This is a genomic window from Streptomyces sp. SA15 (assembly GCF_002291145.1).
Taxonomy (GTDB): Bacteria; Actinomycetota; Actinomycetes; order Streptomycetales; family Streptomycetaceae; genus Streptomyces.
Map to the genome: position 1 here is coordinate 1 of NZ_NTGE01000140.1, position 56,687 is coordinate 56,687.

Below are 56,687 nucleotides of genomic sequence, written 5' to 3' on the forward strand. Positions count from 1 at the left end.
ATGAGGGGTTAAGGCTCCCAGTAGACGACTGGGTTGATAGGCCGGATATGGAAGCACCGCAAGGTGTGGAGTTGACCGGTACTAATAGGCCGAGGGCTTGTCCTCAGTTGCTCGCGTCCACTGTGTTGGTTCTGAAACCACGAACAGCCCCGTACCCGGTTCAGGGTGTGGTGCGGCGTTCACAGTTTCATAGTGTTTCGGTGGTTATAGCGTGAGGGAAACGCCCGGTTACATTCCGAACCCGGAAGCTAAGCCTTACAGCGCCGATGGTACTGCAGGGGGGACCCTGTGGGAGAGTAGGACGCCGCCGAACAATTCTTGAGAAAACCCCGTACCGGGATGGTGCGGGGTTTTCTGCATTTCAGAGTCGTTTAGGGTCGTGGCATGCGCTACGACCTGGTTATCTTCGACAACGACGGCGTCCTCGTCGACAGTGAGCCGATTTCCAACCGGCTGCTGGCCGCCTATCTGACCGAGCTCGGGCATCCGACCTCGTACCAGGACTCCATCCGGGACTACATGGGGTCCGCGATGCACCGGGTCCACGACCTGGTCCAGGAGCGGACGGGGCGGCGGTTGCCCGAGGAGTTCGACGACGTCTTCCACGGGCGGGTGTTCGCTGCCTTCGAGCGGGAGTTGGAGCCGGTGCCAGGGGCCGTCGGTGTGCTCGAGAAGCTGGCCGCGGGCGGGGTGCCGTACTGTGTGGCGTCTTCCGGGAGCCATGAGCGGATTCGGGTGGGGCATCGGAAGACCGGGTTGGACCGGTGGTTCGAGGACGGGCGGATCTTCAGTTCGCAGGATGTGGGGCGGGGGAAGCCGGCGCCGGATCTGTTCCTGCACGCGGCCAGGCAGATGGGGGTCTCGGCCGAGAAGTGTGTCGTGATCGAGGACAGTCCGCTGGGTGTGCGGGCGGCTGTCGCGGCCGGGATGGACGTGTACGGGTTCACCGCCATGACGCCGGCCGCCAAGCTGGTCGGGGCTACTGAACTCTTCTCGGACCTGGGGGAGTTGGCTGACCTGCTGGTCTGACATTTGTCATGCCGAGGTCCGGACGATCGTTTCTACTGGCGTCCGGGGGCAGCCGCGAAGCTGACGGCATGACGAAGAAGATGAAGGCCTTCGCACCGCTCGTCGTGGACGTGGCGGTGCCGATCGGGTCGTACTACCTGTTCAAGGACGGGTTCGGGATGAGCACCCTGGCCGCGCTGGGGTTGAGCAGTGTGGTGCCGGCCGTGCGGACCGGGTGGAGTGTGGTGAAGGATCGGGCGGTGAACGGGCTTGCCGCGCTGATCCTCTTCGTGAATGTGGTGGGGCTGCTGCTGAGCTTCGTCGCCGGGGATCCGCGGCTGATGCTGGTCAAGGAAAGCGCGATCAGCAGTGCGGTCGCGGTGGGTGTGCTGGTGTCCGTGGCGGTGGGGAAGCCGATGATGAGCGCCGCGATGAAGCCTTGGCTGATGAAGGGGGACGCGCGGAGGGAGGCCGCCTGGGGGCGGTTGCAGAGTGGGTCGGCGGAGTTCCGGCGGGCCGAGCGGATGTTCTCCGTGGTGTGGGGTGTCGTGCTGCTCGGTGAGTGTGTGGCGCGGGTCGTGGGGGCGTACACGCTGCCGGTGGACACGATGATGTGGCTCGGGACCGTCATCGTGATCGCTGCCCTGGCTGTGGGTTTCGTCGTCAGCGGGGCCGTCGCCGCCGGACCCATGGCGGCCATGGTCGCCGCGGAGGTCTGCGCCGAGGACTGCGACAGGCGGGCGAGTGTTGCCGCGGCTCCCGCGGTCGCCGGGGCGGAGTGAGCCGTAAAGCTGAGAGGAATTCATCTTCGGCTGGACCTACCCACGAGTACACCGGGGCCCTTACGCTCGCCGCCATGACTGATGTGCTGCGGCGCGGCAGGGCCTCGCTGGCGTTCAGCTTCTTCGCGCAGGGTGTCGCCTTTGCTCTGCTGGTGACGCGGATCCCCGCCATCCAGGACCGGCACGGGGTGTCCGACGCGCTGCTGCCCGCCTTCCTGGCCGCGGTGCCGATCCTCGCCGGGGTCGGGAGCGTGAGCACCGAGAAGCTGGTGAAGCGGGTGCCGCCCAGTCGGGTGTTGCGCTGGTCCCAGCCCGTGGTGCTCCTGGCGCTGCTCGGGGTGGGGGCGGGGGACCGGATGGTCGTGCTGGCGGTCTCGCTGGCCGCGTTCGGGCTGGCCGTGGGTGCGTTGGACTCCTCGATGAACATGCTCGGGGTGAGCCTGCAGCGGTCGTACGGGCGGAGCATCATGCTCAGCTTCCATGCCGCGTACAGCCTGGGCGGGATTCTGGGGGCCTCGCTGGCGTGGGTGGGGGCGCACTGGGATCTGGCGTTGTGGGTGTCGTATCTGCCGGTCGTGGTGGTGCTGTTGCCGGCCGCGCTGGTCGGGAGTCGGTGGTACGTCGACGGGGAGGCCGGCGTCGTAGGGGGGCCGTCGGAGAAGGAGGCGGGGGGCGAGGGTGGGCCCGTCGTCTTCAAGATGCTGTTGCCGCTGTGTCTGGTGATGTGCTTCGCGTACATCGGGGACTCGACCGTCTCCAACTGGAGTGCGAAGTATCTGCAGGACGTGCTGGGGAGCAGCGAGCAGCTGGCGACCGTGCCGTACAACGTGTACATGGTGACCACGCTGTTGGGGCGGGCCATCGGGGACTTCGGGGTGCGGCGGTTCGGGGCCGTGACGGTCGTCAGGGGTGGGGCGCTTGTGGCGGCGCTCGGGTTCGCCGTGGTGGCCGTGGCGCCCGGGGCGTGGGTCGGGATGCTCGGGTTCACGCTGCTGGGGCTGGGGTTGTGTGTGCTGGTGCCGCAGACGTTCGCGGCGGCCGGGCGGTTGTTCCCCGGGGCTTCGGATGTGGCCGTGGCGCGACTCAATGTGTTCAATTACGTGGGGTTCTTGATCGGGTCGCCGTTGGTGGGGGCGTTGGGGGACGTCTGGAGTTATCGCGGGGCCATGCTTGTGCCGATGGTGTTGGTGCTGGTGACGCTCGTGTACGCCCGGTCGTTCGATGCTCAACCGGACCGATACGGTGGCGGGCATGAGCGGCCGCGCACAGCTGATGTGGGACGAGGCAGTAACGGGCTATGACTTCGGTCCGGACCATCCGATGGATCCGGTTCGGCTTGCCCTGACGAGGAGTCTCGTTCAGGCCTTCGGGCTTGATCGGGAAGTGGATGTCGTGGCCGCCAAGGCGGCCGGGGAGTCGACCTTGCGGCTCGTGCACCGGGAGGACTACGTCGAGGCCGTGAAGGCGGCGTCGGTGGATCCGAGGGGGGCGGACGGGTCGTACGGGCTGGGGACCATGGACGATCCGGCCTTCGCCGGGATGCACGAGGTGTCCGCGTTGATCGCGGGGCAGTCGGTGGGGGCGGCGGAGGCCGTGTGGCGGGGGGAGGCGCTGCATGCGGTGAACTTCGCGGGTGGTCTGCATCATGCGATGCCGGGGGGTGCGTCGGGGTTCTGTATCTACAACGACGCGTCGCTGGCCATTGCTCGGTTGCTGGAGCTGGGGGCTGAGCGGGTCGCCTATGTGGATGTCGATGTGCATCACGGGGACGGGGTGCAGGCGGCGTTCTGGGAGGATCCGCGGGTTCTGACGATCTCGCTGCACGAGCATCCTCGGACGTTGTTTCCGCAGACCGGGTGGCCGGAGGAGACGGGGGCGGAGTCCGCGGAGGGGTCGGCCGTGAATGTCGCGTTGCCGGCGGGGACCGGGGATGCGGGGTGGTTGCGGGCGTTTCATGCGGTCGTGCCGGAGGTTATTGCCGACTTTCGGCCTCAGGTGCTGGTGACTCAGCATGGGGCGGATACGCATTTCGAGGATCCGTTGGCGCATTTGGCTGTGTCGCTTGATGCGCAGCGGGCTGTGCAGGTTGCTTGTCATGACTTGGCGCACGAGTACGCCGATGGGCGGTGGGTGGCGCTGGGTGGGGGTGGATACGCGGTGGTGGATGTGGTGCCGCGGTCGTGGACTCATCTGGTGGGGATTGCCGCGGGGCGGCCCGTGGAGCCGGAGGCGATGATTCCGGAGGGGTGGCGGCAGGAGGTGTTCGCTCGGACGCGGCAGTTGGCGCCGGTGCGGATGACCGATGGGCGGTGGCCTGTGGCTTGGGGTGATTGGGAGGCGGGGTACGACCCTGCGGATCGGTTGGATCAGGCGGTGTTGGCGGCTCGGCGGGCGGTGTTTCCGTTGCGGGGGTTGTTGGCGTAGGTGGGTGGACGGCTTTTCTGTGCGGACTGACGGCGTCGGCTGGGCGGGTGCACGGGCCACCGCCCGCTTTCCCGTCGCCCGGCGTCGTGGCTGAGGCCGGGTAGGTCGCGCGGCCCGGCGCTGACGGGGTGCCGCTGCGCCCACCCGTGCCGCCCCAGCGGCACGACTGCCCGCAGCTATGCCGGATGGGCGGGGCGGGTTGCCAGCGGCGTGACGGGGACGGCTGTCCGCAGCTATGCCGGATGGGAGGGCTCGGCTGCCTGCGGTGTGACGGGGGTCGGTTGCTCGCAGCTGTGCCGGATGGGCCGGGAGCGGGGTGTCCGCAGCTATGCCAGGTGCGAGGGCCCGGCTGCCCGAGGCGCGAGGGGGACGGGTGCTCGCGGCTATGCCGGATGGGCCGGGAGCGGGGTGTCCGCAGCTATGCCAGATGGGAGGGGCCCGGCCGCACGAGGCGCGACGGGACTGCTGCTCGCAGCTATGCCGGATGGGAGGGGCTCGGCTGCCTGTGGCGCGAGGGGGGCGGTTGCTCGCAGTTGTGCCGGATGGGCCGGAGCGGGCTGTCTGCGGCTGCGTCGGGTGGGCGGGGGCGGGCCGTCTGCGGTCTGATGAGGGCGGCTGCGCGCAGCATGACCGCCATTACGCCAACTGTGCGGTGTTTTCCCGTTCGTATCGCGGCCCCGTTCCCCGTCCGTCAGCATCGCACCGTGTTGAGTACCGGTGCCCTGCGTGCCCATCTTCTCGCTGCTCGGCTTGCCGGGGTTGTGGCGACCTCTCGGGAGGAGAGTCTGCGGAGTTATCGGTTGTTCGCCGCTCGTGATCCTCGGGTGCTGATCGGGATTGATCCTGAATGGGCTTGGGGGGAGCGGGATTTGATTCGGTTGATGGCGGATAGGTGTGGGGTTTCGGCCGATCCCCGTCACAGGTCCGGTCATGATGTGATCGATCCGGAGCTGACGGTGGCCGCCCTGGAGGCGTTCGCGGAGCGGCTCGCCGTGGCTGCCCGGAGCCGCGCCACGGTCCTCCTGGGTACCGGGCACCCCCATCGGCTGCTCGGCTTCTACGCCGCCTTGGCGGACGCGCTGTCGGCGGCGGGATGTGCCGTTCTCACCCCGGCGCAGGGTCGCTGTGTCGACATAACGACCCGGTTCGGTCTACGTACGCACAACCTTGACTACGTACGAGGAGTCGCGCTGGTGCGGGAACCTGGCGTGCCTCGCCCCGGTTGTGCGACCGGCGCACACACGCACTCGCCGCTCCCGGTTCGGACCGCGCTGGCCGCGGCCGCCGAGGCCGGCGGGCCGCTTCCGGAGCTGGTGATCGGGGACCACGGGTGGGTCTGCGGAGCAGGTCAGCTGGGGTTCGAGGCCATCGGGCTGGCCGATACGGACGACCCCGCCCTCTTCGTCGGGGAGGCCGAGGGGCGCGTGTCCGTCGTCGTTCCACTTGATGACGCTGTGCGGTCTGATTACTACCGGCCGCTGACCCGCTACGTACTCAATCGAGCGTGTCTGTCACAGTAGGCCGCCGATGGGTGCACCTCTTCCCCACTTGCATCACCCGCCCCTACATTGGGGAGTGAGCACGCAGCGACGAAGAGTCACCGGAAGGGGAAGCCGGTGGCCGTCGGTCGAGTGCGGAAGGTTCAGGTGTGTCATGGCTGCTGAGCAGAGGCCTCTGAGCGAGGTTCAGTTCCTTACCGTGGCGGAAGTCGCCTCGGTGATGCGAGTGTCCAAGATGACCGTGTACCGCTTGGTGCACAGCGGTCATCTGCCCGCGATCCGGGTGGGGCGGTCCTTCCGCGTCCCGGAGAACGCGGTTCACGAGTACCTCCGCGAGAGTTACGTGGGGGTGGAAACCGCCTGACGACGGTGATCCGGGTGGGTCGGGGAGATCCTCAGGGCTTTTCGAGGGTCTCCCCGATTCCCCCCTGATCCCCTCTGATCACCTCGATTACGACCTCAGCGCTCGGACGGGTAGGCTGGCCCCTCGTAGGTCGTATGGGCCCATGGCGCCCAAACACCGAGTGATGAGAAGTGAGCGAGGGTAGTCGTGGGCTCTGTTATCAAGAAGCGGCGCAAGCGGATGGCCAAGAAGAAGCACCGCAAGCTGCTCAAGCGCACGCGCGTTCAGCGTCGCAACAAGAAGTAAGCGACGCCGCGAGAACGTGTTCTGGCCCCCCACCCATGCCGGTGGGGGGCCACACGCGTTGTCGTGGGCTGGATGTCGTCACTTCGTGCAGTGGGCGGTCATCACAGCGCAACAACAAACCGCTAAGTTTGGCCGTACACGGGGAACGCGGCGGAGTACGAGGGCTGGAAGGAAGGCGCTGATCTTGGGCAAGATCGTGCTCGTGACCGGAGTGGCCCGGCAACTGGGGGGCCGTTTCGTACGACGCATCCAGCGTGACCCACAGGTGGACCGAGTCGTCGCCGTGGACGCGGTCCCGCCCGAGCACCATCTGGGCGGCGCCGACTTCATCCAGGCCGACCTCCGGCAGCCCACCATCGCGCGCGTGCTGGCCGAGACGGCCGCCGACACGGTCGTCCACCTGGACGTGACCGCGACCGCGCTGGGCAGCGGCAGCCGGACCACGGTCAAGGAGACCAACGTCATCGGCACCATGCAGCTGCTGGGCGCCTGTCAGAAGTCGCCGACCGTCAAGCGGCTCGTGGTGAAGTCCAGTACCAATGTGTATGGGTCCGCGCCCCGTGATCCCGCCGTCTTCACCGAGACGACGCCGCCCAAGTCGCTGCCCAGCGGCGGCTTCGCCAAGGACACGGTCGAGGTCGAGGGGTACGTACGCGGCTTCGCGCGTCGCCGGCCCGATGTCGCCGTGTGCGTGCTGCGGTTCGCCAACATCCTCGGCCCTACCGCCGACACGCCGCTCGCCTCGTACTTCTCGCTGCCCGTCCTGCCGACGGTGTTCGGCTACGACCCCCGGCTGCAGTTCGTGCACGAGGACGACGTGATCGAGGTGCTGCGGATCGCCTCGCACGAACCGGCGCGGGGCACGCTCAACAGCGGCACCTTCAACATCGCCGGCGACGGCGTCCTGCTGCTCTCCCAGTGCTCCCGGCGCCTTGGACGGCCCACGGTGCCGCTGCTGCTTCCCGCGGTCACCTGGGCGGGCTCGCTGGTGCGTACGCTGGGTATGACGGACTTCTCGCCGGAACAGATCCGGCTGCTCACGCACGGCCGGGTCGTGGCGACGGACCAGATGCGTGAGACGCTCGGCTTCAAGCCGAAGTACACGACGGCGGAGACCTTCGCGGACTTCGCACACAGCCGCGGACCCGGACTCCTGCCGCCGGAGGCCCTTGCGGGGGCCGTCGACCGGATCGCCGCGCTGCCCCTCGCGGGCGGCGGCCACCCCCCGACGCAGAGCGCCAACTGAGGAGCGCATCAACGATGGCGGATGCCAAGGTCATTCCGTTCGACGACGACCGGTCCCGCGGGAGCGCCGTACAGCGGCCGCCGCGGCGCCGGAGCGCGGGGAGCCGGCGCAAGGGCACGGAATCCGCGCTGGTACGTGAGGTCCAGCCCCTGCCCAGCAGGGCGCCCGCGCAGGATGATGTTCCTGTGACCCGTGAGGAACAGCCGCCCGAGCAGCACCGGCACACCGGCGACCACGGCGGCCTGGAGAAGCGCATCGCGGGCGGCCTGTCCTTCCTGCGCCGCCGCCTCACCGGGGACTACGAGGTCGACGACTTCGGCTACGACGAGGAGCTGACCGACCAGGTCCTGATGTCCCTGCTGCGCCCGGTGTACGAGAAGTACTTCCGGGTCGAGGTGAAGGGCGTGGAGAACATCCCGTCCGAGGGCGGCGCGCTGATCGTCGCCAACCACTCCGGGACGCTGCCGCTGGACGGCCTGATGATGCAGGTCGCCGTCCACGACCACCACCCCTCTGGGCGGCATCTCCGCCTGCTCGCCGCCGACCTGGTCTTCATGCTGCCGGTGGTCAACGAACTGGCCCGCAAGCTGGGCCACACCCTGGCCTGCGCGGAGGACGCCGAACGCCTCCTCGGGCAGGGCGAGCTCGTCGGGGTCATGCCGGAGGGCTTCAAGGGCATCGGGAAGCCCTTCAGCGAGCGCTACAAGCTCCAGCGCTTCGGCCGCGGCGGCTTCGTCTCCACGGCGCTGCGCCAGGGCGCCCCGATCATCCCGTGCTCGATCGTCGGGGCCGAGGAGATCTACCCGATGATCGGCAACGCCAAGACGCTGGCCCGGGTCCTCGGCTTCCCGTACTTCCCGCTCACACCGACGTTCCCCTGGCTGGGCCCGCTCGGCGCGATCCCGCTGCCGACGAAGTGGACGATCCAGTTCGGCGAGCCGATCCACACGGACGGCTATCCGCCGGAGGCGGCCGAGGACCCAATGCTGATGTTCAACCTGACCGACCAGGTCAGGGAACAGATCCAGCACACGCTGTACAAGTTGTTGGTGCAGCGGAGGTCGGTGTTCTTCTAGGTCTACGACGACCACGGCGCCCTTCATCTACGACGATGGGGGCGCCCTTCGTGAGAAGGGCGCCCCCATGGCCGTACGGACGGCGGCGTCTACCCCGCGTCCTCGCCCTCGATGCCCAATCCGGGCAGCAGGCCGGGGAGGAGCGGTGGGACCGTGACGTCCGTCCCGCCGGTCGGGGGCTTGCTGGTGGACGGTGACGCGCTGCCGGTGTCCTTCGGCGGGTCGAGCAGGCCGCCGGTGTTGCCGCCCAGCAGGCCGCTGCCGCCCTCGCTGCCGGAACCGGCCGACTTGCTGGGGCTGTTGCTGCCGGTGCCGGTGCTTTCGGAGGAGCCGCCGCTGCCGGTGCTGGGCGCCTTCGACCGGCCGGGACCGGACGATGTGTCGGAGGGCGTGGACCCGGAGCCCTGCCGCCGACCGCTTCCGTCGCCGCCCTGGGCCGGGGGCTGCGGGAGCAGGGACTGCAGCGGGGCGACCTCTTCGTCTATGGCGTCGAAGACCGACGACACCTGCTCGCTGACGTCACCGAGCTGGACGGGCAGCTTGTCGCGCAGTGCGCCCCAGGCGTCGCGGTGCGAGCGGGAGAAGGTGTCGAGGGCCTGGATGGGGCCCAGGGAGTCGGGGTCGCGCTGATACGCGGCGGTCAGCAGGCGGTGGCCCTCGGAGGCGTCGTGCCGCATGCCGGACAGGGCGCGGCGGATCTCGCCGAGGGACTCGTGGTCGAGGTCGCCGCCGCGGCCACGCTCCATCAGCCGGCGGGCTTCGCCGAGCCGTGTGGAGGCCTGGTCGAGGTAGGTCCGGCCGCGCTCGTCGTCACCGTCGGACAGGTGGTTGAGCTTGAAGTCCTCGATGCCCCGCTTGAGGCCGTACAGCGAGTCGCCGGGCAGGGCGTCGGAGCTGGCGGCGGCGACTCCGCCGAAGGCTCCCGCGGCCACGCCGACGCTGAGTCCGCCGGCGGCGAGGCCCTTGGTCAGTCGCGAACGCGGCCGGAGCTTGCCCAACGGGCTGCCCCGGTGAGCTCCCTGCCGGTGGGAGCGCTGCCCGGGTAGCGAAGAGTCCGCTGCCTCGCCTCCGGCGGTGCCCTCCAGCAGCATGGCCTCCATGGCGGCCACGAGCTGGGCCCGCTGGACGACCTTGACCTCGGGGTCCAGCTCAGGTTTGGGCAGCTCGCCGAGACCGGTGGCGAGGGCCAGTAGCCGGCCCTGCTCGGTCTGTTCCGCAGCAGCCGGGGACGGCGGTGGTCCTTCGGACTGCTCGGCCGCCGTGCCCCGGTCGGACTGCTCCTCCAGGGCCTGGGCGAAGGCGTTCGCCCGCCGGTGCGCCGATACGTTCGCGATCACTGGCGGCACCTCCTCTCGTCATGACGGTCGACTCCCCAGGGGGTCCTGAGGGTTGCACGCCCTGACCACAAGCACACGATCGGGTGATCGAAGTCGGCCAGGTAGTGACCACAGGGAGCCTGCATCCCGCACAACGAGTGGCGCGGCACTTGGGTTACGGACGGAGAATGATCGGGTCGGGGAGCCAACGGACTGTCACCGAAAGCGAGTTGAAGGTCACGGAACGTGCGCTGTCAGCGCGCGTCGTCCGGGAGGAGCCGGGCGAGGGTGCGCACGGCCCGGTATTGGAGGGTCTTGATGGCGCCCTCGTTCTTGCCCATCACACGGGCGGTCTCGGCGACGGAGAGGCCCTGGAGGAAGCGGAGCGTCACACACTCCTGCTGCTGGGGATTGAGCCGTCGTACGGCATCCAGGAGAGCGGCGTTGGAGAGGGACTCCAGGACGGAGTCCTCGGGAGACCGCTCGACCTCGTTGGCGTCGAGCATCTCGCCGGTGGTCACCTCCAGCCGGAAACGACTCGACTTGAAATGGTCGGCGACGAGATTGCGGGCGATCGTGACCAGCCACGCCCCGAAGTCCCGCCCCTGCCAGGTGAAGGTGCCGATCCGCCGCAGTGCCCGCAGAAAGGTCTCGCTCGTGAGGTCCTCGGCGGTCGCCTTCCCTCCCACTCGGTAGTAGATGTACCGGTACACGGTGTCGCTGTACTGGTCGTAGAGGCGGCCGAAGGCGTCGGCCTCGCCCGCCTGTGCGCGCTCGACGAGATCCATCATCCGAGCGCTGTCGCTGTCGGCAGCCGGCCGCCGAGCGGTGGCGGCACCACTCGAACGCCCCCGTCTGCCGACAGCGGCGCTGCCGTCGGCGAGCGCGTAGCACGGGCCGACGGGGGTGGTGGCTACGGCGAGGGCAGGGACGGCGTACGCGGTGGGGACGAAGCCGCGCAACAGGTCTTGGACCGTTGCGCGCAGCGTAGCCAGGCCCGAGGCGTCAACCCCGACGTGTGGGTACACGGGACTCCCAGAGGCAGAGCTTCCATCAGTGCAGTGCGGGACCTTTCACCCGTCGTAGCGACGGAGGGGGTACCGGTTTGCGTCTGAGGAGAATAACGCTTAGTACAGGTGCTGCTACACCCAGTTGCTCTATTCATCGATTACGTCGCTTCTGTAACCGAATGACGCCCGATCAAGTGCCGCACAGTGACCGGTTGTTGATCAGAACGGTGCATGTTCCGTCTGGGTCCGGGGCGTGTTGTGGCCGTGTGCAGCCAATGGGACTGGACAGGGGGGTTGCGGGTATGACTTGGGGATTGGGCGGGGTGTGGCGGGCGTGATCGGAAGTGTCGCCCGGCGTGGGGGCCGGCCTCGCTGCGGGCTCCGCGCCCGGACAAGCGCTACGCGCGACCCGCTACCGCCGCCGCCGGTGCAACGCGATAGCCGCAGCCGTGCCTCCGGCCACCGCCCCCACGCCCGCCGCCGCCGGAATGCCGACCTTCGCCGCCTTGCGGCCCGTGCGGTAGTCGCGCAGGCGCCAGTCCAGCTGTCGCGCGTGCTTGCGCAGCTTTGTGTCCGGGTTGATCGCGTAGGGGTGGCCGACCAGCGACAGCATCGGGATGTCGTTGTGCGAGTCGCTGTACGCGGCGCACCGGGAGAGGTCCAGCCCCTCCGCCACCGCCAGCGCCCGCACCGCCTCCGCCTTGGCCGGCCCGTGCAGCGGCTCGCCCACCAGCTTGCCCGTGTACACGCCGTCGACCGACTCGGCCACCGTTCCCAGTGCCCCCGTCAGTCCCAGCCGCCGAGCGATCACCGTCGCGATCTCGACCGGGGCCGCGGTGACCAGCCACACCTTCTGGCCGGCGTCCAGGTGTGCCTGCGCCAACGCCCGCGTACCCGGCCAGATCCGCTCGGCCATGTACTCGTCGTAGATCTCCTCGCCGATCGACATCAGCTCGGAGACGCGGTGGCCCTGGACGATGGAGAGGGCCGAGTCGCGGGCCTCCTGCATGTGCTCGGGGTCCTCGACGCCGGCCAGCCGGAACCACGCCTGCTGCCACGCGAACTTCGCGAGGTCGCGGGTCTCGAAGAACTTCCGCTTGTACAGGCCCCGCCCGAAGTGGAACAGCGCGGCGCCCTGCATCACGGTGTTGTCCAGGTCGAAGAAGGCGGCGGCATGCGCGTCGCCGGGGACCGGGAACTCCGGTTCCTCACCGGAAACGTCCTGCGTGGACTTGCGCGCTGCCTCCGCCGAGGCCTCGCCTGCCAGCACGCTGCGCGCTGTGGCGGAGCGCCTACGGGGAGTGAGCCATCCGAGAGCGGCCATGGCGTGAGCATAGCCAGTTTGTTCGGTGGTTCCTCAGTCGTGAGGTTTGAAGGGTGTGAACTCTCCACGACCGGCCCGTTAAACAGGCGGAGAATGGCCGACATGAGTTCCCTCTTTCGTCGTAGCGCCCCGAGCGCGCCGCAGGCACCGAACGTCCCCCGGGACCGTCTCGTCACTCTCATCCGTAAGCCGGGCTGCCATCTGTGTGATGACGCACAGGTCGTGGTCGAGAAGGTCTGCGCCGATCTGGGGGTCCCCTGGGAGAAGAAGGACATCACCCAGGACACCCAACTCCACGATCAGTACTGGGAACAGATCCCTGTCGTACTCGTCGACGGGGAACAGCACACCTTCTGGCGCGTGAACGAACAGCGCCTGAGGAAGGCCCTGACCGAGTAGTCCAACTGGACCAGAACGTCGCTTAGGATCGACGGCGACTGGGTCTCGGGGGCGGGAATCGTTGAGGAGAGTGTGCGGTTTTGCCCCCAAGAGAAGAGGAACGGTGGTGCGGATGCGCCGGTTCCACACCCGTGCGCCGGGGGCGCGTGACCCCGGTCACGTTGGCCGGGCAAAACGGACACCATCTTTGTGCACGCGTTCACAAAGACATAGCCTGCATTCGACGGGGCGGTCTAGGTACGTGTGACCGCCTGCAGCCCCGCTCTACCCGCAGGAGCACCGTGGCAACTGGCCGAACTCACCGACCGGCGACCCGTAGCCGAGGGATTCCCGAGGCCACCGTCGCCCGGCTTCCGCTGTACCTCCGAGCCCTCACCGCGCTGTCGGAGCGCTCAGTGCCCACGGTCTCCTCCGAGGAGCTCGCGGCCGCCGCGGGGGTCAACTCCGCGAAGCTGCGCAAGGACTTCTCGTACCTCGGCTCCTACGGGACCAGGGGCGTCGGCTACGACGTCGAGTATCTCGTCTACCAGATCTCCCGCGAACTCGGCCTCACCCAGGACTGGCCGGTCGTGATCGTCGGTATCGGTAACCTCGGCGCCGCCCTCGCCAACTACGGCGGGTTCGCCTCCCGTGGGTTCCGGGTCGCGGCCCTCATCGACGCCGATCCCGCGATGGCCGGAAAGCCGGTGGCCGGGATCCCCGTCCAGCACACGGACGAACTCGAGAAGATCATCAAGGACAACGGCGTGTCGATCGGTGTCATCGCCACGCCCGCCGGCGCCGCCCAGCAGGTCTGCGACCGCCTGGTCGCCGCCGGGGTGAGCTCCATCCTGAACTTCGCGCCGACCGTGCTGTCCGTCCCGGACGGCGTCGACGTGCGCAAGGTCGACCTCTCCATCGAGCTGCAGATCCTCGCCTTCCACGAGCAGCGCAAGGCCGGTGAGGAGGCCGCCGCCCTGCGCGACGGCACCGGACCGGTCGCCGCCACCCGCGAGGACTCCGCCGACAAGGGACCAGACGGGGATGTCCCCGCCGTGATGCCGGCATGAGTCTCCTCGTTGTCGGGCTGAGCCACCGCAGCGCCCCGGTCAGCGTGCTGGAGCGGGCCGCGCTGAGCGCGGACGCCCAGATCAAGCTGCTCCAGGACACGGTCGCGGCGGAGCCGGCCACCGAGGCCGCGGTGCTCGCCACCTGCAACCGCATCGAGCTGTACGCCGACGTGGACAAGTTCCACGCCGGTGTCGCCGAGCTGTCCACGCTGCTCGCCCAGCACAGCGGGGTCGGCCTGGAGGAGCTCACTCCCTACCTCTACGTGCACTACGAGGACCGGGCCGTCCACCACCTGTTCTCGGTGGCGTGCGGGCTGGACTCGATGGTCGTCGGCGAGGGCCAGATCCTCGGCCAGATAAAGGACTCCCTGGCCAAGGCGCAGGACGTGCACAGCGCGGGCCGCCTCCTGAACGACCTGTTCCAGCAGGCCCTGCGCGTCGGCAAGCGCGCCCACTCCGAGACCGGCATCGACCGCGCCGGGCAGTCCCTGGTCACCTTCGGCCTGGAACAGCTGGCGGCGGGCCAGGCGGTCGAGAAGTGGGCCAAGGGCAAGAAGGCCCTGGTCATCGGCGCCGGCTCGATGTCGTCCCTGGCCGCGGCCACGCTCGCGCGGGCCGGGGTCGCCGAGATCGTGATCGCCAACCGCACGCACGACCGCGCCGACCGCCTCGCACAGATCCTCACCGAGGGTGACGACACGGACGTGCTGGCCCGCGCGGTACCGATGGAATCGGTGCCGGCCGAGCTGACACGTGCCGACGTCACCGTCTCCTGCACCGGCGCGACGGGACTCGTCCTGACGGCCGAATCGGTCGCGGCCGCGGTGGAGGGCCGTACGGGAGAGCCCGTCACACACAGCCGTACGGCTTCGGGCGCCGACTCCGGTCGTAATACCACGTCGGCCGCCGGACGCGGCGAGCTCCCGCCCACCAGCATCGGCGCCGAGGACGGCTGTCCGCTCGACCTGCCCGCCGTGCAGGCGACCGCCGGGTTCTCCGTGCTCGGCGAGGCGGCCGTGGCCGGTATGGCCGCCTCCGACCTGGAACAGCACGCGGCGTGGGTGGACAACGCCCCGCGTCAGCAGAACTCCGCCCCGGCCCCGGCGGGCGCCCTCACCACGCTCGACCCGGCCGAGGAGGCGGACGCCATCGCCGCGCTCGCCGCCGCCGTCGCGGTCGTCGGACGCGTGCCCGAGCGGCGCAAGCCCGAGCCGGTCGCCGAGATCCCGCGGCCCGAGCCGGTGTTCTTCCTGCTCGACCTCGCCATGCCGCGTGACATCGACGCGGCCGTGCACCGGCTGACCGGGGTGCGGCTCGTCGACATCGAGTCGCTCGCGGAGGCCTCCGCCAACGCTCCCATGGCTGCCGACGTCGACCAGGTCCGCCGTATCGTCTCCGACGAGGTCGCGGCCTTCGGGGCGGCCCTGCGGGCCGCGCACATCACGCCCACCGTGGTCGCCCTGCGGACGATGGCCGCCGATGTCGTGGCGAACGAGATCGCCCGGCTCGAGGGGCGGCTGCCCGGCCTGGACGACAAGCACCGCGGTGAGATCGCGCAGACCGTCAAGCGTGTGGTCGACAAGCTGCTGCACGCGCCGACCGTACGGGTCAAGCAGCTCGCGGCCGAGCCCGGCGGCGCCGGGTACGCGGACGCGCTGCGCACCCTGTTCGACCTCGACCCCGAGACGGTGGCCGCCGTCTCCCGCGCCGAGGACAGCACCGAGAAGAACGGCAAGAACCGAGGGCCGGAATGACTCAGAAGGCATTGAGGCTCGGGACCAGGCGAAGCAGGCTCGCCCTGGCCCAGTCCGGGCAGGTGGCGGACGCCGTGAGCCAGGTGACCGGACGGCCCGTCGAGCTCGTCGAGATCACCACGTACGGCGATGTCTCCCGCGAGGCGCTCGCGCAGATCGGCGGCACGGGGGTCTTCGTGACCGCTTTGCGGGAGGCGCTGCTCAAGGGCGAGGTCGACTTCGCGGTGCACTCGCTGAAGGACCTGCCCACCGGGCAGCCGGACCAGCTGGCGCTGGCCGCGATCCCCGTGCGCGAGGACCCGCGCGATGTGATCGTCGCCCGGGACGCGCTGAAGCTCACCGACCTGCCGCGCGGGGCGCGCATCGGTACGGGTTCGCCGCGGCGGATGGCCCAGTTGAACGCGTACGCGCGCGGCCACGGGCTGGACATCGAGACGGTTCCGATCCGCGGGAACGTCGACACCCGGATCGGGTTCGTGCGGGACGGCGAGCTGGACGCCGTGGTGCTGGCCGCGGCCGGTTTGCAGCGCATCGGCCGGATCGACGAAGTGACCGACTTCCTGTCGGTCGACACGGTTTTGCCCGCCCCCGGCCAGGGGGCACTGGCGATCGAGTGTGCCGCGGACCACGCGGGCCTGATCGCAGCGCTCGGCGAGCTCGACGACCCGTTCACGCGGGCCGCCGTCACCGCCGAACGGTCACTGCTCGCCGCCCTGGAGGCCGGCTGCAGTGCCCCTGTGGGGGCGCTGGCCGACCTGTTGGCCGACGGGCAGATTGTCAAGGAAATGCGCCTGCGGGGCGTCGTCGGCACGACCGACGGCACTCGCACGGTGCAGCTGTCCACCACCGGTCCCGTGCCCGAGACGGACGACCAGGCAATGGCGCTCGGTCGCGAACTCGCCACCGAGATGCTTGCCCAGGGCGCGGCCGGTCTGATGGGGGAGCGAGCACATTGAGCCCCACCACCCTTTCCGCCGGTCCTGAACACGGGCACGTCACCTTCCTTGGTGCCGGACCCGGGGATCCGGGACTACTGACTCTGCGCGCCGTCGAGGCGCTGGCGCACGCGGACGTTCTCGTCGCCGGGCACGAAGTGCTCGACGTCGTACGCACGCACGCCAGACAAGGCGTCGCCGTCGTGAACCCGGATTCGGACCCTTCTACGGATACCTCGGATGCCTTTACGGATCCTTCTTCCGGCCCGATTCCGCGCTCAGGCACACCTCAACTGACGGTTGTTGACGGCGCGTCAACAACCGTTGGCGGCCCCGCCGTGCGGGATGCCGCACATCTTGTCATGGAGGCCGCGCGGGGCGGCAGGCGGGTCGTACGTGCGGTGTCCGGGGACCCCGGGCTCGACGCGTACGCCGCCGAGGAGATGCTGGCCTGCGCCGCGGCCGGCGTGCCGTTCGAGGTCGTGCCGGGTGTGGCCGCGGCGGTGGGCGTGCCCGCGTACGCCGGTGTGCCGCTGCGGGACGCCGAAGGCGCGGACGTGCGGTTCGTGGATGCGCGTACGGCCTCCGACCGGTGCTGGACGGAGGTGGGGGCTTCGGACGGGACGGTTGTCGTGTCGACGACCCTCGAATCCGTCGCGGCCGCCGCCGGTGAGCTGGTCTCCGCCGGGCGCAAGCCCGATACGCCGATCACGGTGACCGTGGCCGGTACGACCACTCGGCAGCGGACCTGGACCGCGACTTTGGGGACCATCGCGCAGACCCTGAAGCAGGCCAAGGTGCTGCCGTCGCCGGACGGTGTGCGGCCCGTGATAGCCGTGGTCGGTGAGCGTTCCGCCGCGGCTCAGCGTGAGCAGCTCTCGTGGTTCGAGTCCAAGCCCCTGTTCGGCTGGAAGGTGCTCGTGCCGCGGACGAAGGAGCAGGCGGCTTCGCTCTCCGACCAGCTGCGGTCGTACGGGGCCGTGCCGCACGAGGTGCCGACGATCGCCGTCGAGCCGCCGCGGACGCCCCAGCAGATGGAGCGGGCGGTCAAGGGGCTGGTGACCGGGCGGTACGAGTGGATCGCCTTCACATCGGTCAACGCGGTCAAGGCCGTTCGGGAGAAGTTCGAGGAGTACGGGCTCGATGCTCGGGCCTTCGCCGGGATCAAGGTCGCGGCGGTGGGGGAGCAGACGGCCAAGGCGCTGGTCGCCTTTGGTGTGAAGCCAGATCTGGTGCCGAGCGGGGAGCAGTCGGCGGCCGGCTTGCTGGAGGACTGGCCTCCGTACGATCCGGTGTTCGATCCGATCGACCGGGTGTTCCTGCCTCGGGCCGACATCGCCACGGAGACGCTGGTCGCCGGGCTGATCGAACTCGGGTGGGAGGTCGACGACGTCACCGCCTATCGGACCGTGCGGGCCTCTCCGCCGCCGGCGGAGACCCGGGAGGCGATCAAGGGGGGTGGCTTCGACGCCGTTCTCTTCACGTCGTCGAGCACTGTGCGCAATCTGGTGGGTATCGCCGGTAAGCCGCACAACGTGACCGTGATCGCGTGTATCGGGCCTGCGACCGCGAAGACCGCCGAGGAGCATGGGCTTCGGGTGGATGTGATGGCTCCCGAGCCGTCCGTGCACAAGCTGGCGGAGGCGCTGGCCGAGTTCGGTTTGCGGCGGCGGGCTGCGGCTCTGGATGCCGGGGATCCTGTTACCCGGCCGAGTGAGCGGCGGCCCGGGGCTCGGCGTAGGCGTACGACGACGTAGGCGTACGGCGGCGTGGATGTACGACGACGTAGGCATACGGCGGCGTGGATGTACGACGGCGTAGGCGTCCCGTGTGCCTACGCCGCCGGGGACACCGTGTGGCCGAAGCGGAGTAGGTTCGACGGGTCGTAGACCGACTTGGCGTGCCGGAGGTGGGCGTAGACCTCCGGGGTCCAGGGGCGGGCTCGGTCCTCCTCGTCGCCCGGTGTGCCGTGGATGTTGACCATGGTGTGACCCGTGCTGTACGGGGTCATCGCCGCGTGCAGGTCTCTCGTGGCGCGTTCGATGGCCTCGGCGGCCGGTGGGGCCTCCAGGACGCCCACCGTCTCCAGGAGGTATGTGGCGTCGCGGGCGCAGATCGCGTCCTCGGTCGGGGCCGGGCGGGACAGGGCGCCGCCCATGTGGCGGATTTCGACCATGAGCAGGGGGCAGTCGGGGGCCTCGGGGCCGACCTCGTCCAGGAACGCGCGGATCGCGTCCGGGGGCAGGTCGCGCAGGAGCAGGCACGACTCCCTTGCGGGGAGCGGGTCCTGCGGCTCCAGGTGGATGCGGTCCAGGGCGGTGTAGTCCATCTCTTCGACCGTGTCGACCGCCACCGGGGCGGCTGCGCGGATCGGGGCGATGAGGCGTTCACCGTCTTCCGGGGCGCCGGTCCAGGCGATCGCCACGCGCGCCCAGAAGCCGCCGCGCAGGGGTTCCGGGATCTGGGGGATGGGCGGCAGACGGAGCAGCGTGAAGGCGCTGCACATCTCCTGGGGGACGGTCGGGGTCCACTGGGCCCAGGCGGTGAGGAGGGCTTTCGCCTGGTCGCCGGGGACGTAGATGCCGCCGCCGAGGAGGCGGGACAGTGGGAGCAGGTCGCAGACCAGTTGCGTCACGATGCCGACGTTGCCCTTGCCGCCGCGCAGGGCCCAGAAGAGCTCGGGCTCGTTGGCGGCGTCGGTTTCGTGGAGGGTGCCGTCGGGGGTGACGACCTGGAAGGAGCGGACGTGGTCGGTCGCGTAGCCGTAGGCCCGGCCGAGGACCGGGAGGCCGCCGCCGACCGTGTAGCCGACCGCGCCGGTGTCTGTCGACGTGCCGGTCAGGGCCGCCAGGCCGTGGGGGGCGGCTGCCTCCAGGACGTGGCGCCACTTCGCGCCGGCTGCGATCGTCGCGGTGCGTCGGGCTGGGTCTATGTGTACGTCCGTCATGCGGGCGGTGTTGATCAGCAGGCCTCTGTCCATGGGGAAGTTCGCGCCGTGGCCGGTGGCCTGGACGGCTACGGGGGTGCCGGTGGCGGTGGCCCAGCGCATCGCGGTCGCCACGTCGGCGCCGTCGGTGGCTCCGATGACCACGTCGGGGGTGTGCAGGGCGGCCAGGTTGAAGCCGGTGACCTCTTCGGCGTAGCCGTCTTCGCCGGGGCGTAGGACCGGGCCGTTGATGTCGGAGAGGGCGAAGAGGTCGGGGGTGTCGTGGAGATGGTGGGTGGGGGGCATCGCTTCCTCCTGGGGCGCCTCGGGCTGCGCGGGGAGGCCTTGGTCTTCTGCCTGTACTTTCAGCTTGAACCTGGGCCATGCGGGGCGCATGTGGGGATGCGGGTGCCTCCGGCGGGTGGGCCGGACGCCTGCGGCGGCCTGTGCGGCTACGGTCGGAGCGCGTAGCGCCTCGTGTCGCGTTGGGGGTCGGGCGTACGCGGGTGCGGGCGCTCGCGGGTCCCGCGCGTCGACGTAGCGTCGGCAAAAGGGGTGCCGGGGCGGGCGTAGCGTAGGTGGCATGACGACGTACGGAACCTTCCCCGGCGCGCGGCCGCGGCGGCTGCGGACCACCCCCGTCATGCGGCGCATGGTTGCCGAGACCCGGCTGCATCCGGCCGACTTCATCCTCCCGGCCTTTGTGCGGGAGGGGGCCGCGGAGCCTGTGCCGATCGCGGCCATGCCCGGCGTTGTGCAGCACACGCGGGACAGTCTGAAGAAGGCGGCCGCGGAGGCGGTGGCCGCCGGCCTCTCCGGGATCATGCTGTTCGGCGTTCCGGAGGAGTCGAAGAAGGACGCGGTGGGGACGCCGGGGACCGATCCGGACGGGATTCTGCAGGTCGCCCTTCGTGATGTGCGGGCCGAGGTCGGGGACGAACTGCTCGTCATGTCCGACCTGTGCCTGGACGAGACGACCGACCATGGGCACTGCGGTGTGCTGGATGCTCAGGGGCGTGTCGACAACGACGCGACTCTTGAGCGGTACGCCGAGATGGCTCAGGTGCAGGCCGATGCCGGGGCCCATGTGGTGGGGCCCAGCGGGATGATGGACGGTCAGGTCAGGGTCGTTCGGGATGCCCTTGACCAGATCGGACGGGAAGACGTCGCGATCCTTGCCTATACGGCGAAGTACGCCTCCGCCTTCTACGGGCCCTTCCGGGAGGCTGTCGCCTCGTCGTTGCAGGGAGACCGGAAGACCTATCAGCAGGATCCGGCGAACGTGCGGGAGTCCTTGCGGGAGTTGGCGCTCGACCTCGAAGAGGGCGCCGACATGGTGATGGTGAAGCCCGCGGGGCCGTATCTGGACATCCTGGCCCGGGTCGCGGACGTGGTGGACGTGCCGGTTGCCGCGTATCAGATCTCCGGTGAGTACTCGATGGTCGAGGCCGCCGCCGAGAAGGGGTGGATCGATCGGGACCGGGCCATCCTGGAGACGCTGACCGGGATCAAGCGGGCGGGTGCGCGGAACATCCTCACGTACTGGGCCACGGAGGTCGCTCAGCGGCTGCTGTGACGCAACGGTTCGAGATCGGTGCGGCTACGGCTGGAACTCGGTCCGGGGAACGGCCGGGGGTGTCTCGTTGGCTTTCGGTGGGTTTCGGGGCTTCTCTCGGTGATCTTCTGCGGGTCTGTCCGGAAAATGCCCCTCGGGGATGGGGTGGTTGCTGGGCGTGGGGTGGGGTTGGGGCGATGAGCTGGCGAATGTAACGAATTGACGAGTTCCCGTCAGGTTCCTTATCTTCTGCGCCTGGCCTGATCCATTCGGAGGGGTCTCACATCGATCCCTGGGGGGACACAATGAGCTGGTTCGTCGAGGTACTGAAGAAGTACGCGGTCTTCGCCGGGCGTGCGCGCCGCAAGGAATACTGGATGTTCACGCTGTTCACGGTGATCTTCTACATCGTGCTGGCGGCCGTCGGCTTCGCGATCGACTTCGCCTACCTGCCGGTCATCTTCGAGCTCGCGATCCTGCTGCCCACGTTGGGTGTCACGGTGCGCCGCCTGCACGACACGGGCCGCACCGGCTGGTGGGTCCTCATCGGTCTGATCCCGCTCGTCGGCGCCATCGTGATGCTGGTCTTCCTGTGCAGCGACAGCGAGTCGGGTCAGAACAAGTACGGCCCGAACCCGAAGGAAGTTCCTGCCTTCGCCTGAGGTTCCGTGTGCTTCGAGGCCGCCCGTTGTCATCCGGGCGGCCTTCGGCTTGTTCGGCCTTGTGCGGTGTGAAGGCCGCCCCGGCCTTGGGTGTGGCCGGGCCTTCGTCTCGTACGCCTTCCCCGTCGGGCAGATGCTGTGAAATGTGGGGGCGGGCACCATCAAGTTCCGCCGGGAGTTAGGTTGTTGACCGCTCGTCCGCCGACTCTTTTCCAGGGAGACGTCCATGTCCGGTGACGCCCTCAGCCTCGACCCCGCCGAGCTGAGAAGGAGGATCGACACCACCAAGGCCCACCCGGCCCGCGTCTACGACGTCTTCCTGGGCGGCAAGGACAACTACCCGGTCGACCGCGACGCGGCCGCCGCCGCGCTCGCCGCCAATCCGCGGGGCTATCTCGACGTACGGCACAACCGTGACTTCATGCGCCGGGCGGTGAACACGCTGGCGCAGCAGGACGGCATTCGTCAGTTCCTCGACATCGGCACCGGGCTGCCGACCGCGGAGAACGTCCACCAGATCGTCCAGCGCACCAACCCGGACGCGCGGGTGGTGTACGTCGACAACGACCCCGTCGTCCTCGCCCACGCGCGCGCCCTGCTCACCAGCGGACCCGAGGGCCGTACCGACTACATCGACGCCGACTTCAAGAACCCGGCGCACATCCTCGAACAGGCCGCGAAGACCCTGGACTTCGACGAGCCGGTCGCGCTGTGCCTGGTGGCGATCCTGCACTTCGTGGAGGACGAGGAGGCGTACCCGATCGTGCGCGAGCTGATGGACGCGCTGCCCTCCGGCAGCCGGCTCGTCCTCAGTCACCTCACCGAGGACCTCAATCCGGAGAACATCCGGGCGGTGCAGCGGACGTACACCGAGCGCGGGTTCACCTTCGTGCTGCGGGCCAAGGCGGAGGTCGAGCGCTTCTTCGCCGAGAGTTCCCTGGAACTGGCCGAGCCGGGAGTCGTGCCGGCCCACCACTGGCGGGCGGACAACGCGGCGCCCGTGCCGGAGCAGCCCGAAGCCTCTTATCTGGCGGGCCTCGATGCCATCGAGAAGGTGCGCTATGCCGACATCAACGACGTCACGGACGCGGACATCAATGTGTACGCGGGGGTGGGGGCGAAGGCGTGAGGCCGTGATCCGCGCCGACCGGCGCGTCCGTATCCCGGAAAGCTGCTTGTAGGCGGCAGGTACCTCTCTAGGCTGCCGGGCACGAGTCGCCTCGCAGCCTAAGGAGCCGTGTCATGACGGTCACCGAGCCCGTGCCCACGTCCGCCCCCTTGCCGCCTCTCGCCGCGCGGGCCCGGTCGATCGGGGGTTCGCCGGTACGGGACATCCTCGCCGTCACCGCCCGCCCCGAGGTGATCAACTTCGCGGGCGGGCTGCCGGCGCCGGAGCTGTTCGACCAGGAGGGCGTCGCGGCCGCGTTCCGTGACGTGCTCGCCGAGACGCCCGGGCGGGCGCTGCAGTACTCCACGACCGAGGGTGAGCCCGGGCTGCGGGCCGCGCTCGCCGAGCGCACGGCGGTGCGCGGGCTCGCCACGGACGCCGACGACATCCTCATCACCACCGGGTCCCAGCAGGCGCTGTCCCTGCTCGCCACCGCGCTGGTGGAACCCGGGGACACGGTCCTCGTCGAAAACCCCTGTTATCTGGCGGCACTTCAGGTCTTCGGGTTCGCGGGCGCGCGGGTCGTGGCCGTGCCCGGGGACGAGGAGGGGCTGGACCCCGAGGCGCTCGAGGAACTGGTGGTACGGGAGCGGCCCAAGCTGCTCTACACCGTGCCCACCTTCCAGAACCCGACCGGCCGCACCCTGCCGGCCGAACGCCGGGCCGCCGTGGCCTGCGTCGCCGCCCGCCGGGGGCTGTGGATCGTCGAGGACGACCCGTACGGCGAGCTGCGCTTCGAGGGCGAGCGGGTGCCGTGGATCGCCTCCTACGAACAGGCCCGCGACCGAGTCGTCCTGCTCGGCTCCTTCTCCAAGGTCATGGCGCCGGGGCTGCGCCTCGGGTGGCTGCGGGCGCCCGGTGAACTGCGCCGGGCCTGCGTGGTCGCCAAGCAGGCCGCCGACCTGCACACCGCCACCGTCAACCAGCTCGCCGCCACACGGTACTTGGCGGACCGGGACCTGGACGCCCACGTCGAGAGGGTCGCCGGGGTGTACCGGGAGCGGCGGGACGCGATGCTGGGCGGGCTGCCCCAGGCCCTCCCCGCGGGCTCGACCTGGACGCGTCCCGAGGGCGGGATGTTCCTCTGGGCCCGGCTGCCGTCGTCGTACGACACGACGGAGCTGCTGGAGAAGGTGGTGCGGCATGACGTGGCTTACGTTCCGGGGGCGCCCTTCTATGCCGGTGAGGCCGATCGGTCGACCCTGCGGCTGTGCTTCGTGACGCAGACGCCGGGGGAGATCGGGGAAGGGCTGCGGAGGTTGGGGGAGGGGCTGCGGGGCTGAGGGCGAGCCTTACACCATCGTGTGATGTTCGTCGGGCGGGGGTGCAAGCGGATCCGACTGGTGAGACAACAAGCGGTATGGCAACCAGTGAGCTCACCGTGACCGTGCCCGACGATCTGCTGCGAACGGCACGAGAGGCGGCTGACGGCAACCTTTCCGCCTATATGGCCAGGGCCATAAGAGACCAGCTCGTACGCGATGCCATGACGATGTACGCCGAGGACACGGTCCGGCTCGGCGATGACCTGGACGACCTCTACAGCGCGGCGGAGGAAGACCTGTGCGACCGCTGAAGCGCGGGCAGGTGTGGACCGTCCCCACGGTGGGTCGGGACCGCGCGGTGGTGATCGTCCAGAAACGATCACGTCGCTGAACTGCATCCGGGCGCCGTCCTCTGTGCCCTGCTCGACACGTCCGGTGACCGGCGCGAGTCGCTGGTCACCGTGCGGGTCACGACGCCGCTGCGCGGCGTCGTTCTAGCGCCGGACTTGTACAACTTCCGGCTCACTCGCTTCGAGCAGGGCAAACATCACGGCGATATCCCCCGTGATCAGATGGACCGGGTCGACATCGCGCTGCGAGCGGTGCTGAACCTGTAGGAGGCCTCTCCTGATGCCGGTCAGTCCCACCAGAAGGACCAGATCCGCTGACCCAGCACCTCGTGCTCGGCGTACTCGCGCAGCGCCTCGTGATGCCCCTGGGTGATGTTGTCCGGGCAGAACGCGAAGTGCTCGGCGGCGACCGCCTCGGCCATCTCCCGGGTCGTGGGTGGAGCGGCGACGGACACGACCAGCTGGTCGAAGGTGAGGGCGAGGACGCGTATGCCGAAGCGGTCCTCCCAGGAGCGGAGTACGGAGCAGAGGCGGGCCGTGTCGCCCTCGTAGTTCAGCGGGCCCGTCCAGCCGATGGCCGCCGGAATGTCGGCGCTGCGGCGGGCCGGGACCAGGGCGAGACGCGGTTCCTTGAACCAGGAGCCCTCATCGAGGAGGGAATCGGCGATCTCGGCGGCGCGGGCGTCGGGGTCGGCGGTGAGGGAGGCGGCGGCCGGGGCGAGGCCGGGCCACGTCGGGCCGAAGGGGGCCACCGTCTCGTCGAGGGACCGGGGCTCGCCGAAGAGTTCTACGACGGTTTCCTTGCCCGGGTAGTCCTCGTCGGCGCCGAGTTCGTCGGCCGCGTACTCCTCCCAGAACTCCGCCAGCACCTCCTGCGGGTCGTGATCTCCGGGATAGGACATCTCCCCGGGCATCAACTCCCACTCGTCCGGCCCGCCTTGAGTGCCGCCGACGTCTATCAGCACCGGCAGCAGGCCCTTTCGCCCGGCAGGCGTGCCCAGTGCCGTCCAGGCGCCGGAGGACGCGGCGTACTCGGCATGCCACAGCAGCGGTTCGTGCCACGGGCCGTCGTCCGTCGCGTCGATCAGTCTCCCGAGCGGGAGTTCAAGGCCGAGGGAACGGCCGCTCGGGTCGGTCGCCAGCCGGGGCAGGGGGTTGGGAAGAGTCGCCATGTCGGTGACTGTAGGGGGTGCCACTGACAACGGCTCTTCGCAGCCGACCGGCCCCCCGGCGCCGATCTCCGGAAGGCGCGACACCGCCCGAGGAGGTGAGACCCAAGGCCTTAGTTCACACGGGCGTTGAAGCACTCCCTCTCGCCATCCGCCGCCGGTCGGAGACAGACCCGGACCATCGTGCCGGGGCGAGTCGCGGTCATGGGGGTGTAGACGTAGGACTCGGCGTCGATCTCGTCCTCGACCTCGGCGCCGCGGATGCCGGCACCGCGGCCGCCGCGACCGGCCACGGTCACTTCGAGCCGGTCGCCGACCCGCGTGTCCCACATCCGTGCCCAACTGGCCCCGCACTTCTCGCTGTACCGCAGTTCGATCCAGGCTCCGGTGGCCGTGCGGTGCGAGGCAAGGGTGGCCGGCCCGACGCTGCATTTCATGTGCATCGGGCTCTTGGCCTCGCAGGCGGCTCCCCGGCAGCGTGGCCCGGTGGCGGTCGGGGACGGGGGTGTGGACGAACGTGGTTCGGCGTGCTGGCCCGGCAGGAGGTACAGGGCCACCGCAACGCCCCCGACGGCCACGGCACACACCGATGCGAGTACCGCCGCGGCTGCCACGCTCTTGTTACGGGTACTCGAGACCTCTTCTGAAGCCGGAGCCGGGGACGGAGCCGCTGTCACGCGTCCGCTCCACTCCGACTCCGCGATCTCCCACAGCGCCAGACACCGCCCGTCCGGCTCGTCCGCGAGACGGCACAGCTCCTGCACCGCCTGGCGCGGCGGCAGTGTCCTGCCCTTGAGGTAGCGGTCCCAGGACGACTTGCTGAACGGGGTCTGCTCCGCGAGGCCCGCCAGGCTCAGGCCCGTGCGTGCCTTCAGCTCCCGCAGGGCGGCGGCCAGGCGGGCGCGTTCCGGTGAGGGTTCCGGTGAAGGTGTCGGCGGCGTCATCGCCGTAGGACTTTCCACGTGTGCGGTCCCACGATGCCGTCCACCACCAGACCCGCACGCCTCTGCACCTGCTTCACCGCACGTTCCGTCAGTGGACCGTAGATCCCGTCGATGTCCCCGGGCGCGAGGCTCGCCCTGCGCAGCAGACACTGTGCCTCGGCCACCTCCGGACCGGCCCGGCCCGCCATCAGGATGGCGTCCTCTGTACGACTGTTGCCCGTGTACCAGCGGCCGTCGATCCGCTCCGCGCGGCAGGTGTACGTGGGCGCCGACCGTGAAGCGGACGAGGCGAGGGGGGCCGCCGCCGCTTCTCCGTCGCCGTCATGGAGCCGTACGCCCAAGAGGACTGACGAGACGACGGCCAGGAGTAAGGCCGTCGCGCCGGCCAGGAGCGGCTTGCGCCGGGGACGTCCGGGAAAGCGCGCAGTCCCCGCCGACAGGATCTCCGGCTCCGTCTCGGCCGACTCCCGCGCGGGTGCGCTGCCACGTCCGTCCCTCCGGGCATCCGCCGCGACCTCGTGCAGTGCGAGCAGGCGGGGTCGGGTCGTCGCCGGCGATCCGGGCCAGCGACTCCACGGCATCCCTGGGCGGCAGCGATCTTCCGCCCAGATACCGTTCCCAAGACTTCGGGCTGTACCCCGTCTTCGCCGCCAGCTGCGGCATGGTCAGCCCGCTGTGGTCCTTCAGCCGGCGCAGGCGCGCCACCAACTGGCGGCCGCGCGGATCCAGTTCGTCGGGCAGTTCTTTCCAACGCGACATGGTCCCTCACTCGCGTCTACGGTCCCCGTTCCCGGTCGCATTCTGTTCCGTCGGGCACGGGACCGGACCCGACGGCGGTTCCCCCTGTCCCGTCGCACCGACACGGGGGACGGCGTCCTGGCAGGTCAGCGCATGGGACGTCCCGTGAGGACGTCACTTCTGCGGCAGTTGTGGCGACGCCTGCTCCCGGCCCCGCACGCTCGATCCATCGAACGCCCATCGGAAGGGGAAACGAAATGCGAGCCATCACCAGGACCCTCATCGGTGTCACCACCGCCGTCGGGATCGCCGCCGGAAGCCTGGCCGCCGCGGGTACCGCCTTCGCGGCACCCGCGCAGGACACGAGGGCGGTGGCGAGCGCGGAGGCCGTCGCCCCGCTTGAGGAGAACAACCTCGGCCTGGACGCCGAGCAGGCCAAGAACTGGCAGTGCTGGGTACGCGACCGCGGTTACAACCCCGGCGAGATCGACGGGCGGCTGGGCACCCAAAGCTGGAAGGCGGCGCAGCAGATGCTCAACGACAAGGGCCACAACGCCGGTAACGTCGACGGAGACGTCGGGCCCAACACGATCAGTGCGCTGCAGCGTTACCTGAACACCTTCGGCTACGGCCTCGCCGTCGACGGTGTCGACAGCGAGCCTTTCAGGGAGGCGTTCAGGGACTTCAACAACACCGGCTGCTGAGCTGAGCGCCGCGGCCCGTCCTCCCCTCGGGGGAGAGGACGGGCCGCGGCTCACGTGTGCATCAGAGCCGCTCGGGCGTCCTGATCCCCAGCAGCGCCATGCCCCGGTGCAGCGTGCGGGCCGTGACGTCGCACAGGAACAGGCGGTTCTGTACCTGCTGCGGCGTCTCGGCCTTCAGGACCGGGCACTTGTCGTAGAACGTCGTGTACAGGGACGCCAACTGGTAGAGGTACGCCGCCAGCTTGTGGGGGGCGTACTCCTTCGCCGCCTCCGCCACCGTCTCCGCGAAGGCGTCGACGTGCAGGCCCAGCGCGCGCTCCGCCTCGTGCAGGTCCAGCTCCGGGTGCGCGGCGGGGCGGGCCTCGCCGGCCTTGCGCAGGATCGAGCGGATACGGGCGTACGCGTACTGGAGGTAGACGGACGTGTCGCCGTTCAGAGAGACCATCTGGTCCAGGTCGAACTTGTAGTCCCGGTTCGCCGACGTCGACAGGTCCGCGTACTTCACCGCGCCGACGCCCACCTGGGTGCCCCGCTCGGCGATCTCCTCCTCCGAGAGGTCCTGCGCCTTCTCCCGTACGACGGCACTGGCGCGGTCGATCGCCTCGTCCAGCAGGTCGACCAGGCGGATCGTCTCGCCCTCACGGGTCTTGAACGGCTTGCCGTCCTTGCCGAGGACCGTGCCGAAGGCCAGTTGGACCGCCTTCACGTCGTCGTTCAGCCAGCCCGCCCTGCGCGCCGTGTCGAAGACCATCTTGAAGTGCAGCGACTGGCGGGCGTCGACCACGTACAGCAGCGTGTTCGCCTTGAGGTTGAAGACGCGGTCGCGGATCGCCGACAGGTCGGTGGCCGCGTAGCCGTAGCCGCCGTCCGACTTCTGCACGATCAGCGGGACCGGATTGCCGTCCGGGCCCTTGATGTCGTCGAAGAACACGCACAGCGCGCCCTCGGAGCGGACCGCGACGCCCGACTCCTCCAGCAGGCGGCAGGTCTCGGCGAGCATGTCGTTGTAGCCGGACTCGCCGACGATGTCCGGGTCCCGTACCTCCATGTCCAGCTTCTCGAAGACGGAGAAGAAGTAGATCTTCGACTCGTCCACGAACTTCTGCCACATGGCGAGCGTGTGCGGATCGCCGGCCTGGAGGTCGACCACCCGGCGCCGGGCCCGCGTCTTGAACTCCTCGTCGGAGTCGAAGTGCCCCCGTGCGGCCTTGTAGAGGCGGTCGAGGTTCGACATCGCCTCCTCGCCGGAGACCTGCGCGTCCTTGTGGTCCAGCTCGTGCGGGTGCTCCTCCAGGTACTGGATCAGCATGCCGAACTGGGTGCCCCAGTCGCCGATGTGGTGCCGGCGCACGACCGTCTCACCGGTGAACTCCAGCAGCTGGACCACCGCGTCGCCGATCACGGCGGAGCGCAGGTGACCGACGTGCATCTCCTTCGCCACGTTCGGCTGGGCGTAGTCGATCACCGTCGTGCCCGGGTTGTCCGCGTACGGGACGCCGAGGCGCTCGGGGTCCTCATACCGCGCGGCCAGGTTCTGAGTGATCGCCTGGTCCGTGACCGTGATGTTCAGGAAGCCGGGGCCGGAGACCTCGATGTCCTTGATCACGTCACCCGTCTCGACCCGCGTGACCACCTGCGTCGCCAGCTCCCGCGGGTTCGCCTTGGCCTTCTTCGCCAGCGCCAGGATCCCGTTGGCCTGGAAATCCGCCCGGTCGCTTCGTCGCAGCAGCGGGTCGGCAGAGCCGGTCTCCGGCAGGGCAGCCGAGAGGGCGGTCGCGAGACGCTGGTTGACGGAAGCGGTGAGGGACGTGACCGAGGCCATGGAGTGGGTGCCGTTCTCCTCGTGGGATGGATAGACACGGCCAGTATCCCATGGTGCGTAAAGCGGTTTTCTCGGGCGCGGGGAGGTCTGGGAGAATGGGCGGGTCAGCCGTGCGACCGTACCGGCTGTGGTCGAGTAACCAGAAAAAGAGGACGTGCCGATCGTGGCTCAGAGCACCGAGACCACCGACTGGGTCTCCCGTTTCGCGGATGAGGTCATCGAGGAGTCGGAGCGTCGGGCCCCCGGCAAACCCGTTGTCGTCGCGTCCGGGCTCTCGCCGTCCGGCCCCATCCACCTGGGGAACCTGCGGGAGGTCATGACCCCGCACCTTGTGGCGGACGAGATCCGGCGGCGCGGGCGTCAGGTGCGGCACCTGATCTCCTGGGACGACTACGACCGCTACCGCAAGGTGCCCGCCGGTGTCGCCGGCGTCGACGAGTCCTGGGCCGAGCACATCGGCAAGCCGCTCACCTCCGTCCCGGCCCCCAAGGGCTCCGCCCACCCCAACTGGGCCGAACACTTCAAGGCCGCGATGATCGAGTCGCTCGCCGAGCTGGGGGTCGAGTTCGACGGGATCAGCCAGACCGCGCAGTACACCTCCGGGGTGTACCGGGAGCGGATCCTGCACGCGATCAAGCACCGCGGCGAGATCGACGCGATCCTCGACCAGTACCGGACCAAGAAGGCTCCCGCCGCCAAGAAGCAGCAGAAGCCCGTCGACGAGGCCGAGCTGGAGGCCGCCGAGGGGTCGGGCGCGGCGAGCGAGGACGACGGGAGCAGTGGCTCCGCCGGGTACTTCCCGTACAAGCCGTACTGCGGCAACTGCGAGAAGGACCTCACCATCGTCACCGCCTACGACGACGACACCACCGAGCTGACCTACACCTGCACCGCCTGCGGCTTCGGCGAGACCGTGCGGCTGAACGAGTTCAACCGCGGCAAGCTGGTGTGGAAGGTCGACTGGCCGATGCGGTGGGCGTACGAGGGGGTCGTCTTCGAGCCGAGCGGGGTCGACCACTCCTCTCCGGGGTCCAGCTTCCAGGTCGGCGGACAGATCGTCGGGCTCTTCGGCGGCAAGCAGCCGATCGGACCCATGTACGCCTTCGTGGGTATCTCCGGGATGGCGAAGATGTCGTCGTCGCGCGGTGGCGTGCCCACCCCCGCCGACGCCCTGAAGATCATGGAGCCGCAGCTCCTGCGCTGGCTGTACGCCCGCCGCAAGCCCAACCAGTCCTTCAAGATCGCCTTCGACCAGGAGATCCAGCGCCTCTACGACGAGTGGGACAAGCTGGACGCGAAGGTCGCGGACGGGTCGGCTCTTCCGGCGGACGTCGCCGCGCACTCGCGTGCGGTACGGACCGCCGGCGGTGAGCTGCCGAAGACGCCCCGGCCCCTGCCGTACCGGACCCTCGCCTCCGTCGCCGACATCACCGCCGGGCACGAGGACCAGGCACTGCGGATCCTCTCCGAGCTCGACCCGGAGAACCCGCTGGCGTCGCTGGACGAGGTGCGGCCGCGCTACGACAAGGCCGAGGCGTGGATCAACACCCAGGTGCCCGCCGACCAGCGGACCATCGTGCGGGACGAACCCGACGCCGAGCTGCTGAAGTCCCTCGACGAGCAGGCCCAGCAGTCGCTACGACTGCTGCTGGACGGGCTGGCCGAGGCGTGGTCCCTGGACGGGCTCACCCACCTCGTCTACGGCGTGCCCAAGGTGCAGGCCGGGTTCCCCGCGGACGCGACGCCCAGGGAACTGCCGCCGGAGATCAAGACCGCCCAGCGGTCCTTCTTCGCACTGCTGTACCACCTGCTGGTGGGACGGGACACGGGGCCGCGGCTGCCTACGCTGCTGTTGGCGGTGGGGCAGGAGCGGGTGCGGGCCCTGCTCGGGGAGTAAGCGGTTCTACGACTGTGGGGGCGCCCGGTGTTTGCCGGGCGCCCCCACAGTCGTCTTTCGTGGATTCGGTTACGCGATGTGGTCTTCTTCCAGTTCCGCGTTGAAGCGGTTGGTGAAACGCATGACCATCCGTTTGGCGTCGGCGTCCAGGACGGGGATGCCGTAGGTCGCCTCGACGTTGCTGCTGAACTCGCGGGGAGTCGGGTAGCCGCTGCCGTCTATCGACTGCTTGAAGACCTGGTAGTACGCCTCTTCGTCCGGCTCGGGGGGTTCCGGGGGGCCGCCTCCCTCGCCCAGTTCGCGGGTGCGGCCGGGGCCTGCGGGGATGGGGAAGCTGCCGGTCTCCTCCGGAGAGGGGCCCTGGGTAGGGGGTTCCTCAAGGTACTGCTGGTCTTGGTACTGCTGGTCTTGGTACTGCTGGTCCTGGTAATGCTCGGCCTGGAGCTGTTCTGCGTACCACTGCTCGTATTGCTCTTGGGGGTCGTAGGTGGGGTCGTAGCCGCCCTGGTATTCGACCTGGCGGGGGGTTTCGAACCAGGGGCTGTTGTCCGGATCTGGCGTGTTGGGCAGTTGCTCGGCGTTGGGGTTGCTGTCGAGCTCCAGGCGCTGCCCGCTGTGGGGTGCCGCTCTCTGCGGGACGGGTGCCCCAGCGGCACGACTGCCCGCAGCCGCGTCGGATGCAGCTGCCGCGTCGGCTGCCGGGGCCGCGTCCAGCGCCTGCTGCGGTGCCGGCGGGAGCAACGCCGGCTCTATGCCTGCCGCCGCCAAGCCCGCCGGGGCCGTTTCCGCCAGTGGAACCCCGTACCGCGCCAACCGCAGCGGCATCAGGCTCTCCACCGGCGCCTTTCTCCTCCACGCCCGGCCGAAGCGTGACCGTAGGCGGGCCTGGTAGACCAGGCGCTCCTGTTCCAGCTTGATGACCTGCTCGTAGGAGCGGAGCTCCCAGAGCTTCATGCGGCGCCAGAGCAGGAACGTCGGGAGGGGGGAGAGGAGCCAGCGGGTGAGGCGGACCCCCTCCATGTGCTTGTCCGCCGTGATGTCGGCTATGCGGCCGATCGCGTGGCGGGCCGCCTCCACCGAGACCACGAAGAGGATCGGGATCACCCCGTGCATGCCCACGCCCAGCGGGTCCGGCCAGGCCGCCGCGCCGTTGAACGCGATCGTGGCCGCCGTGAGCAGCCATGCCGTCTGGCGGAGCAGCGGGAAGGGGATGCGGATCCAGGTCAGGAGCAGGTCGAGGGCGAGGAGGACGCAGATACCCGCGTCGATTCCGATCGGGAAGACGTAACTGAAGTTCCCGAAGCCCTTTTGGAGGGCCAACTCGCGGACGGCCGCGTAGGAACCCGCGAAGCCGATACCGGCGATGATGACGGCACCGGAGACGACCACGCCGATGAGAACCCGGTGCATCCGTGTCAGCTGCAGTGGCGCGGCCACCCGTACTCCCCTCCCAGTGCGTGTTGTTGCGCGCAACAGGGTGGCACATCTGTGCGGGAGACGGGTGGCCGGTCCAGAGTGACGGTCAGCTCTTCTTCGACGCCGACTTCGACGGGGAGGCCGAGGGCGCCTCCGAACCCGCCTCCGAACCCGCCTTCGACGCCGACTTCGTGGGCGACGGCGAACCGCTCGCCTTGCCCACGCCGTTCGCCGACGACACCGAAGCCACCGCCTCCTTCGCCGCCTTCTGCGCCAGCTTCGCCAGGGACTGAGCGCTCGGGGACTTCTCGCCGGCCAGGCCCGCGCCGTTGTAGTCGAGGGTGACGACGACGTTCTCGACGCGTGCCACGACCGTCTGCTGCTTGAAGGAACCCTCCTTCTTCTTCAGGTCGTAACTCACGGCCGTCGCCGCGTCGCCCGTCCCGGCGACCGGCTCCGACTTCGTGTTCTTCGCGCCGCTCACCGCCTGGGCGTCCTGGATCTGCTTGTCGTAGTACGACTGCGCCTGCTTCTCGCCCGTGCCGCGCGAGGTGTCCGACTCGAAGCGCAGCAGGGCGACGTTCAGCCAGCGGAACTGGGAGCCCTTGACGCCGTTGTTGTCGAGGCTGCTCCAGGAGCAGTTGGCGCGCGTCGCCGTGTCGTCCGACGTGCCCTCCTTGCCGGACTTCGCCGCCTCGGGCACCAGTTCGCCCAGGGTCTTCTTCGACAGCACCGCGCACGGCTCCGGAAGCGACTTGTACGCCGCCGCCTGCACCGTCGGCGAAGGGCTCGCGGAGGCCGAGGCGGTGGCGCCCGCGTTCTTGGCGCCGGCGTCGTCGGAGCCGGAGTCCGAGGAGCAGCCGGTGGCGATCAGCATCGCGGGGACGGCGGCAGCCGCGCAGACAAGGACGCGGTTGAGGCGCTTCGCTCGCTGATCGCGCTGGTCTCGCTTCTCTCGCTGTGCTAGTCGCTGCATGGTTCCTTCACTCATGACGCTCGTGTTCCTGCCGTCGGATCGGGTCCGGGGACGCTGGGGTTCCTGATGGTTCCTGGCGGTTCCTGCGGTCGGATCGGGTCCGAGGGGCCACGGTACGCGGTGAGGAGGACATGCGGCCGTGCTTCGTGCGCTTTGCGTGCGGGCGTGAGGAGCGTGTGAAGGGGCGTCAGTCGGACAGCGTGTTCGCCAACTGCGAGGCCAGTTTCCGGGCCTTGTCCTGCATTTCCTTGCTGTCCGGGGCCACACCGACGGTGGCCGGCTGCTCCACGTACTCGATCGTCACGATCACGTTCGACGTGCGGAACGCCACAGTCACCGTGCGCTGCTGGGCCGTCGAACCGGAGCTGCTCAAGACGTGGTCCAGGAACGCTTCGTCGCCGAGGTCGTCGAGGAGGCGGGGCTGGAGAGTGGAAGGGGTGGTGGAGACGGAAGGGGAGGGGGAGCCGGAGACGGACGTCGAGGGGGCGTCGCTCGGGTCGCCGGCTTCGTCGGCGCCGGTGGTGGGGCTGGAACTCGCGCCGGACGCCACTTCGGACACCGATTCGGACGGCGATTCGGACGCCGATTCGGACGGCGATTCGGACGGCGTCGGCTCGGGAAGGTCCGCCGCATCCTCCTTCGTCCCGAACAGCTGCTGCGCCTCGCTGTCGTCGCTCACGGTGTTGTCGTACGAGACCACCCGCTCGAAGTCGACGAGGAGATGGTCGGTGGCGTCCGTGGACTCCACCTTCCAGCGGCAGCCGACCTTGCGGTCCGTGTCGTAGGTGAGCGTGGCCTCGCCCGCGTAGGCCTTCTCCCGCTGCTCCGCGTCCGTGATCTGCCTGACGCCGGGCAGGAGCGAGTTGAGGGTGTCCTGGCCGACCGCGCCGCAGGGTTCGGGGAGGGTGCGGTACCGGCCCGGCTGGGCCGAGGCCGCAGCCGTACTGGAGTCGCCGGGGTTGGAGTTGTCAGGCGGACTGCCGTTGTCCGAGCTGCCGGTGCAGCCGGCCAGCAGGGCCGCGAGGAGCGCGACTGTGCCGGGTACGTAGGCCTTCCGCTGCACGGTCGGGCTCCTCTCGACGGTGTGTTTCCCTGAGGATCTCAGTGTCCCCGCTGGTTATTCGCTTGCCGCACGGGGGCGCCCCCTGGAGACAATGTGTATCGCACGCACTGCCGTGGACGCCGGTCCGCTGTCCCTTTCATCGACCTTGGCGCCGGTTTTGCGATTCGATAGTTCTGTTGATTTTACGGGGGAAGAGGGCGATATGTCGTACGTGGAAATGCCGGGCGCGAAGGTACCCATCCGCATGTGGACCGACCCGGCGACGGTCGAGGACGGGGCACTCCAGCAGCTGCGGAACGTGGCGACGCTGCCGTGGATCAAGGGGCTGGCGGTCATGCCGGACGTCCACTACGGGAAGGGCGCGACGGTCGGGTCGGTCATCGCGATGCGGGGGGCTGTGTGTCCTGCGGCGGTGGGGGTGGACATCGGGTGCGGGATGTCGGCGGTGAAGACCTCGCTGACGGCGAATGATCTGCCGGGGGATCTGTCGCGGCTTCGGTCGAAGGTGGAGCAGGCTATTCCGGTGGGGCGGGGAATGCATGACGATCCCGTCGACCCGGGGCGGCTGCACGGGTTCGCGACTGCGGGTTGGGACGACTTCTGGGGGCGCTTCGACGGAGTGGCGGAAGCGGTCAAATTCCGTCATGAGCGGGCCGGAAAGCAGATGGGAACGCTCGGATCCGGAAATCATTTCGCAGAAGTATGCATAAGTGGTGAAGGTTCGGTCTGGCTCATGCTCCACTCCGGTTCCCGGAACATCGGCAAGGAGCTGGCCGAGCACCACATCGGTGTGGCCCAGAGGCTTCCGCACAACCAGGGGCTGATCGACCGCGATCTTGCGGTTTTCGTGGCGGACACTCCGCAGATGGCGGCGTACCAGAACGATCTCTACTGGGCTCAGGAGTACGCCAAGTACAACCGGTCGATCATGATGGCCCTCTTCAAGGGCGTGATCCGTAAGGAGTTCAAGAAGGCACGGGTGACCTTCGAGCCCGAGGTGAGCTGCCACCACAATTACGTGAGCCGTGAGCGCTACGAGGGTATGGACCTGCTCGTCACGCGCAAGGGAGCGATCAGCGCCAGGTCCGGTGAGTACGGGATCATCCCGGGCTCGATGGGCACCGGTTCGTACATCGTGAAGGGTCTCGGCAACGAGAAGTCCTTCAACTCGGCCTCACACGGAGCCGGTCGGCGCATGAGCCGCAACGCGGCGAAGCGGCGCTTCTCGACGAAGGACCTGGAGGAGCAGACGCGGGGCGTGGAGTGCCGTAAGGACTCCGGTGTCGTGGATGAGATCCCGGGTGCGTACAAGCCGATCGAGCAGGTCATCGATCAGCAGCGGGACCTGGTGGAGGTCGTGGCGAAGCTGAAGCAGGTTATCTGTGTGAAGGGCTGATCCGCGCGTGTGTGGCACGGCCCCCGGCGGTGAGACCGGGGGCCGTGTTATCGGAATGATTCCGCCTATGCGGCCTGGATCTCCGGAACCGTCGTGCGCCACACAGGAATCACTGCAGTGGGTTCGAAGCGATGCGAGCCCTTGGTGCCGGGGAGGACGACTACGGCTTCAAGCAGACGGAACAGAATCTGACGCTTTTCCCTCAGGCGAAGTCCGTCCCAATGAGCTCGCGCGTCGATCCGCCCGCGCTCGACAGAACCGTGCCTGACCAGCCAGGCCTGCTGCTCATTCACAAGGCGCTTGATCTCCGTCTCTTCCCGTGCCAGAAGCGAGAAGTACTCGCGGTCGTTGATCTCACCGGCGTACCACTGTTCCTGTAGCAGTGCTTTTCGCTGATTCGTGGTTTCCAGCTTGTGCGTCTCTGGCCAGGGGATAGCAGGCGATGTGCCGAGTGCGCCCTCTCGTTCCAGTGCGGTGAGAACGTATTGGGTGATCAGATCATCCACCGCGGGGCCCTGGCGGCTGACTCGGCCGCAGCCACCGTCGAGCGCAGGCCGACAGCGGTACTCGTACGAAGCGGTGGTCGGGCGTCCGTGCAAGGGCGCGCCACAGGGCTGGCCGCCGACAAGCGGTCGCCCGCAACGCACCAGCCCGGTAAGCAGGTAGACACTGTCCTCTCGGCGGTGTGCGCCGTTTCTGCGCCAGCCCCCGGGGTGTCGTTGGCTCTCCAATGATTCTGCGACGGCCTGCCACTCCTCCGGCGACACGATCGGCTCCCATTGGCCGACGACGGGCATTCCGTCTGCATCGAGGACGAGCGTGCCGTGGAGCTTGCGGTATCCGCAGATACGCGCGTTGCGCAGGATCTGCTTGACCGTCTGGCGCTGCCAAGGGTTTCCCAGTGTGCTTGTGTAACCCGAGGCCACGAAGTCCTGGGTCACCGCGGTCAGTGTCTTGCCCTGCAGCAAGCTCTGCACTCCGCTCCGCACCACTTGCGATTCGCCCGGATGGAGCGTGACCTTGTCGGCGTTCCAGCCGAACGGGCGGCGCGATGCCACTGGCTCTCCACGCTCTGCTCGGGCGCGGTGGTTCAGTTTGGCCCGATGCTGTTGCTTCGTGCTCTCAGCTCGTGCGGCGGCCGCCCCCAGCAGGCCACGACGCGCAGCCTCTTCGCTGTAGAGGTCGTACGAGTCGAGCCCTTCGGCGTAAACGCGGGCGGGATGCGCGGTGAAGCACTTGAGGAAGCGCTGGTACGTGTGTACGTCCCGGTACAGCCGGTCGTCGGAGACGCACACGACCCCGTCGATCGGGTATCCAGCGGCAGTTTGCCCGTTCGTCAGGGCGTCGAGCATCGCATCGAAGTCAGGCCGCTCGACTCCGGCCTTTGAAGCCGACTTGTCGTTGTCGACGTAGCGATGAACGACGATCATGCGATTGCGCGCTGCGATGCGGGCGCAATGTCGTGCCTGGTCCTCAACCCCATGGCCGTCCCTTCTGTGCCTGTCGTTCGAGATGCGGCAGTAGACGACCACCAGACGCCAGCCGGCCTCCCGGAAGGACAGGGCTTCCTGCAGCGATGGTGTGCCATGGGGGACGCCACGGAGCTCCTTGAGCAGGCGTTGCACTGCGGAGGCCGAAGGTCTTTGCTTTGCAGATCGATAAGTCGAAGCGTTCGAAGGCACGCTAGTGTCGAGCTCAGCCACGCGGAAGCCTCTACTTCCTTGTTGGTCAGGCCCTCGCCCAGGACTGGCATCCCAGGCGAGGGCCGTCGCTTTGATGTTGTGGCGTGAGCCTAGATCGCCAGTTCAGTCCCCGTTCGGGTGATCGATGACCTTCACTCATGTGAGTTAACGCCCGTGGTCCTATGCGTCAGCCCGGCCCCCGAACTGCCATTCAACGCCGTGCAGTTCTTATTTGGGCGCGTGCGTCACCGCGTAGATCATCACGAACGCCACGATGTGGATGCCGAAGAGGAAGTACGCCAGCCACCACCACATCTTGCGTTCGTTCTTCTTCTCCTCGTTCAGGCGGCGTCTGTCCCGGTCGGCGCCGTCCATCACAGTTCCCGGTGGACCTTCGTGTTCGAGGCCTGGGCGCGCGGGCGGAGGATCAGGAGGTCGACGTTGACGTGGCTGGGGCGGGTGATCGCCCAGGTGATGGTGTCGGCGACGTCGTCGGCGGTGAGGGGCTCGTCGACGCCCTCGTAGACCTTCTCCGCCTTGTCCTTGTCGCCGCCGAAGCGGGTGAGGGCGAACTCGTCCGTCCTGACCATGCCGGGGGCGATCTCGATGACGCGGACCGGGCGGCCGACGATCTCCAGGCGGAGGGTCTCGGCGAGGACGTGGGCGCCGTGCTTGGCGGCGACGTAGCCCGCGCCGCCCTCGTACGTGCCGTGGCCGGCCGTGGAGGAGACGACGACGATCGTGCCGTCGCCGCTCGCGTCCAGCTTGGGGAGCAGGGCCTGGGTGAGGTTGAGGGTGCCGATGACGTTGGTCTCGTACATCGTGCGCCAGTCGTCCGGGTCGCCGGTCGCGACCGGGTCGGCGCCGAGCGCGCCGCCCGCGTTGTTCACGAGCACGCCGATGGTCTTGAAGGCCGAGGCGAACTCGTCGACGGCCGCGCGGTCGGTGACGTCCAGCTGGTACGCCGTCGCGGAGTGGCCGGCCGCGCTGATCTCCTCGGCGAGTGCCTCGATGCGGTCCTTGCGGCGGGCGGTGAGAACCACGCGGTAGCCGGCTGCGGCGAGCTGCCGGGCGGTGGCGGCGCCGATTCCGCTGCTCGCACCGGTGACGACGGCGATGCGGGAGGCGGCGGACGGGGCGGCGGTGGCCATGGACTGCTCCTCGGACGGGGGGCGAATGCCTGTCCGGTCAGGATAGGCGGGCGGGATGTGCGGGCGGTTCCTGGTCTCGTTCTCGGGTCGGCTCGTGGGCGGCCGCGGTGGAAGAATGGGGTGTGGGTGATCCCCTGAGCAGGAGGTGGATCCATGGGACAGGCACGTGAGGTCATGGACCGGCTCACGGATGCGCTGACCACGCACCCGGACCTCAAGGCCATCGCCGATCTGTATGCCGAGGACGCGGTCGCCGTCACGCCCGACGAAGGAGAGATCCGTGGGCGCGACCACATCGTCGACTACTGGCGGCAGATGACGGAGGCGGTCCCCGAGGCCACGTTCGAGTCGTTGCACAAGTACGAGACCGGTGACACGGCCATCGACGAGGGCATCTTCAGCGGCAGGAACACCGGGCCGCTGCACCTGCCCAGCGGGGAGACGCTCCCCGCGACCCAGAAGGAGATCAGGATCCGCGGGGTGGACATCGCCACCGTGAAGGACGGCCGGATCGTCGACTACCGGCTCTACTTCGACGAGATGGACTTCCTGGGGCAGTTGGGGCTGCTGCCCGAGCAGCCGTAGCGATTCCAGCCGTAGCGACTCCAGCCATATCCGACTCCAGCCGCCGCGAGCCGGCTCAGTCGGCTCAGTCGGCTCGCGGCGCGTACATGATGACCGCCATGCCCGCGAGGCAGATCAGCGCGCCCGTGACGTCCCAGCGGTCCGGGCGGTAGCCGTCTGCGGCCATTCCCCAGGCCAGGGAACCGGCGACGAAGACACCGCCGTACGCGGCGAGGATGCGGCCGAAGTTCGCGTCCGGCTGGAGCGTGGCTACGAAGCCGTACGCGCCGAGGGCGATGACGCCGGCGCCGATCCACAGCCAGCCGCGGTGTTCGCGTACGCCCTGCCAGACCAGCCAGGCGCCGCCGATCTCGAAGAGGGCGGCGACGACGAAGAGGGCGGCGGAGCGGAGGATGAGCATGCGGGCAGCTTCGCATGCGTGTGTGGAGGCGCAGGGGTCACCCGCGTGCGTCACCTGATGGTGGCCGGGCCTCGGCCGCCCCGCCGTACGATCTCTGCACGGTGCAGAGGAAAGGCGGGCGGCATGTCGGGTGGGGCACGTGAGCGGCTGCTGGACGAGCTGTCCGTGGTCTCCCGCCGTTACATGGCGTCGTACGCCATGTTCAATCAGGCCGTCGCCGACCATCTCGGGCTGCATCCGACCGATCTGCAGTGCCTGAACCTGCTCACGCTGGAGCGTGGGCCGGTGACGACGGGCCGTGTCGCCGAGCTGACCGGGCTGACGACGGGGTCGGCGACGCGGCTGGTGGACCGGCTCGAGCGGGCCGGGTACGTCGTGCGGGAGCGGGACGCGGCCGACCGGCGGCGGGTGCTCGTGGCGACCGTGCCGGAGAAGGTCGCGGAGTTCGGGCGGGTGTGGGAGCGGCTGGGCGGCGGGTGGACCGCGCTCTTCGACGACCTGGACGAGGCCCAACTCGGCCTGATCGTCGACCATATGAGGCGTACGACGGAGTTCAGCGCGGCCCAGGTGGCACGGCTGCGGGCCGGGGAGGTGTGAGGCCGGTCCCGTGCCGCGCCTTATGTGGTCAGCCTTCGGTGTCGTACTGCTCCCGTGCCTCCCAGACCTCCTCGATGTGGGTCTCCGCCCAGTCCTTCACGGCGCCCAGCAGCAGGCTCAGGCTGCGGCCCAGTTCGGTGAGTTCGTAGTCGACGCGGACGGGGACGGACGGGGTGACCGTGCGGGTGAGGATGCCGTCGCGCTCCAGTGAACGCAGCGTCTGCGTCAGCATCTTGGGGCTGACGCCGGCGATCTTGCGGCCGAGGTCGCTGTAGCGCAGGGGGCCGGGGGTGAGGGCGGAGACGACGAGGCTGACCCACTTGTCGCTGATGCGGTCCAGGAGCTGGTTGGTCGGACAGCTCTTGAGGAAGGCGTCGTACTCGGCACGGGCCTGTTCGCGTCGCTGGGCCGCCGTCTTGGTCGCCATGGCTCACCTCCGGGGTACGTACGCACTTTTTGGTAACTACTTCCCGATGGATAGTAACTCTTCCTAGGGTTGCCGTCAGTCGAGGAGAAACCTAGGCAGACAGTGACGTAGGGGGAGTTGACGGACATGCGAGCTGCGGTGGTGACGACATTCGGCGGGCCCGAGGTCGTACGGATCGTGGAGAGCGAGGTGCCCGAGCCGGCCGCGGGGCAGGTGCGGATCAAGGTCGCGGCGGCCGCGCTGAACCCGGTGGACGTCGGGGTGCGCACGGGCGTCTTCGGAGGCGCGGGCCAACAGTTCGGGCTCGGCTGGGACGTCGCCGGGACGGTGGACGCGACGGGGGCGGGGAGTGCCTGGAACGTCGGCGACGAGGTCGTGGCGCTGGACTACGGCATGCTGAAGCCGCTGGGCACGCACGCCGAGTACGTCGTCGTACCCACGGACGCGGTGGCCCTGGCGCCGAAGACGGTCGACGCGGTCGCGGCGGCGACCCTGCCGCTGAACGCGCTGGCCGCCGTACAGGCCCTGGATCTGCTGGAGTTGACGCCGGATCAGTCGCTGCTGGTGACGGGGGCGGCGGGCGCGGTCGGCGGGTATGCCGTCCAGCTCGCCGCGCGCCGGGGGATTTCGGTGACCGCGCTGGCCCGGGCGGAGGACGAGGAGTTCGTACGGTCTCTGGGGGCGGCCCGTCTGGTGACCGGTGCCGTCGGGGCGGGCAGCGTCGACGCGGTGCTGGACGCGGCGGTTCTCGGCGAGGCGGCCTTGGAGTGGGTGCGGGACGGGGGCGGCTATGCCGGCGTCATTCCGCGGGCGTACCCGGCGCCGGTGCGGGGCGTGCGGGTCGGCGCGATCGAGGTGAGGGCGGACGGGGCGCGGCTTGCCGAGCTGGTCCGGCTGGTGGACGAGGGGGCGCTGACCCTCCGGGTGGCCGAGGCATACGCCCTGGAGGACGCGCCGAAGGCGCACGCCCGGCTCGCGGAGGGTGGGGTGCGGGGGCGGCTGGTGCTGGTGCCGTAGGGCCTCGGGCCGACCGCCCCGGCCGGCTTGGGCGCGGCGAGCCAGGGCGGCCCGCCGAGCCAGTGCGGCCACGATGGCCCTCAGTACACCGCCTGTGCGCACGATTGGCCCTCAGTGCACCCCCTGTGCATACGCAGTCGGTGGCACCCCCACCGTCGTGGTGAAGTCGCGGATCAGGTGGGCCTGGTCGGCGTAGCCGAGGTCGGCGGCAAGGGTGGCCCAGTCCACCTCGCGGTCTCTCTCCGCGCGTTCCAGGGCCTCGTGGATGCGGTAGCGGAGGATGACCCACTTCGGGCCGACGCCGACGTATGCGGCGAACAGGCGCTGGAGCAGTCGTACGGACATGCCCTCGGAGTGGGCGAAGTCGGTGACGCGGCGGATCGTGCGGTCGGTGCGGATGCGGTCTACGAGGGTCGTCGCGAGGTCGGCCTGGGGGTCGGTCCGTGGGGTGAGGGCGAGCAGGAACGCGTCGAGGGCGGCGACGCGGGCGTCCTCGTCGGCCGGGGCGAGGATCGTGGTGGGGTCCGTGTCCGGGAGGACCTCGAAGACCTCGGGGGAGAAGATCCGCCGGCCGGTCCACTTCGTCACCGGCCGCTCCGGTGCGAAGGGGCGGAAGCCGCCCGGTCGGAATTTGATGCCGCAGACCCGGCCGCGGCCCTCCAGCTTCTGTGTGAAGAGGTCGAGCTGGATGCCCGCGACCTCGATGAAGGGCTCCCGGCCTTCGAACCGCTGGAAGACGATGTTGACCGCGGGGTGCGGGACGACATGGGAGACGTACGGCTCGGTGAGGTCCCAGTCGATCAGCCAGTACAGCTCGACGTACCGGCGCAGCGGCTCGGCGGGTTCGCGGCGGCGGAAGTGCACGCGCGCGAAGAGTTCCGCGGCGTCGACGATGCCTCGGGTGTCACGGCGTGGGGCGGCCATGCAGCGATCGTAGGACGGGGTACTGACACTCGGTGGATGTGTGGAATACGGGGGAGGGGCGGACCGTTCCAGGGGTATAGTTGAACGGTCAACAACCTGGAGGGTGAGCGACCATGCAGTTCGGGATCTTCAGCGTCGGCGATGTCACGCCGGACCCGACCACGGGCCGGACGCCGACCGAGCGTGAGCGCATCAAGGCCATGGTCGCCATCGCGCTGAAGGCCGAGGAGGTCGGGCTCGACGTCTTCGCGACCGGCGAGCACCACAACCCGCCGTTCGTCCCCTCGTCGCCGACCACCATGCTCGGCTACATCGCGGCGCGCACGCAGCGGCTGATCCTCTCCACCGCCACCACCCTCATCACCACCAACGACCCGGTGAAGATCGCCGAGGACTTCGCGATGCTCCAGCATCTGGCGGACGGCCGGGTGGACCTCATGATGGGGCGCGGGAACACGGGGCCCGTCTATCCCTGGTTCGGGCAGGACATCCGGCAGGGCATCAACCTCGCCATCGAGAACTACGCCCTCCTCCACCGGCTGTGGCGCGAGGACGTCGTGAACTGGGAGGGGAAGTTCCGCACGCCGCTCCAGGGCTTCACCTCCACGCCCCGCCCGCTCGACGGCGTGCCCCCGTTCGTCTGGCACGGCTCGATCCGCTCGCCGGAGATCGCCGAGCAGGCCGCGTACTACGGCGACGGCTTCTTCCACAACAACATCTTCTGGCCGGCCGACCACACCAAGCGGATGGTCGAGCTGTACCGGACCCGGTACGCCCACTACGGGCACGGCACGCCCGAGCAGGCCATCGTGGGGTTGGGCGGGCACGTCTTCATGCGGAGGAACTCGCAGGACGCGGTGCGCGAGTTCCGGCCGTACTTCGACGTCGCGCCCGTCTACGGGCACGGGCCGTCGCTGGAGGACTTCACCGACCAGACCCCGCTGACCGTGGGCTCGCCCGAGCAGGTCATCGACAAGACGCTGACCTTCCGCGAGTACGCAGGCGACTACCAGCGCCAGCTGTTCCTCGTGGACCACGCCGGGCTGCCGCTGAAGACCGTGCTGGAGCAGATCGACATGCTCGGCGAGGAGGTCGTGCCCGTCCTGCGGAAGGAGTTCGCGGTGGACCGCCCGGCCGACGTGCCCGACGGGCCGACCCACGCGTCGTTGCTCAAGGCTCAGGAGGCCACCGTATGAGGCGCTCAGGAGGCCGCCGTATGAAGCTCGTCGTCGTCTCGGCCGGGCTGAGCGTCCCGTCCTCCACCCGGCTGCTGGGCGACCGGCTGGCCGCGGCGGCTGCCGAACGGGGCTCGGCGGAGGTTCAGGTCGTCGAGTTGCGCGACCTGGCCGTGGAGATCGCGCACAACTTCACGAACGGGTTTCCTGGGCGGAAGCTGAGCGCCGCGATCGACGCGGTGACCGGGGCCGACGGGTTGATCGTGGTGACCCCCGTGTTCTCCGCGTCGTACAGCGGGCTGTTCAAGTCGTTCTTCGACGTGATCGACAAGGACGCGCTGGCGGGCAAGCCGGTGCTGATCGCGGCCACGGGCGGCACGGCCCGGCACTCGCTGGTGCTCGAGCACGCTCTGAGGCCGCTCTTCTCCTACCTCCGGGCCGTCGTCGTCCCGACCGGGGTGTACGCCGCCTCGGAGGACTGGGGCGCCGAGGGACTGGACGGGCGGGTCGCGCGGGCGGCGGGGGAGCTGGCTGGGCTGATGACCGGCCTCGCGGCGTCCGCGCCGGCGATGGACGACTCCGACCACTCCGACCACTCCGACCACTCTGACGACTTCGCGGTCGTGCCTTTCGAGGAACAGCTCGCCGCGCTGCGGCCCGCGAGGTGAGAGGACGGTAGGGGAGCATCCTCCGGTTGCTCCCCCACCGGTGAGAGGCCAGTAAGAAGGTGCCCACTGAGCCGTTCATCACGTCGTACGACCGTGATGGCTTGGCACACTGTGGGCGTGCCCCAAACTGTGCTGCTCGCCGAAGACGACCGCGCCATCCGTCACGCCCTGGAGCGCGCCCTGACGCTGGAGGGCTACCAGGTCACCGCGGTCGTCGACGGCGTCGAGGCGCTGGCGCAGGCCCACAAGACCCCGCCGGACGTGCTCGTCCTCGACGTGATGATGCCCGGGATCGACGGACTCCAGGTCTGCCGGGTGCTGCGCGCCGAGGGCGACCGCACGCCGATCCTGATGCTGACGGCGCTCGTGGAGACCCAGGACCGGATCGCCGGTCTGGACGCGGGCGCCGACGACTACGTGGTGAAGCCCTTCGACGTCGAGGAGGTCTTCGCCCGGCTGCGTGCCCTGCTGCGGCGGACCAGTCCGGTCGGCGCGCTGACCGGCGTACCGAAGCCGCCGCCGCCGGTGCCCGACGGGCGGATCGAGGCGGCCGGGCTGCGGATGGACGTGCAGGCCCGTCGCGCCTGGCGCGGGACGCGGGAGCTGGAGCTGACGCGCACCGAGTTCGAGCTGCTGGAGCTGCTCGTGCGCAACGCGGGGATCGTGCTCGACCACTCCACCATCTACGACCGGATCTGGGGCTACGACTTCGGGCCCGGTTCCAAGAACCTCGCCGTGTACGTCGGCTATCTGCGCCGCAAGCTGGACGAGCCGGGGGCGGCGCAGCTGATCCACACGGTCCGCGGGGTGGGTTACGTGCTGCGGGAGGACTGAGTGGGCCGCCTCGGGCGGTTGTCGTTGTCGGCGAGGCGGCGGCCCCGGCTCCGGCCCGTGATCCGGCGGCCGCGGCTGCTGTCGCTGCGGACCACCTTCGCGGTGTCCTTCGCGGCCGTGACCGCCGCCGTCACCCTCCTGGTCGGTGTGCTGTCCTACAGCGCCGCCGCCCGGCTGGTGCGGGTGGACCAGGAGTCCGTGTTCGACCAGGTCGTGCGGGATCTGCGGGACGAGGTGCGCACGGCCCGGATGTCGCCGGACGACTTCTCCTCCTCCGCGCCGGGCCACGACATCGTGCGGCCCGCCCGTACGGACGTGCAGGTGCTGGGGCCGGACGGTCGCGTCGTCGATCCGGGCAGTCCAGGGCTGCCGGTCACCGGCGCCGACCGGAGGATCGCCGCGGCCGGCACGTCCGGGAGGCTGGTCGAGCACGACGACGTCGACGTCGCCGACGACGTCTACCGGGTGGCGACCGTCTCGCTCGGCGGGGGACGGGGCGCGGTGCAGGTCGCGCAGGAGTTCAGCGACACCGAGGACCTGCTGCGGGCCCTGCAACAGCGCACGCTGATCCTGATGGTCGCGGTGGTGGTCGCCGCAGGGCTGTTCGGCTGGTGGCTGGCCCGGCGCATCACCCGGCGGCTGGTCATCCTCACCTCCGCCGCCGAGGACGTCGCCCGCACCCGCCGGCTCGGCATCCAGGTGCCCGTCACCGGCTACGACGAGGTCGGCCGCCTCGGTCGCGCCTTCGACCGCATGCTGGGCCGCCTCGCCCAGTCCGAGGAGGACCAGCGCCGGCTGGTCCAGGACGCGGGGCACGAGCTGCGTACGCCGCTGACCTCTCTGCGTACGAACATCTCCCTGCTGCGGAGGATCGACGAGCTGCCCCCCGCCACCCGCGAAGAGCTGGTGGCGGACCTGACCCAGGAGGCCCGCGAACTGACCGACCTGGTCAACGAGCTCGTCGACCTCGCCGCCGGGCAGTCCGACACCGAGCCGCCGCAACGGGTCGACCTCGCCGACCTCGCCGAGGAGGTCGCGGGGCTCGCCCGGCGCCGTACCGGGCGGGAGATCCTGGTCCGCGCGAGCGGCGACACGACCACCGACGGCCGGCCCGGCATGCTGACCCGCGCGATCTCCAACCTCGTCGAGAACGCGGCGAAGTTCGACAGCGACGGCACGGCACCCATCGAACTCGACATCGCCGGGCCCGCCCGGCCGGGGCCCTCATCCAGCGTGGGCAGCGGGTCCGTCCGCGTCGAGGTCCTCGACCGTGGCCCCGGCATCTCCGACCGCGACCTGATCCGCGTCTTCGACCGCTTCTACCGCGCCGCCGACGCCCGCTCCCTGCCCGGCTCGGGCCTGGGGTTGTCCATCGTGCGGGAGGTGGCGCTCGCGCATGGGGGAGCGCCGTTCGCTGTGCGGCGGGAGGGGGGTGGGGCGGTGATCGGGTTCACGGTGGGTGGGGGATGAGGGTGGCGGTGAGGTCGATCGGGCGCTCATAGTGCAAGGACCCCCTCAGTCCCCGGGGCTGTCCGCGTGCCAGGTCATCGTCACCGTCATGTGCGCCTCTGCCTGCGATTTTGCGATGACGGCGCCGAGTTCGGCGTTGAACCGCATGCCGAATTCCAGGCTGACCTCGTCGGGGCGGTGCGGCATGTCCCGCAGTCGCCGCAGGGCGGACGCCGCGGCGTTCCGGATCCGGTCGACCCCCTCCTCGAAGGAGGCGGTGGCATCGGCCACCGCGTTGCCCAGACGGGACACCTCGACGACACCCGGTTCGTTCTCCGCCACCTCGACGACCAGGGAACCGCTGCCGTCCTCGGACGGAAACCGCAACAACTGCGTCATGTCCTCCCCCTCCTGATGCCCTGTCCGGCGGCCGCGCCCGCCCCACGCTGTATGACCTGCGGCCGTCTTCCACTGGCGAGCCATTGCAGCCACCATGGAAGCGCACCCCGAGCCGCCAAACCACCACGTCAGGGGGAACCACGGTATGGCAGAGTCTGCGAAGGACTTCTGTTCCGACCTTGTCGATCTATCCGGGATCTCTTTGGCGGAGCTGCACTCCAGCGACGATCCGGCGTTGCGACGCGCGTTGAGCCGGGTGGACATCAGGGCGACCCTGGCTTTCGGGACGCTGACGGGGGACAGCCAAAGCGACGAAATGAGATTCGCCCCCGGGCGACGGCCGGATCAGCGCCAACCGTGACCTCTCGGCCGCTGGACGTCCACCGGGTGTCCCTGGAGTCTCTCCAGGCCATAGCGGCGGGCAGCGCGAGCGAGGCCGACCTGCATCTGTTGTGTTCCGCTCAGCGCAGCCAACTCCTGCTGGTCCTGCGTGCTTTGTTGGATCACGTCGACGAAGCGGCCCGGCGCACCCGGCACCCCGGTGGCTTCCCGCCGGGCCAGGTGGCTTGGCGCCTGCTGTGCACGACCGAGCGGCATGCCCCCGAGGCGGTGGAGATCGTGCTCGCCGATCCCACCGTCATGGCCTGGGCCCTGCGCCTGCTGAGACGCCTCGGTGGATCCGCTGCCACGACAGCGTCCGCTGCCCCGCTGTGGGCCGAGCTCGGCCAGTTCCACGCGCTGGCTGCGGCGGCGGCCGTGCGTGCCGGTGTCCCCGCCGTGATACGGGTGCCCGCACACCGAGGCATGGTCTGGCTTCCCGGCACGGGGATGGCGGGCCCGGTGGCGCGGCGCCGCTGGAGCGAGGCGCAGATCCGGGTGGGGCGGGAGGGCGCCGTCATACACGGGGAACTGGCGCAGGTACGGCTGTCCCGCCTCCTTACGGCGTCGGCGCCGGGGTGGCGTCCGCTGCGGCCTGTGCGGGGCGTCGCGCCGCGTGCGGAGGAGAACGCACAGGCGGGCCCGTGGCTGGACACGGTGACCCCGTACCGCGACTTCATTCGGTATCCGAGGTCTCCCAGCCGGTTGGGCGAGCGCCGATTACAGCTGTGGGAGGACCGCCTTTCCGGTGCGTACGCCCTGTTGGACCGCGAGTCCCCGGCGGACGCCGCCGCGCTGAGGACGCTCGTGCGGCTGCTCGTACCGCGGTCGTTCCGGACGGCAGCGGGTCTGGTGGCAAGCGCGTCCTCGCTGGACGCCTTCGGCGCGGTCACCTTGTCCCTGCCGTCCGACGCGACCCAGACGGCGGCGGTCCTCGTCCACGAGACGCGTCATCAGCAGCTGAACGCGCTGCTCAGCCTGGTGCCCCTGGTGCGGGGCACCGAGGACGAGCCCGGCGGGTCGACGGGGCGGCGCCTCTACTACGCGCCGTGGCGCAGTGATCCCCGGCCGGTGCGCGGACTGTTCCACGGAGTGTTCGCGTTCGCGGGGGTCGCGCGGTTCTGGCGGACGCACCGCAGGCACGTGACCGGAACGGAGGCGCAGCGCGCCGACTTCGAGTTCGCCGTCCTCAGGGAGCAACTGCGGGAGGCTGTCGCCGCGCTCATGACCGACGACGGCCTGACCGAGGCGGGCCGGATGTTCGTCCAGGAGATCGCGGCGCTCGTCGGGACGTGGCAGGAGGACGTCGTATCCGGCAGACCGGACGCACTGGCCCGTCACTACTGCGCGCTACGGCGATCGGTATGGCGGGCGCGGCACCTGGAGATCACCCGGTCCGCCGCGGAGCGACTCGCCGCTGCTTGGGCGGCCAGGCATCCGGCTCCCGCGTTGCCGGCATCGATCCTGCGTCCGCGCCCTGACCTGGTGCGCCTCGATACGTTCGGACCGCTGGCCAGATACTTCCTGTCGGCGCCGGAACTCTTCGCTCGCCGACGCCGACAGGAGGAGAACGGGGATCCGGCACGCCGGGCCGAGTACGCCGCGGTCGCGGGGGACGCCGAAGAAGCCGCGCTCGGCTACACGGAGTGGGCCGCGCGCGACTCGCAGAACGTCGAGGCATGGATCGGCGCCGCGCTGACGCTTCCCGAGCACGCCCGTGGAGCAGGCGTCGCCCTGCTGCTGGACCGGCCCGAAGTGGTGTCGGGCGTTCACCGGGCCATCGCCGCTGAGGGCGGCTCTCCCGCCCCCCTCGACCTGGCCGCATGGCTCGGCGGAGAGGGCACCGGCCTCACTCCGAGTGCTGCGGAAGCCTAGAGCGAGAGCAAGTCGATGTCGGCATTGGCGCGCAGCCCCTTCTCGGCGTCGCGTGTCGCGGGGTGCGACGGGCCCAGGACGCTCCGGTACCGCTCCAGGGCCTCGGTGTACAGCTGCTCGCTCTCCTCGGTCCTGCGCAGTGCCTTCAGGTCGTAGCTCAGATTGAGCTGGACGGCCAGGTTGGCCGGGTGGTTCTCGCGCAGTCGGGCCGACTCCTCGGCCAGGGCTTTGTCGAGGGCGTGGGCGTCCTCGGGATGGCCGAGGGCGAAGTGGTCGCTGGCCAGGTTCATTCGGGCGAGCAGTGTCCGGGGGTGTCCCTCACCGAGCAGGCGGGTCAGCCCTTCGACCGTTTCCTGGTCCAGTTCCAGCGCGGCCTCGGGCTGCCCGAGCAGCCTGAGCGTCACCGCGAGGTTCATGGCGCAGGCGTAGCTGTGCGGGTGCTCCCGGCCGTACCTGGCGCGGTGCCGTTCCAACACCTGTTGGCTCAGGGCCCGTGATTCCTGGAGCTTGCCGGCCTGGCGCAGGTCGTTGGCGTGGCTGACCGCGATCAGGAGGTGGTAACGGCTGTCGGTGCCGAGGACGTCGGCGATCAGTTCGATGTACTGGCGCGACAGGGCGTAGGCGCCCTCGTGATCGCCCATCTTGCGGCGCGTCACACACCGGTTGCGGTTCACCAGTGCCGCGAAGGGATGCCGCTCGCCGAGCTTTTCGATGACTTCTTCGGCCAGCAACTCGTAACCTTCGAGTGCTTCCTCGTACCGGCCGACTTCCTGGAGGTCGAGCAGGTAGGCCTCCCGGGTGGACAGCGTGTAGATGTGGTCCTCACCCAAGGCCTCGATCCGCCGCTGCCAGGTGTTGTAGTCGAGTTCCCGGGCTGTTTCCGAGGCACCGGCCAGGCGCAGACTCACGGCGTAGTTGTGCGCGGCGAGCAGGGTGGCCGGGTCGTCCGCCCCGAACTCCCGCAGGCTTGTTTCGTAGACCCGTTTGTCCATCTGCCGCGCCTCGTCGAAGTTGCCACGGTTGCGGTGGTGGATGGCCATGAAGCTCTGCGCCTGCAGCGTGTCCTCGTGGGCCTCACCGAGGACCCTGCGGAAGCGCTCCACGAGCCCGGACTGCAGGTTGTACGCCCGGCCGAGGTCGACGCCCTGTTCACGCAGGGCCTCGGCGATCTGCTGGTCGATGTTGAGGACCTCCTCGTGGTCCTCGCCCAGGCGGTCACGCCAGATGCCCGCGGCACGCTCGCCCAGGATCAGAGCTCCCGCGTGGTCGCCGCGTGCGCGCAGGAACCACACCTCGTTCAGTACGAGACGACGTGTCCACGGCTCTTCGCACTCGACGGCGTTGGACGCCCTCACATGGCTGAGGAGCGAGGAGTAGCGCGGCCAGTAAGCAGCCCGCTGCGGGTTCCTCGGGTCCGCATGGGCCAGCAGTTGATGCGCGGCGTGCCGCATCATCGCCTGTTCCTGCGGATTCATCTGCTCGATCAGCACACGCTGAACCAGCCGGTGCATCTGAACCGTGTTCTGCCGGTGATCGATCCGCGCCAGCGCATACCGCCCGATCTCCCGCACCGCCCGCCCCAGCTTGACCGGATCGTCCAGCGCGGACTGCAGCTCCTGCGGGACCGAGATGCCGCGTACGGCCGAGAAGAGGTCCCATTCGATGGGTTCCGGAGCGAAGAACGCACAGACCTGGAGCAGTTGCAGAGCGTCCGGACGGGTCTCCCGCAGTCGGCCCAGGGACACGTTCCAGGCGGCCGCCACCGACAGGGGGTAGTCACCGGGCGGCTCGGACTGCATCAGCGCTGTGAAGTTGCGCTCGTACACCTCGAGGTACTGCTGCACCGGCATGCCGGTCTCGGCCAGCCAGACCGCGGCCTGCTCGACCGCCAGGGGCAGGTCGCCGAGGGCGGCGGCGAGGTGGTCGACGGAATCGTCGGGGAGCTGGGGGCTGCGACGCCGCAGCAGTGCGACGCTCTCCTCACGTGCAAACACATCGACCTCTAGCGAGCTGGCATCGGTGGACCACTGGAAGTTGCGGGACGTCACGACGATGCGTCCCGGGCCGTCACTGGGGAAGTACTTGCGCACTTCCCGCGGATTCTCGGCGTTGTCGAACACCAGTAGCCATTCGCTGTACGGCTCGCCCCGGCGCAGGGCGTCCAGTACGGCGGGCACCGCACTCATTTCCGAACCCACCTGCAGGCCCATCTGCTCGCCCAGTTCGATGAGCGACTGGACGATCTGGTTCTCCTGCTCGGACGGGATCCACCAGATCAGCCGGTAGTCACGGCTGTGCCGGTAGACGTACTCGATGGCGATCTGTGACTTGCCCACACCGCCCATGCCGTGCAAGGCCTCCGGCAGCACCGCGGTGACGCCGCTGCCCAGCCGTTCCTGCAGCCGTTCGAGCAGCATCTCCCGACCTGTGAAGTTCCGGTTCCGCTGCGGTACGTTCCCCCAGATGCGGGGTGGGTCGTGCGGGCTTCGCTGGCCCGGGGCAACGGACAGACCGGCAGTCAAGGCAATTCCTCCTTGATGTGGACGCGCGGGCGTGGGTGCGGGCGCGGGGGAGGGCTGGGCGGGCGGAACGGTGGCGGATGCCGGCCCCGGGGGTGAAGTCCCCGTAGGGCGCGGGGTGTTCGCCGCTTCCGGGGCTTGAGGTGTTTCCGGGGCCTGAGGTGTTCGAGGCCCGTAATCTAGCGCGCCGGAGGGTGTAAAGTCGTACAACTTTGACCGCATTTCGGTCGATGAGTACCCTGATGGCCGCTTGTGCCCTGGCGTTGGAGCGCCGCCGGCGGCCTTGGCCGTCCGGGTCGGTCGGGGGCCGGCGCGCTGGAGCAGTCGGCCCAGGTGGTTCGCGCGGGTGAGGTAAGGGCCCGACACCGCGCACAGCGCCGTGTACAGGTGAGCCACGAACGGGCGGGTCTGGTCGGTCATCGGTGGGTCGGCGGGCTCACCCTCCGGGGCTACCAGCGCACTTCCTCCCTCACCCCACAGCGCCTCCAGCTGCGGGCCGAGGTGGTGCTGGATCCGGCGCAGCGCGCGAATCGTCTCCGTCCGGCTGCCGAGGGCGAGGAGTTCCTCCCGTACGCCCTCCTCGAAGTCGAAGGAGACCCGGTGGGCGTCCTCGGCGTCGGCTGTTTCGTCGGTGCGGTGCACCAGGCCCAGCAGCACGATCTCGGCGAGGTTCCAGTACTGCGTTCCGGGCAGGGCCTGTTGCAGCAGCCGCATGACGGGGAGGTTGAGCGGGGCCGCCGCGAGTCGCTGAGCGAGGGTGTAGGCAGCCGGAGAGGCCGTGGCCCGGAAGCGGCGCACCATGGTGGCGGCCCGCTTGGCCCGCCGTACCGCCGTCGATTCGGCGGACGCGGCGCCGTAGGCCTCGACGCTGTGCGGTTCGGCCACGATGTCGGCCAGCGCCTCAGTGACCGGACCGACCGCGGCCGCGCGCAGGTCCCCGCCCGGCGCGCTCCACAGGGCCGCCAGAGCGTGCCACTCGCCGCCGTCCGCCGCGGCCACCAGCCGGGCCCAGCGCTCCAGTGACTTCGGCCGCAGCTCCACGACGGGTACGGGAATCGCGCTGTGCCGGCCGGGCTCGGCGACGGTCTGCGGATCCGCTCCCAGGGCGTCCGCATGCGGGTGCTTCCAGTCGGCGTCGTACGAACGGTTGGGCGCGGCGGGGGACGACGCCCGTAGCCGGGTGGGGGCGATGGTGGGCAGTGTCAGGTCCCACAGGTGCTGGGGGAGCAGGCTCAGTACGGCGACGGGTGAGAACCGGCCGAGCCGGTGCAGCGTCGAGACCGCCCGGCCGGTGCGCCAGGCGCCGTGGCCGCCGTCCGTGACGGCCAGCAGCAACTGCCGGTCACCCGGCTGGACCTCGGTCGGCGGGATGCCGGGCGTCGCGCCGTCGTCCAGGTTCCAGCGGACCAGCCGTACGGTGCGGAAGGCCGCCGTCTGCTCCATCAGACCGGCGATCTGGCGCGCCGTGTGCGACCACAGAGCCATCGACGGGCTGTCGTCCACCAGCAGCAGCAGGTCGAGCCACCGCTCGGGAAGTGCTCGGCACACCGGGGCCCACATCCCTGCCAGCGCGGCCTGCTCCGCGGTCGCCTCCTCGTCCAGCTCGACGTCGTGGGGCGAGTCGCGGAACAGACGGAGCGGACGCAGCGACCTGCCGAGCGCCAGGGAGTCGGCCAGCCGGGGCGAGGCGGGCCAGCCGGCCTGGTCGGGGGACGCCTCGCGGCCGGAGTGACCGGAGTGAAGGGCGAGGAGCGGATGCGCCGGGGTCGAGCTCGCCGACGGGAGGCTGCCGAGCAGCGGCAGGTGGTCCGGGTCCGTCGGTGGCTCCTCCTGACCGCCGGGTTCCTGCCCTCCGTCGGTGCGGTGGCTGCCCTGGTGTTCGGGGGCGGGAGATTCGCCAGGGCGGCCGCTGTCCTGCCCCTCGGGAGCCGAGGGCTCGTCGCGGCGGCTGCCGTCCTGTCGCCCGCGCGCCGGAGGGGCGTCGGAGAGGCTGTCGGGGTGCTCCTCGTGTGCCGTCGGGTCGCCGGACGGGCTGTTCTCGGGTGCCGTCGGGTCGCCGGACGGGCTGTCCGCGGGTGCCGTCGGGTCGCCGGACCGGCTGTCAGCGGCCCGGGTGGAGGGCCGGAGCCGTTCGCCGCGCTCCCGGGCCGCCCGCCCCGGCGCGTCGAACAGCGGTACGGCCGCGTCCTGGCACGCCGCCAGGTACAGCGCGTCCGCCAGCTCCGCCCAGGTCGGCAACTCCCGGTCCGGGGCAGACCTGTGCCCTCCCTCCGGCCGTGCGGGCCGGCGAGGGGGTTCCGGGGAAGCCGCCGTCATCCGGCCCTCGATTCCGCCCCCGCTCCGTCGAGCCGGTGCCACAGCGCGTCCACGAGGTCCTCCAGTGCCTCCTCGTCGTCGGCGGGGAAGCGTCCCGAAGTCGTCAGGAACACGGCGTTGAGCAACTGGTCCACGGCGAGGCCGCCCCGGTCCCGGCTGTTGCGCAGGAAGCGGTCGATCAGGCCCTCGGCCGGGGCGGAACCCGTTGCCCCCGCCGCCTCCCTGAGGTGGGCCAGAACCATGTCGACCAGTTGCGGACGGTCCGGGTCCGGCATACGAAGCCGCAGACAGCGGCGGAGGAAGGCCGGCGGGAACTCGCGTTCGCCGTTCGATGTGATCACCACGATGGGGAAGGCGCGGCACTTGACGACGCCGTCGACGATCTCGGCGGTGCCGTTGGGGTCGTCGGTCATGACCGTCACCCTGGGGTGCAGTCGCCGGGCCCGCACGAGTTCGGCGATGGGGAACTGCCCCTCCTCGAACACGCTCAGCAGGTCGTTGGCCAGATCCTGGTCACTCTTGTCCAGTTCGTCGACCAGCAGCACCCGAGGCAGCTCGTAGGGAAGCAACGCCGTTCCCAGGGGGCCCAGTTGGAGGTAGTCGCCGATCCCCGGGAGTGCCTCCTCGCCCGCCGCCCGCCCGTCCGTGCCCTCGTCGCCCTCGTCGACAGTGCCGTCCGCCCGGTGCAGGGTGCGTAACGCCGCCGAGTCCTGGACTCGGCCGATCGCGTCATATTCGTACAATCCGGACCGTAGCGTGGTGCGGCTGGTGATGTGCCAGCGCAGCACTCGACCTAGTTTGAGTTCCCGGCTGATCCGGTAGGCGAGGGACGACTTGCCGGTCCCGGGCCGTCCCGTGACCAGCAGTGGCCGGCGCAGCAGCAGGGCTGCGTTCACCATGTCGGCCTCACGCCTGACGTGGTCGGAACCGGCGGACAACGCGGTGACCTGCCCCAGCCGCCGCTCCATCTCCTCGTCGTCCGTCGGAGGCGGGGCGACCACGGGCCCGCCGGTGAACCGGCGCCAGGGCGGTGGAGGCGGAAGGAGTTCACCGAGGTCGGTGTCGTACAAGGGCCGTCCCGTGCCGCGGTAGATCCACCACCGGTGGTCGGAGGAGCCTGGACCCGCACCGTCGGCTGCGGACCCGGCGGTGCCGTCTACGGCCGGAGCCGCTGTCGGGCCCCCCGTACGTGAGTCGTCGGCCGGACGCGTTCCCCCGGATGCACCATCGTCTGGAAGCATCTCGTCCTACCCTCCCCCCTGCGCGGATGAATCCGCCGCTTCTCCCCGCTCGCCCGGAAGGCGGTACGGGTCGTCCCAGAGCAAAGCTGCGTGGCGACCGAGCGAAGAGCCGCCCTCAGCAGGATCCTCGCCCTCAGCCTCGATGCGCAACGACCTGACTGCGTCTGGTAAGCGAAGGATGCCTTTGCGTGAGGTCAGTTCCCGCAATTCGTCGCGAAAGGCGGGATCCACACCCCCGCGCCGGTCCCACACCACGATCGGTACCCCCGCCCGGAGCGACTCGGCCAGCTCGTCGAACCCCGGACGGCCGCTCCGGCGGCCACCGGGCGGATCGCTCAGGACGACCATCACCGGCTGCGGATCGGCGAGCAGGCGGCCCCGGCCACCGTCGTCCGGAAACCAGTGGACCGGGCCGCCGCAGCCGGTCATCAAGGCGTCCCAGCGCTTGGCCCAGCGTCCATGTGTGTCCGCGCGTTCCATCCTTTCGAGGCTGCGAAGAACCACTGGGTGGTCCTCCCCAAGGGTGCC

The 56,687-nt window shown here is 69.7% G+C and carries 51 protein-coding genes, 2 rRNA genes and 1 pseudogene (1 of these 54 running past the window's edge); 33 read left to right on the forward strand and 21 right to left on the reverse strand.

Annotation, left to right across the window (positions count from 1 at the left end):
* From CLM62_RS50825 to CLM62_RS32135, 11 genes are all read left to right on the forward strand, one after another.
* A 23S ribosomal RNA gene (locus tag CLM62_RS50825) occupies positions 1-105 on the forward strand; the annotation flags it as partial.
* A 91-nt stretch (positions 106-196) separates the two neighbouring features.
* Positions 197-313 (forward strand): 5S ribosomal RNA (gene rrf / locus CLM62_RS32090).
* Between the two features lie 71 nt (positions 314-384).
* A complete protein-coding gene (locus CLM62_RS32095; RefSeq protein ID WP_095753402.1) occupies positions 385-1,029 on the forward strand; it encodes an HAD family phosphatase in 645 nt (214 codons plus the stop codon).
* Positions 1,030-1,097: 68 nt separating this feature from the next.
* Positions 1,098-1,790 carry a VC0807 family protein gene (locus tag CLM62_RS32100; protein ID WP_095753403.1) on the forward strand — a complete coding sequence of 231 codons (693 nt, stop codon included), beginning with the start codon at positions 1,098-1,100 and terminating at the stop codon, positions 1,788-1,790.
* 74 nt (positions 1,791-1,864) lie between these two features.
* Complete coding sequence (locus CLM62_RS32105; protein ID WP_095753404.1) at positions 1,865-3,091, forward strand: MFS transporter; 1,227 nt, start codon at positions 1,865-1,867, stop codon at positions 3,089-3,091.
* Complete coding sequence (locus CLM62_RS32110; protein WP_095753405.1) at positions 3,042-4,214, forward strand: acetoin utilization protein AcuC; 1,173 nt, start codon at positions 3,042-3,044, stop codon at positions 4,212-4,214. Before CLM62_RS32105 ends, CLM62_RS32110 begins: the two co-directional genes overlap by 50 nt.
* Before the next feature lie 704 nt (positions 4,215-4,918).
* Complete coding sequence (locus CLM62_RS32115) at positions 4,919-5,734, forward strand: phosphatase (protein WP_095753470.1); 816 nt, start codon at positions 4,919-4,921, stop codon at positions 5,732-5,734.
* 133 nt (positions 5,735-5,867) lie between these two features.
* Positions 5,868-6,077 (forward strand): helix-turn-helix domain-containing protein, encoded by a 210-nt coding sequence (locus CLM62_RS32120; protein WP_016437488.1) that lies wholly within the window; start codon positions 5,868-5,870, stop codon positions 6,075-6,077.
* A gap of 186 nt (positions 6,078-6,263) precedes the next feature.
* Positions 6,264-6,362, forward strand: a complete 99-nt coding sequence (locus CLM62_RS32125) for a 30S ribosomal protein bS22 (protein WP_003948845.1) — start codon at positions 6,264-6,266, stop codon at positions 6,360-6,362.
* Between the two features lie 184 nt (positions 6,363-6,546).
* Complete coding sequence (locus tag CLM62_RS32130; protein WP_095753406.1) at positions 6,547-7,608, forward strand: NAD-dependent epimerase/dehydratase family protein; 1,062 nt, start codon at positions 6,547-6,549, stop codon at positions 7,606-7,608.
* 14 nt (positions 7,609-7,622) lie between these two features.
* A complete protein-coding gene (locus CLM62_RS32135) occupies positions 7,623-8,684 on the forward strand; it encodes a lysophospholipid acyltransferase family protein (protein ID WP_095753407.1) in 1,062 nt (353 codons plus the stop codon).
* 89 nt (positions 8,685-8,773) lie between these two features.
* Here the strand turns inward: CLM62_RS32135 and CLM62_RS32140 are convergent, their stop codons facing one another.
* The 3 genes from CLM62_RS32140 to CLM62_RS32150 form a co-directional block, all read right to left on the reverse strand.
* Positions 8,774-10,021 (reverse strand): DUF5667 domain-containing protein, encoded by a 1,248-nt coding sequence (locus CLM62_RS32140; RefSeq protein WP_095753408.1) that lies wholly within the window; start codon positions 10,019-10,021, stop codon positions 8,774-8,776.
* A gap of 233 nt (positions 10,022-10,254) precedes the next feature.
* On the reverse strand, positions 10,255-11,028 hold the full coding sequence (locus tag CLM62_RS32145) for an ECF subfamily RNA polymerase sigma factor, BldN family (RefSeq protein ID WP_095753409.1): 774 nt from the start codon (positions 11,026-11,028) through the stop codon (positions 10,255-10,257).
* Positions 11,029-11,422: 394 nt separating this feature from the next.
* Complete coding sequence (locus CLM62_RS32150) at positions 11,423-12,334, reverse strand: HAD family phosphatase (RefSeq protein ID WP_095753410.1); 912 nt, start codon at positions 12,332-12,334, stop codon at positions 11,423-11,425.
* Between the two features lie 93 nt (positions 12,335-12,427).
* Between CLM62_RS32150 and CLM62_RS32155 the strand changes: the two genes are divergently transcribed.
* From CLM62_RS32155 to CLM62_RS32175, 5 genes are all read left to right on the forward strand, one after another.
* Entirely contained in the window at positions 12,428-12,733 is a 306-nt protein-coding gene (locus CLM62_RS32155) for a glutaredoxin family protein (RefSeq protein WP_095753411.1), read from the forward strand.
* 281 nt (positions 12,734-13,014) lie between these two features.
* Positions 13,015-13,782, forward strand: coding sequence for a redox-sensing transcriptional repressor Rex (locus tag CLM62_RS32160; protein WP_095753412.1), 768 nt, complete (start codon positions 13,015-13,017; stop codon positions 13,780-13,782).
* Positions 13,779-15,536, forward strand: coding sequence for a glutamyl-tRNA reductase (locus CLM62_RS32165; RefSeq protein WP_095753413.1), 1,758 nt, complete (start codon positions 13,779-13,781; stop codon positions 15,534-15,536). The genes CLM62_RS32160 and CLM62_RS32165 overlap by 4 nt, the downstream gene beginning before the upstream one ends.
* Complete coding sequence (hemC, locus tag CLM62_RS32170) at positions 15,533-16,492, forward strand: hydroxymethylbilane synthase (protein WP_095753414.1); 960 nt, start codon at positions 15,533-15,535, stop codon at positions 16,490-16,492. The genes CLM62_RS32165 and hemC overlap by 4 nt, the downstream gene beginning before the upstream one ends.
* Positions 16,489-18,228, forward strand: coding sequence for a bifunctional uroporphyrinogen-III C-methyltransferase/uroporphyrinogen-III synthase (locus tag CLM62_RS32175; RefSeq protein ID WP_095753415.1), 1,740 nt, complete (start codon positions 16,489-16,491; stop codon positions 18,226-18,228). The genes hemC and CLM62_RS32175 overlap by 4 nt, the downstream gene beginning before the upstream one ends.
* 77 nt (positions 18,229-18,305) lie before the next feature.
* On the opposite strand, the gene CLM62_RS32180 is transcribed toward CLM62_RS32175, so the two are convergent.
* Positions 18,306-19,703, reverse strand: coding sequence for an FAD-binding oxidoreductase (locus tag CLM62_RS32180; RefSeq protein WP_095753416.1), 1,398 nt, complete (start codon positions 19,701-19,703; stop codon positions 18,306-18,308).
* Positions 19,704-19,980: 277 nt separating this feature from the next.
* Here CLM62_RS32180 and hemB point away from each other — a divergent pair, with 277 nt between their 5' ends.
* The 6 genes from hemB to CLM62_RS50320 all read left to right on the forward strand — a co-directional run bounded on the left by hemB (position 19,981) and on the right by CLM62_RS50320 (position 24,664).
* Entirely contained in the window at positions 19,981-20,973 is a 993-nt protein-coding gene (hemB, locus tag CLM62_RS32185; RefSeq protein ID WP_095753417.1) for a porphobilinogen synthase, read from the forward strand.
* A gap of 284 nt (positions 20,974-21,257) precedes the next feature.
* Complete coding sequence (locus CLM62_RS32190) at positions 21,258-21,614, forward strand: DUF805 domain-containing protein (RefSeq protein ID WP_095753418.1); 357 nt, start codon at positions 21,258-21,260, stop codon at positions 21,612-21,614.
* Between the two features lie 226 nt (positions 21,615-21,840).
* Positions 21,841-22,743 carry an SAM-dependent methyltransferase gene (locus CLM62_RS32195; protein WP_095753419.1) on the forward strand — a complete coding sequence of 301 codons (903 nt, stop codon included), beginning with the start codon at positions 21,841-21,843 and terminating at the stop codon, positions 22,741-22,743.
* 113 nt (positions 22,744-22,856) lie between these two features.
* Positions 22,857-24,065: a PLP-dependent aminotransferase family protein gene (locus tag CLM62_RS32200; RefSeq protein ID WP_095753420.1), complete on the forward strand. Its 1,209-nt coding sequence runs from the start codon at positions 22,857-22,859 to the stop codon at positions 24,063-24,065.
* A gap of 77 nt (positions 24,066-24,142) precedes the next feature.
* Positions 24,143-24,358: a hypothetical protein gene (locus tag CLM62_RS32205; RefSeq protein WP_095753421.1), complete on the forward strand. Its 216-nt coding sequence runs from the start codon at positions 24,143-24,145 to the stop codon at positions 24,356-24,358.
* Positions 24,359-24,508: 150 nt separating this feature from the next.
* On the forward strand, positions 24,509-24,664 hold the full coding sequence (locus tag CLM62_RS50320) for a hypothetical protein (protein ID WP_179382312.1): 156 nt from the start codon (positions 24,509-24,511) through the stop codon (positions 24,662-24,664).
* 20 nt (positions 24,665-24,684) lie between these two features.
* On the opposite strand, the gene CLM62_RS32210 is transcribed toward CLM62_RS50320, so the two are convergent.
* The 3 genes and pseudogenes from CLM62_RS32210 to CLM62_RS32220 form a co-directional block, all read right to left on the reverse strand.
* On the reverse strand, positions 24,685-25,569 hold the full coding sequence (locus CLM62_RS32210) for a DUF4253 domain-containing protein (RefSeq protein ID WP_095753422.1): 885 nt from the start codon (positions 25,567-25,569) through the stop codon (positions 24,685-24,687).
* 110 nt (positions 25,570-25,679) lie between these two features.
* Positions 25,680-26,510, reverse strand: coding sequence for an XRE family transcriptional regulator (locus CLM62_RS32215; RefSeq protein WP_095753423.1), 831 nt, complete (start codon positions 26,508-26,510; stop codon positions 25,680-25,682).
* Positions 26,507-27,269 (reverse strand): annotated as a pseudogene (locus CLM62_RS32220) (peptidoglycan-binding protein). Before CLM62_RS32220 ends, CLM62_RS32215 begins: the two are co-directional and overlap by 4 nt.
* A 236-nt stretch (positions 27,270-27,505) precedes the next feature.
* Between CLM62_RS32220 and CLM62_RS32225 the strand changes: the two are divergent.
* Positions 27,506-27,952, forward strand: a complete 447-nt coding sequence (locus tag CLM62_RS32225) for a peptidoglycan-binding protein (RefSeq protein WP_095753424.1) — start codon at positions 27,506-27,508, stop codon at positions 27,950-27,952.
* A gap of 61 nt (positions 27,953-28,013) precedes the next feature.
* Here the strand turns inward: CLM62_RS32225 and argS are convergent, their stop codons facing one another.
* Positions 28,014-29,774: an arginine--tRNA ligase gene (gene argS, locus CLM62_RS32230; protein WP_095753425.1), complete on the reverse strand. Its 1,761-nt coding sequence runs from the start codon at positions 29,772-29,774 to the stop codon at positions 28,014-28,016.
* 154 nt (positions 29,775-29,928) lie between these two features.
* Here argS and lysS point away from each other — a divergent pair, with 154 nt between their 5' ends.
* Positions 29,929-31,671 (forward strand): lysine--tRNA ligase, encoded by a 1,743-nt coding sequence (gene lysS / locus CLM62_RS32235; RefSeq protein WP_095753426.1) that lies wholly within the window; start codon positions 29,929-29,931, stop codon positions 31,669-31,671.
* Between the two features lie 69 nt (positions 31,672-31,740).
* Here lysS and CLM62_RS32240 read toward each other — a convergent pair whose 3' ends face one another.
* From CLM62_RS32240 to CLM62_RS32250, 3 genes are all read right to left on the reverse strand, one after another.
* Positions 31,741-33,108, reverse strand: a complete 1,368-nt coding sequence (locus tag CLM62_RS32240) for a DUF2637 domain-containing protein (RefSeq protein ID WP_095753427.1) — start codon at positions 33,106-33,108, stop codon at positions 31,741-31,743.
* An 85-nt stretch (positions 33,109-33,193) separates the two neighbouring features.
* The gene (locus CLM62_RS32245; RefSeq protein WP_095753428.1) at positions 33,194-34,078 is read right to left on the reverse strand and encodes a DUF3558 family protein; all 885 of its coding nucleotides are present in this window, start codon (positions 34,076-34,078) and stop codon (positions 33,194-33,196) included.
* A 172-nt stretch (positions 34,079-34,250) separates the two neighbouring features.
* Positions 34,251-35,126 carry a hypothetical protein gene (locus CLM62_RS32250; protein WP_095753429.1) on the reverse strand — a complete coding sequence of 292 codons (876 nt, stop codon included), beginning with the start codon at positions 35,124-35,126 and terminating at the stop codon, positions 34,251-34,253.
* Positions 35,127-35,328: 202 nt separating this feature from the next.
* Here CLM62_RS32250 and CLM62_RS32255 point away from each other — a divergent pair, with 202 nt between their 5' ends.
* On the forward strand, positions 35,329-36,522 hold the full coding sequence (locus CLM62_RS32255; protein ID WP_095753430.1) for an RtcB family protein: 1,194 nt from the start codon (positions 35,329-35,331) through the stop codon (positions 36,520-36,522).
* Between the two features lie 65 nt (positions 36,523-36,587).
* Here the strand turns inward: CLM62_RS32255 and CLM62_RS32260 are convergent, their stop codons facing one another.
* From CLM62_RS32260 to CLM62_RS32265, 3 genes are all read right to left on the reverse strand, one after another.
* Complete coding sequence (locus CLM62_RS32260; protein ID WP_143659188.1) at positions 36,588-38,147, reverse strand: recombinase family protein; 1,560 nt, start codon at positions 38,145-38,147, stop codon at positions 36,588-36,590.
* 285 nt (positions 38,148-38,432) lie between these two features.
* Positions 38,433-38,579, reverse strand: a complete 147-nt coding sequence (locus CLM62_RS50325; protein ID WP_179382313.1) for a hypothetical protein — start codon at positions 38,577-38,579, stop codon at positions 38,433-38,435.
* Positions 38,579-39,355: an SDR family NAD(P)-dependent oxidoreductase gene (locus CLM62_RS32265; RefSeq protein WP_095753432.1), complete on the reverse strand. Its 777-nt coding sequence runs from the start codon at positions 39,353-39,355 to the stop codon at positions 38,579-38,581. The genes CLM62_RS50325 and CLM62_RS32265 overlap by 1 nt, the downstream gene beginning before the upstream one ends.
* Before the next feature lie 153 nt (positions 39,356-39,508).
* Here CLM62_RS32265 and CLM62_RS32270 point away from each other — a divergent pair, with 153 nt between their 5' ends.
* A complete protein-coding gene (locus tag CLM62_RS32270) occupies positions 39,509-39,940 on the forward strand; it encodes an ester cyclase (RefSeq protein WP_095753433.1) in 432 nt (143 codons plus the stop codon).
* A 64-nt stretch (positions 39,941-40,004) separates the two neighbouring features.
* Here CLM62_RS32270 and CLM62_RS32275 read toward each other — a convergent pair whose 3' ends face one another.
* Entirely contained in the window at positions 40,005-40,340 is a 336-nt protein-coding gene (locus CLM62_RS32275) for a YnfA family protein (RefSeq protein ID WP_095753434.1), read from the reverse strand.
* 123 nt (positions 40,341-40,463) lie between these two features.
* Here CLM62_RS32275 and CLM62_RS32280 point away from each other — a divergent pair, with 123 nt between their 5' ends.
* Entirely contained in the window at positions 40,464-40,937 is a 474-nt protein-coding gene (locus CLM62_RS32280; protein ID WP_095753435.1) for a MarR family winged helix-turn-helix transcriptional regulator, read from the forward strand.
* A 28-nt stretch (positions 40,938-40,965) separates the two neighbouring features.
* On the opposite strand, the gene CLM62_RS32285 is transcribed toward CLM62_RS32280, so the two are convergent.
* Positions 40,966-41,364: a helix-turn-helix domain-containing protein gene (locus tag CLM62_RS32285; RefSeq protein WP_095753436.1), complete on the reverse strand. Its 399-nt coding sequence runs from the start codon at positions 41,362-41,364 to the stop codon at positions 40,966-40,968.
* Between the two features lie 126 nt (positions 41,365-41,490).
* Between CLM62_RS32285 and CLM62_RS32290 the strand changes: the two genes are divergently transcribed.
* Positions 41,491-42,381, forward strand: a complete 891-nt coding sequence (locus tag CLM62_RS32290) for an NADP-dependent oxidoreductase (protein ID WP_095753437.1) — start codon at positions 41,491-41,493, stop codon at positions 42,379-42,381.
* A 111-nt stretch (positions 42,382-42,492) separates the two neighbouring features.
* On the opposite strand, the gene CLM62_RS32295 is transcribed toward CLM62_RS32290, so the two are convergent.
* On the reverse strand, positions 42,493-43,305 hold the full coding sequence (locus tag CLM62_RS32295; protein ID WP_095753438.1) for a helix-turn-helix domain-containing protein: 813 nt from the start codon (positions 43,303-43,305) through the stop codon (positions 42,493-42,495).
* Positions 43,306-43,418: 113 nt separating this feature from the next.
* Here CLM62_RS32295 and CLM62_RS32300 point away from each other — a divergent pair, with 113 nt between their 5' ends.
* The 4 genes from CLM62_RS32300 to CLM62_RS32315 all read left to right on the forward strand — a co-directional run bounded on the left by CLM62_RS32300 (position 43,419) and on the right by CLM62_RS32315 (position 47,452).
* Positions 43,419-44,501 carry an LLM class flavin-dependent oxidoreductase gene (locus CLM62_RS32300; protein ID WP_095753439.1) on the forward strand — a complete coding sequence of 361 codons (1,083 nt, stop codon included), beginning with the start codon at positions 43,419-43,421 and terminating at the stop codon, positions 44,499-44,501.
* Positions 44,502-44,521: 20 nt separating this feature from the next.
* Positions 44,522-45,148, forward strand: coding sequence for an FMN reductase (locus CLM62_RS32305; protein WP_095753440.1), 627 nt, complete (start codon positions 44,522-44,524; stop codon positions 45,146-45,148).
* A 129-nt stretch (positions 45,149-45,277) separates the two neighbouring features.
* The gene (locus CLM62_RS32310; RefSeq protein WP_095753441.1) at positions 45,278-45,982 is read left to right on the forward strand and encodes a response regulator transcription factor; all 705 of its coding nucleotides are present in this window, start codon (positions 45,278-45,280) and stop codon (positions 45,980-45,982) included.
* Positions 45,983-46,039: 57 nt separating this feature from the next.
* The gene (locus CLM62_RS32315; protein ID WP_095753442.1) at positions 46,040-47,452 is read left to right on the forward strand and encodes an ATP-binding protein; all 1,413 of its coding nucleotides are present in this window, start codon (positions 46,040-46,042) and stop codon (positions 47,450-47,452) included.
* Positions 47,453-47,497: 45 nt separating this feature from the next.
* Here the strand turns inward: CLM62_RS32315 and CLM62_RS50330 are convergent, their stop codons facing one another.
* The gene (locus CLM62_RS50330) at positions 47,498-47,830 is read right to left on the reverse strand and encodes a CU044_2847 family protein (RefSeq protein ID WP_095753443.1); all 333 of its coding nucleotides are present in this window, start codon (positions 47,828-47,830) and stop codon (positions 47,498-47,500) included.
* A 357-nt stretch (positions 47,831-48,187) separates the two neighbouring features.
* Between CLM62_RS50330 and CLM62_RS32325 the strand changes: the two genes are divergently transcribed.
* A complete protein-coding gene (locus CLM62_RS32325; protein ID WP_179382316.1) occupies positions 48,188-50,083 on the forward strand; it encodes an HEXXH motif-containing putative peptide modification protein in 1,896 nt (631 codons plus the stop codon).
* On the opposite strand, the gene fxsT is transcribed toward CLM62_RS32325, so the two are convergent.
* The 3 genes from fxsT to CLM62_RS32340 form a co-directional block, all read right to left on the reverse strand.
* Positions 50,080-54,840 (reverse strand): FxSxx-COOH system tetratricopeptide repeat protein, encoded by a 4,761-nt coding sequence (gene fxsT / locus CLM62_RS32330; RefSeq protein WP_257004216.1) that lies wholly within the window; start codon positions 54,838-54,840, stop codon positions 50,080-50,082. The genes CLM62_RS32325 and fxsT overlap by 4 nt on opposite strands.
* Positions 54,841-54,914: 74 nt before the next feature.
* Entirely contained in the window at positions 54,915-55,988 is a 1,074-nt protein-coding gene (locus CLM62_RS32335) for an AAA family ATPase (protein ID WP_257004217.1), read from the reverse strand.
* A 177-nt stretch (positions 55,989-56,165) separates the two neighbouring features.
* On the reverse strand, positions 56,166-56,687 hold the end of the coding sequence (locus tag CLM62_RS32340; protein WP_095753446.1) for a hypothetical protein. 1,101 nt of this gene lie beyond the right edge of the window; only the last 522 of its 1,623 coding nucleotides appear in the window; its start codon lies beyond the right edge, outside the window; it ends in the stop codon at positions 56,166-56,168.

What these genes read in the sequence shown, in the direction of transcription:
- CLM62_RS32095 (WP_095753402.1), top strand. Translation starts at nt 385, where the DNA reads ATGCGCTACGACCTGGTTATCTTCGACAACGACGGCGTCCTCGTCGAC.
- CLM62_RS32100 (WP_095753403.1), top strand. Translation starts at nt 1,098, where the DNA reads ATGACGAAGAAGATGAAGGCCTTCGCACCGCTCGTCGTGGACGTGGCG.
- CLM62_RS32105 (WP_095753404.1), top strand. Translation starts at nt 1,865, where the DNA reads ATGACTGATGTGCTGCGGCGCGGCAGGGCCTCGCTGGCGTTCAGCTTC.
- CLM62_RS32110 (WP_095753405.1), top strand. Translation starts at nt 3,042, where the DNA reads ATGAGCGGCCGCGCACAGCTGATGTGGGACGAGGCAGTAACGGGCTAT.
- CLM62_RS32120 (WP_016437488.1), top strand. Translation starts at nt 5,868, where the DNA reads ATGGCTGCTGAGCAGAGGCCTCTGAGCGAGGTTCAGTTCCTTACCGTG.
- CLM62_RS32135 (WP_095753407.1), top strand. Translation starts at nt 7,623, where the DNA reads ATGGCGGATGCCAAGGTCATTCCGTTCGACGACGACCGGTCCCGCGGG.
- CLM62_RS32150 (WP_095753410.1), bottom strand. Translation starts at nt 12,334, where the DNA reads ATGGCCGCTCTCGGATGGCTCACTCCCCGTAGGCGCTCCGCCACAGCG.
- CLM62_RS32155 (WP_095753411.1), top strand. Translation starts at nt 12,428, where the DNA reads ATGGCCGACATGAGTTCCCTCTTTCGTCGTAGCGCCCCGAGCGCGCCG.
- CLM62_RS32165 (WP_095753413.1), top strand. Translation starts at nt 13,779, where the DNA reads ATGAGTCTCCTCGTTGTCGGGCTGAGCCACCGCAGCGCCCCGGTCAGC.
- hemC (WP_095753414.1), top strand. Translation starts at nt 15,533, where the DNA reads ATGACTCAGAAGGCATTGAGGCTCGGGACCAGGCGAAGCAGGCTCGCC.
- CLM62_RS32180 (WP_095753416.1), bottom strand. Translation starts at nt 19,703, where the DNA reads ATGCCCCCCACCCACCATCTCCACGACACCCCCGACCTCTTCGCCCTC.
- hemB (WP_095753417.1), top strand. Translation starts at nt 19,981, where the DNA reads ATGACGACGTACGGAACCTTCCCCGGCGCGCGGCCGCGGCGGCTGCGG.
- CLM62_RS32190 (WP_095753418.1), top strand. Translation starts at nt 21,258, where the DNA reads ATGAGCTGGTTCGTCGAGGTACTGAAGAAGTACGCGGTCTTCGCCGGG.
- CLM62_RS32195 (WP_095753419.1), top strand. Translation starts at nt 21,841, where the DNA reads ATGTCCGGTGACGCCCTCAGCCTCGACCCCGCCGAGCTGAGAAGGAGG.
- CLM62_RS32200 (WP_095753420.1), top strand. Translation starts at nt 22,857, where the DNA reads ATGACGGTCACCGAGCCCGTGCCCACGTCCGCCCCCTTGCCGCCTCTC.
- CLM62_RS32205 (WP_095753421.1), top strand. Translation starts at nt 24,143, where the DNA reads ATGGCAACCAGTGAGCTCACCGTGACCGTGCCCGACGATCTGCTGCGA.
- CLM62_RS32210 (WP_095753422.1), bottom strand. Translation starts at nt 25,569, where the DNA reads ATGGCGACTCTTCCCAACCCCCTGCCCCGGCTGGCGACCGACCCGAGC.
- CLM62_RS32215 (WP_095753423.1), bottom strand. Translation starts at nt 26,510, where the DNA reads ATGACGCCGCCGACACCTTCACCGGAACCCTCACCGGAACGCGCCCGC.
- CLM62_RS32225 (WP_095753424.1), top strand. Translation starts at nt 27,506, where the DNA reads ATGCGAGCCATCACCAGGACCCTCATCGGTGTCACCACCGCCGTCGGG.
- argS (WP_095753425.1), bottom strand. Translation starts at nt 29,774, where the DNA reads ATGGCCTCGGTCACGTCCCTCACCGCTTCCGTCAACCAGCGTCTCGCG.
- CLM62_RS32245 (WP_095753428.1), bottom strand. Translation starts at nt 34,078, where the DNA reads ATGAGTGAAGGAACCATGCAGCGACTAGCACAGCGAGAGAAGCGAGAC.
- CLM62_RS32255 (WP_095753430.1), top strand. Translation starts at nt 35,329, where the DNA reads ATGTCGTACGTGGAAATGCCGGGCGCGAAGGTACCCATCCGCATGTGG.
- CLM62_RS50325 (WP_179382313.1), bottom strand. Translation starts at nt 38,579, where the DNA reads ATGGACGGCGCCGACCGGGACAGACGCCGCCTGAACGAGGAGAAGAAG.
- CLM62_RS32265 (WP_095753432.1), bottom strand. Translation starts at nt 39,355, where the DNA reads ATGGCCACCGCCGCCCCGTCCGCCGCCTCCCGCATCGCCGTCGTCACC.
- CLM62_RS32270 (WP_095753433.1), top strand. Translation starts at nt 39,509, where the DNA reads ATGGGACAGGCACGTGAGGTCATGGACCGGCTCACGGATGCGCTGACC.
- CLM62_RS32275 (WP_095753434.1), bottom strand. Translation starts at nt 40,340, where the DNA reads ATGCTCATCCTCCGCTCCGCCGCCCTCTTCGTCGTCGCCGCCCTCTTC.
- CLM62_RS32280 (WP_095753435.1), top strand. Translation starts at nt 40,464, where the DNA reads ATGTCGGGTGGGGCACGTGAGCGGCTGCTGGACGAGCTGTCCGTGGTC.
- CLM62_RS32285 (WP_095753436.1), bottom strand. Translation starts at nt 41,364, where the DNA reads ATGGCGACCAAGACGGCGGCCCAGCGACGCGAACAGGCCCGTGCCGAG.
- CLM62_RS32290 (WP_095753437.1), top strand. Translation starts at nt 41,491, where the DNA reads ATGCGAGCTGCGGTGGTGACGACATTCGGCGGGCCCGAGGTCGTACGG.
- CLM62_RS32295 (WP_095753438.1), bottom strand. Translation starts at nt 43,305, where the DNA reads ATGGCCGCCCCACGCCGTGACACCCGAGGCATCGTCGACGCCGCGGAA.
- CLM62_RS32300 (WP_095753439.1), top strand. Translation starts at nt 43,419, where the DNA reads ATGCAGTTCGGGATCTTCAGCGTCGGCGATGTCACGCCGGACCCGACC.
- CLM62_RS32305 (WP_095753440.1), top strand. Translation starts at nt 44,522, where the DNA reads ATGAAGCTCGTCGTCGTCTCGGCCGGGCTGAGCGTCCCGTCCTCCACC.
- CLM62_RS50330 (WP_095753443.1), bottom strand. Translation starts at nt 47,830, where the DNA reads ATGACGCAGTTGTTGCGGTTTCCGTCCGAGGACGGCAGCGGTTCCCTG.